Origin of the sequence: Methyloversatilis universalis EHg5 (genome assembly GCF_000378945.1) — a bacterium.
Lineage (GTDB): Bacteria > Pseudomonadota > Gammaproteobacteria > Burkholderiales > Rhodocyclaceae > Methyloversatilis > Methyloversatilis universalis_A.
The window spans coordinates 3,852,688-3,908,405 of sequence record NZ_KB900539.1 but is presented as its reverse complement, the minus strand read 5'-3'; the positions used below and the strand labels follow the sequence as shown (position 1 = coordinate 3,908,405).

Sequence of the window (55,718 nt, the reverse complement as noted above, 5' to 3'; positions counted from 1 at the left end):
TCGCGTCGGTGTTCTTCCGCTCCGGACTGACCAAGATCGCCGACTGGGATACCACGCTCTATCTGTTCACCGAGGAGTACGCGGTGCCCGTGTTGCCGCCGGCGCTTGCCGCGTTCATGGGCACGGCCGGCGAACTGCTGCTGCCGCCGCTGCTGGCGCTCGGCCTGGCCGGCCGTTTCGCGGCGCTGGGTCTGACGGTGGTGAATGCGATGGCGGTACTGTCCTACCCGGCGCTGTTCGGCTTCGACTGCCCGGCCGCGCTGCAGTCGCACATCGCCTGGGGTGCCGGTCTGCTGGCGCTGTTCGCCTTCGGGCCCGGAGCGCTGTCGGTCGACCACCTGATCGCTGCCCGGCGCATGGCCCGGTGAAACATCCGGCAACACAGCCCTCCGCCATCCGGGGAACATGACGGGCAGCATGCCTGCCCGACAGACATTGAACCCGGGCAAGCCATGATGAACAAACAGAAGAAAACGATCGCCGCATGCTGTGCGGCACTCGCAGCGTGCGTCTGCGCGCTGCCGGCACAGGCCGACGAAGGCCATGTGCTCAGTCTGCAGTTCGGTCCCTACGTTCATCACTGGGACCGCGATCCCGAGCACAACAACACGCCCGCCATGGTCGGTCTGGAATACATGGCGCCGTCGCGCTGGCTGGCCGGAGCGTCCTTTCTGCGCAATTCCTTCGATCAGCCGACCGAGTACTACTACGCCGGCAAGCGCTGGGATCTGGACGGCATCAGCTCCAATCTGTACGTGAAGGTGACCGCCGGCGCGCTGCTCGGCTATACCGGTCGCTACGAGGACAAGATTCCGTTCAACCACAAAGGCACCGCGTTCGCGGTCATTCCGGCGCTGGGCTACCAGGTCGACCGCTACAGCGCCCAGGTGGCGCTGCTCGGCACCGCCGGCGTGCTGTTTACCTTCGGCGTGGACCTCGGCAGCTGGTGAGGCCGGCGCCTGAGGTAGTCTCCGGATGTTTCCGCAACGGGGTTGAACGATGGCGATAGGCTGGCTGGGTGCGGTCAAGGCGGTGCCGTGGGGCGACGTGATCGCCGCCGCGCCGACCGTGGTGCAGGGCGCGAATGCGCTGTGGGACCGGGTGGCTGGAAAGCGACGCAGGGAAGACGATGCGCCGCCGGTGCCGCCCGCCAGCGGTGCCGACGCCCGGATCGTGGCGCTGGAACAGGCGGTGGCCGAACTGCAGAAGGAAGCGCAGGCCGCGTCACAGCTCATCCGCTCGCTGGCCGAACAGAATGCGCAGCTGGTGCGCGAGGTGGGCGGGCTGCGGCTGCGCATCCGTCTGCTGACGGTGGCCGGTGCCGGGCTGCTGGTGGCGGTCGGCGTGTCGCTGGCGACCGCGCTGTCGCGCTGAATACAGAGGGGCGCAAAAAAGGCTGCCCGCGGGCAGCCTTTTTATTGGCGGTGAGCCGGATCAGACGCGGCGGCGGGACGCCAGACCGACCAGGCCGAGGCCGCCCAGCAGCAGCGCCCAGCTGCCGGGTTCCGGCACCGGCGTGATGCTGACCTGCAGATTGTCGAGACCGAAGGACTCGTCGGACGACCCCTGGCTGTTCGGATAGCGGAATTCGAAGCGCACGGTCTCGGCGCTGTGGGCGAAGGTGAGCTGCACCCGGCGGGCGCTGTCCACCCAGCCGCCATAGCCGCGGTTGGCGTCGTTCTGGACCAGCGTGCTGCCCGGGCCTTCCGAGCCGTTCGTACCGTAATTGCCGAACAGCTGTTCGATCAGGGTCACGTTGTCGGCACGCAGCTGAAACAGGTCGCCGTACGGGAAACCGCCGGCATTGCCGTCGATGCTGTCCCACAGCACCAGATCGAAGCTCAGCGTGAGGGTGCTGTGTGCGCCCAGATTGTTCAGCGTGAGCACCGCGGCGCTGTCGCCTTCGACCCGCAGATGCTGCTCGCCGAAACCGAGGCTGGCGAAGCTGCCGGTCGATTGCACCGTCCCGGCGCCGCTCCAGCCGGCCGATTTGTTGCCCGATTCGAAATCCTCGCTGTGCACCGTGGCGGCCTGGGCGACGCCGGCCGCAAGCAGCAAAGACGTGGCGAGGGCGTGTATGCGTTTCATGGGCTGACCTCTGTGTTGGATGTTGTCCGTCCATGATGGCGTGGCCGGATCTGCGGTCAAGCCCCGCAAACAGGGGGGTGTGCAATTCGTGGCATTTCTTCCCGCGTGCGTGTTGCGCCGGCGGCTGGCTGCCTTCAGGCTACGGCGCGGTACTGGTCGCGCAGCAGACAGATGCGGTCGTGGCTGTGGCGTACCGCCAGCAGCTGGTGCTCGACCACGAGCCGGACGTCGGCCGGCAGCGACCGCGACAGCGCGTCACGGTAGCGCAGCAGCGCCCGGTCTTCGGTGCGTTCGGCTTCGTTCAGCATGGCCACGTTGTCGTCGCCGGTCAGTGCGCTGCGCAGGCCGACCCAGCTGCGATGCAGCGCACCGCCGACCGAACCACCGGTATCCGGCTCGACGCCGCCACTCGACACCACGTTCTGCAGCGTGTCCGCCGCGCAGCGATAGGCATCGGCCCGTGCGCGGAACAACGCCTTCAGCTGACTGGCGCGCGCGCGTGTCGCGCATTCGTTGAAGCCGTACTCGCCGTCGCGGCAGGTTTCGATCAGCGCGTTCAGGGTGTCGGTGTAGTGCGTTGCACTCATGGGCGTTCTCCTGACATGGGGACGCGGCCGTAACCGCCGGATCCCCATGCTAGGAGGGTGAGTGCCGTGCGCCTGTGGGCGTACGGCGCAGGGCCGCGTAGTCCTGCGCCGACGACTGCCGCGGCTTACAGCCGGAAGCGGCCGACCAGATCGCCCAGGTGGTCGGACGCGCGACCGATCTGGCTCAGGGTTTCCGAGGTGTGCTGGATCGCGTCGTCGGTGCTCTGCACCACGCCGGACGCCTGTTCGGCCGACTGCGCCAGCGCGGTGGTGGCGGCCGACTGTTCCTGCGTGGCTTCGGCGATTTCGCGCACCCGTTCGGCGGCGCGCTGCATGCCCGCCTCGATGCCGGCGATTTCCTCGGCCACGCGGGCGGCGCGTTCGACCCCGGCTTCAACCGCTTCACGGGTCGTGTGCATGCTGCTGACCGCTTCACCGGTGTCGCTGCGCATGGCGTCGATCATGTCGCGGATTTCAGTGGTGGCGCTGCTGGTGCGTTCGGCCAGCTTGCGTACCTCGTCGGCCACGACCGCGAAACCGCGGCCCTGTTCGCCGGCGCGCGCTGCCTCGATCGCGGCATTGAGCGCGAGCAGATTGGTCTGGTCGGCGATTTCGCGGATCACCTGCACGATGCCGTTGATCTGCAGCGAGCGTTCGGCCAGGCCGTTCAGCGAGCCGGCCAGGTTTTCCATGCTGCCGGCGATGTCCCGCATATGGGACTGCATGTCCTGCACCACCATGCCGCTGCGCTGCGAGGCGGCACAGGTGTCCAGCATGACGCCGTTGGCTTCGCCGGCGTGGCCGGCGATGTGGCCGATGGATACCGTGATTTCCTCGATCGTGGCCGCGTTGTCGCCGGTGGTGCCGGCCAGCGTGCGCGAGCTGTCGGCAATGCGGCCGGTGGCGTCGGACACCTCGCGGATGCCACCCACCAGCGTCTGGCTCTGGTCGCGCACTTCAATGAACATGCGCTGCAGGCTGCCGAGGAAGGCATTCACCGAGCGCGATACCTGGCCCAGTTCGTCCTGGCTGCCGGTATCCGGCAGGCGGCGGGTGAGGTCGCCCTCGCCGCCGGCCAGCGCCTGCATGGCGTCGGCCAGGGTCTGCAGCGGGCGGGTGAGCGCGCGCAGCAGCAGGAAAAGCACGCCGGCGGTCAGCAGCACGCTGATGATGCCCATCACGATGGCGGTGTTGCGCAGCGCATCGGCCGATGCGGTGATGACCGATTCGGGCACCGACACCACGCTGCCCCACCAGGCGTCGCTGTCGGTCAGCGAAACGCGCTGCAGGAAGTGGCGCACGCCGGCGGCATCCTTCCATTGCAGCGCGCGGCCTTCGCGCAGCGCGGCCAGCGCTTCTTCCGGCAGACCTTCGGCCGGCTTACCGATGCGGGCAGCGTCCGGGTGGGCAACCACCAGGCCCGACGGTGCGTACAGCGCCACCGTGCCGACATCGAACGGGCGCACGCGCCCCAGATCCTCAGCCAGCGCGCCCAGGCCCATGTCCACACCGGCGATGCCGGCGAAGCGGCCATTCACCTGCAGCGGCACCACCAGCGAGGTGATCAGCATCTTGCTGCCGCCGACCACGTACTCATAGGGCTCGGCCAGGAAGGCGCGGCCGGTCTTCTTCGGCTGCTGGTAGTAGTCACCGGCGCCCGGTTTGTCGTAATCGACCAGCGGCTCCAGATTCAGCGTATTGCCGCTGCGGTTCCAGTAAGGCACGAAGCGGCCGCTGGCATCGTGGCCTGGCGTGCCGGCGAATTCGGCGTCTCGGCCGTCAAAGGCATTCGCTTCCCAGCCGGTGTAGACGCCGAGCAGGCCCGGACGGCCGTCCAGCGTGCGGCGCAGCTGGCGGTTCACCGCTTCGCGGTCCGGTACGCCCTTGGCGCGCAGGCCTTCCAGGGACAGCGCAAGGGTGGAGGACACGGCCAGGGCACCGTCCAGGCGGGCACCCACGTCGTGTGCGGTGGCCGCGGCCACGCCTTCGGCGCGAGCCAGGCCCTGTTCGAGCACGGCCTGCTGGCTGCGCCAGGCCAGCACACCCAGGGTGACCGAAAAACAGAGCAGCACGGTAATCACCGTTGCAGCCAGCAGCTTGGTACGCAGGCTCAGGGAGGAGAGCGTCATGATCGCGACCTCTTTCGTTAGGGACTTACTGTTGACGGCGGTCAACAAATGTTTCTTCAATGTTTCTTTAAAAGAATCTTTTGTGCACAGCACACAAAAAATGTCGCGGACTGGATACGTTCGTGGCGAGCGGCTATCGTGGCAGCCCGTCCTGCTTGCGCTTTTCTCGCCGTGGATATCCAGACACCCCGCCTGCTGCTGAAACCGATGAGCGCTGACTTCCTGCGCGCGTCGGCCGAGGGCGCCGGTGTTCAGCTGCTGTCGCCGCTGCTGGGGGCTGCGGTGGCACCGGACTGGTGTGCTGAGCACGATCTGGCCGCGCTGCGACTGGCTGATCTGACGGCCGACCCCGAGTACGCGCCCTGGTCGGTGCGCGCGCTGGTGCTGCGCGACAGCGGTGAAATGGTGGGCCACGCCGGTTTCCACACCCGGCCGGCGCCCGACTATCTGGCGCCGTACGCGCGCGACGGCGTGGAAATCGGCTATGCGGTCTATCCCCCCTACCGCCGGCAGGGTTACGCCCGTGAAGCGCTGCAGGCGCTGCTGCGCTGGGCCCATGTCGAGCACGGCGTGCCGCGCTTCATCGCCTCGGTCAAGCCGGACAACATCGCCTCATGCACGCTGCTCGCGGCGACGGGCTTCTTCCGCATCGCCTCCTTCATCGACGATGTCGATGGACTGGAATACGTGATGCGGCTGGACCCGCCGGCGCTGCGCCGGCTGCTGAAGGGCCGCGCGCCGCTCAGTCCGGCAGCCCGAACACGATGACCGCGTCACCCTGACGGTAGCCCCAGATCGCGCTGCCGCCGGCAGCCACCGCAATGTAGGGCTTGCCGTCCAGCACATAGCCTATGGGTGGCGCGTTCACGCCGGCGCCGGTCTGGAAGCGCCACAGGCGTTTGCCGGAGAGGCTGTCGAAGGCGGACAGATGGCCGTTGCCTTCGCCGGTGAACACCACGCCCGATTTCAGCGCCAGCACGCCGCCGATCAGCGGCTGGTCGGTCTTCACGCTCCAGCGCAGCCGGCCGCGCTGCTTCAGGTCCAGTGCCGCCAGCACACCCCAGCGGGCCTCGTCCGCCGGCTCCATGCTGTCGTAGCGACCGGCCGGGCGGTCGGTGGTGGCCGCGCTTTCCTTGATCCAGTAGCGCATCGGCATGTGCATGGCCGCGACGAAGGCCAGGCCGCGGCCGCCATCCACCGCTGCCGGTGACCAGTTCACGCCGCCCGCCACGCCCGGCGTGATGCGGGTGCCTTCGCGGCTGGCCGCCGCGAACAGGTTGTCCTGCGGCACGAAGGCGTCCGAGCGGTACAGCAACGCGCCGGTTGCGCGGTCGTGCACGTAGAACCAGCCCAGCTTGGACGCCTGACCGACCGCCGGCACCACGCGCCCGCCCGGCTCGCGGTGGTCGAACAGCACCGGCGGGCTGGCGACGTCATAGCCCCACTTGTCGTGCGGAATCTGCTGCCAGTGCCAGGCGTAGCGGCCGGTCTTCGCATCGACCGCCACCAGCGAGGCGGTATACAGATTGTCGCCCGGACGCGTGCTGTCGTTGATCTGCGGGCTGGGGTTGCCGGTGCCGAAGTAGAGCAGGCCGGTCTTCGCGTCATAGGCCGGCGCGTTCCACACCGAGCCGCCGCCGTATTCCCAGGCGTCGCGGTGGCGATCGGCGTTGGCGCGCTCTTCCGCGATGTTCCGGTTCAGCGGCAGGCCGTCGCCGGTGCGTTCGACGAAATCGCCTTCCCAGCCGCCATCCGCCGGCTTGCGCACGGTGTCGAACTGCCACACCCGCTGGCCGGTCTTCGCGTCAAAGGCGGCCAGAAAGCCGATGCCGCCATACTTGCCGGCGATGCCCACCACCGCCGCCAGCTGGCCGGCGCGACCCTGGGCGTCGATGTGCAGGCCGTAGCCCACGCCGTTGATGCCGACGATCACCTTGCCGTCGATCACCAGTGGTGCTGCCGCAGCACCCACGCCCGAGCCGCCGCCCACCTCGCCCTTGATGCCGGCGCCGCTTTCGGTGATCGCGTTGTCCGGCCGGGCCAGTTCGATGTCCCACAGCGGCTTGCCGCTCGCCGCATCCAGCGCCACCAGCCGGGCATCCACGGTGGCGACGAAGACGCGGCCGTCGTCTACCGCAACCCCGCGGTTGGCCGGGCCGCAGCACAGCTTGTCGCTGCGCTTGCTGTGGGTGTAGCGCCAGCGTTCGGCGCCGGTGCGCGCATCGAGTGCCACCACGTGCGAGCCGGGCAACGACACGTACATGGTCCCGCCGGTCACGATGGGCGTGGCCTGGAAGGTGGCGGCGATGCCGCTCTGGTAGATCCACTTCGGCACCAGCTTCTTTACGCTTTTCGGCGTGATGCCCGGCAGGTCGGCCAGTCGGGTGTTGGCGTGGTCCAGGCCGAAGGTGGGCCAGTCGCGGTCGGCGGCATGAACGAGCGGGGCGCACAGCAGCGTGACGAACAGCGTAGCGGACAGGAGGGGACGCATGGCGGTTTCCGGGGCACCGAAAGCGGCGATGATAGGCTCGCCCTGTCGCGTTGAGGCACGCATTGCGTGCCCGACGTAAAATCCGGCGGATGAGCTCCGAAAGCACCGACACCGTCCAGGCCGCACCGGCCACGCCTCCCTTCGTTCATCTCCGCGTCCACAGCGAATATTCGGTGGTGGACGGCATCGTCACGGTCGACGCCGCGGTCAAGACCGCGGCGAAGGACGGCATGCCGGCGCTGGCGGTGGCCGATCTCGCCAATGTGTTCGCACTGGTCAAGCTGTACAAGACCGCACGCGGCAAGGGCGTGAAGCCGATCTGCGCGGTCGATGTCTACGTCACCAACGACGCCGAACGCGACAAGCCGCACCGGCTGCTGCTGCTGGCGCGCAACCGCGAGGGCTACGGCACGATCTGCCGGCTGCTCACCCGTGCCTATCTGGAGAACAAGTACCGCGGCCGCGCCGAACTGCGTCGCGAGTGGTTCGAACAGGATGCGGAGGGCACGGCCGGGCTGATCGCGCTGTCCGGCGGCATGCAGGGCGATGTCGGCGTGGCGCTGCTGGCCGGCAATATGGACTCGGCCCGCAAGGCCGCCGCCGAATGGCTGCGCCTGTTCAACGGCGAGTACTGCATCGAACTGCAGCGCGCCGGTCATCCGAATACCGAGGCCTACATTGCCGACGCCTGTGCGCTGGCGTCCGAGCTGGACGTTCCGGTGGTGGCGACGCATCCGGTGCAGTTCATGGCTCAGGAAGACTTCAAGGCGCACGAGGTGCGGGTGTGCATCGCCCAGGGCTATGTGCTGACCGACAAGCGCCGCCCGCGCGAATTCACCGAACAGCAGTACTTCAAGACCTCGGCCGAAATGGCCGAACTGTTCGCCGACATTCCGGAGGCGCTGGCCAATACGGTCGAGATTGCACGTCGCTGCAATCTCACGCTCACGCTGGGCAAGAACTACCTGCCGCAGTTCCCGACGCCGCCGGGCATGACCATCGACGATTTCATGATCGCCGAGGCGAAGAACGGTCTGGAAACGCGCCTCGCCCAGCTCTATCCGGACCCGGCGCAGCGCGAGGAAAGGCGGCCGGAATACGAGGCGCGGCTGAAGTTCGAGTGCGACACCATCATCCAGATGGGTTTTCCCGGCTACTTCCTGATCGTGGCCGACTTCATCAACTGGGCCAAGAACAACGGCGTGCCGGTCGGCCCCGGCCGGGGCTCCGGCGCCGGTTCGCTGGTGGCGTATTCGCTCGGCATCACTGACCTCGACCCGCTCGCCTACGCGCTGCTGTTCGAGCGTTTCCTGAACCCGGAGCGGGTGTCCATGCCCGACTTCGACGTGGACTTCTGCCAGGACAACCGCTGGAAGGTGATCGAGTACGTGCGCCAGAAGTACGGCGCCGACGCGGTGAGCCAGATCGCCACCTACGGCACCATGGCCTCGCGCGCGGTCATCCGCGACGTCGGCCGTGTGCTGGACATGGGTTACAACTTCTGCGATCAGCTGTCCAAGCTCATTCCGGTGGTGCAGAACAAGCCGCTGTCGCTGGCCGAAGCGCGCGAACAGGCGCCGCAGCTGGCCGAGCGCGAACAGGCGGAAGAGGAAGTGGCCGAACTGCTGCGCCTGTGCGAGCCGCTCGAAGGCCTCACCCGCGGCGTCGGCATGCACGCCGGCGGCGTGCTGATCGCGCCGGGCAAGCTCACCGACTTCTGCCCGCTCTACCAGCAGGACGGCGACGACGCCTCTCCGGTGAGCCAGTTCGACAAGGACGACGTCGAAGCCATCGGCCTGGTGAAGTTCGACTTTCTCGGTCTGCGCAACCTGACCATTATCGAGCTGGCGGTCGACTACATCGAACGCATGACCGGCAACCGCCCCGACCTGCTGAGCCTGCCGTTCACCGATCCTCAGGCCTACCAGGTGCTGAAGGACGCCAATACCACGGCCATCTTCCAGCTTGAATCCGAGGGCATGAAGAAGCTGCTCGGCAAGCTGGCACCCGACCGCTTCGAAGACATCATCGCTGTGCTGGCGCTCTACCGGCCGGGCCCGCTGGGCTCGGGCATGGTGGATGACTTCATCCTGCGCAAGAAGGGCCAGCAGGCGATCGACTATTTCCACCCCGACCTGGAAGCCTGCCTGTCGCCGACCTACGGCGTCATCGTGTACCAGGAACAGGTGATGCAGATTTCGCAGATCATCGGCGGCTACACGCTCGGTGGTGCGGACATGCTGCGTCGGGCCATGGGCAAGAAGAAGCCCGAGGAAATGGCCAAGCACCGCGAAACCATCGCCGCCGGTGCGAAGGAGAAGGGCTACGACCCGCAGCTTGCCGAACAGCTGTTCGACCTGATGACCAAGTTCGCGGAGTACGGCTTCAACAAGTCGCACACCGCCGCCTATGCGGTCGTCACCTATCACACCGCTTGGCTGAAGGCCCACCACTGCGCCGCCTTCATGGCTGCGTCGCTGTCGTCCGACATGGACAACACCGACACGGTGAACATCTTCTACCTCGATGCGAAGAAGAACCGGCTCACCGTGCTGCCGCCGGACGTGAACCAGTCCGAATACCGCTTCGTGCCGGTGTCGCGCAGCGAAATCCGCTACGGTCTGGGCGCCGTGAAGGGCACCGGCGAACAGGCGGTGAACTGCATCCTCGAAGCGCGCAAGTCCGGCGGGCCGTTCAAGGACATTTTCGATTTCTGCCTGCGGGTGGATCGCCGCATGGTGAACCGCCGCACCATCGAAGCGCTGATCCGCGCCGGCGCCTTCGACGCGACGATCGCCGGCACGCCGCACGATCGCAACACGCTGATGAGCAGCGTCGCGCTGGCGATGGAAGCGGCCGAACAGGCGGCTGCCAACGCGCATCAGGGCGGCCTGTTTGACGACGCGCCCAGCGGCACCGGCGCGCGCGCGCCCGAATATGTCGCCTGCAAGCCGTGGGGCGAGCGCGAGAAACTGGCCAATGAAAAGCAGGCGCTCGGCTTCTATCTGTCCGGCCACCCGTACAACAGCTATGCGCAGGAGTTCTCGCGCTTCGCGCGGCGCAAGCTGGCCCAGCTCGAGTCGTCGCGCGATCCCACGGTGGTCGCCGGTCTGGTGGTCAGCTCGCGGGTGCAGATGACGCGCCGCGGCAAGATGGCTTTCGTCGCGCTCGACGACGGTACGGCGCAGATCGAAGTGTCGGTGTTCAACGAACTGTACGAATCCTCGCGCAGCAAGCTACGTGAGGACGAGGTGCTGGTGGTCGAGGGCCGGGCGCAGTTCGACGAATATTCCAATTCGATGCGCGTGGTGGCCGACAGCCTGCTCAGCGCCGGCGAGGCGCGCGCCCGTTTCGCGCGCCGGCTGGAGCTGAAGCTCAATGGCGAGGTGGCCCAGCTCGGTGCCCACGCCGCCTGCGCCCGTCTCAAGAGCCTGCTCGAACCTTTCCGCGTCGACGGTGGCTGCGCAGTGCGCCTGCACTACCGCAGCGCCGACGCGGTCGGCCCGCTCGATTTCGGCGACGGCTGGCGGGTGCGTCTGGACGACGCGCTGTTCGACGGCCTGCGCGACTGGCTGCCGGCCGAAGCGGTGTCGGTGACCTACTCATGAGTGCGGCGACCCGCTGGCTGGACAGTGCGCTGATCGACGCGGTGGCCGCTCGGGCGCAGGACAGCCCGCGCCTGCGCATGAACCACAACTTCCACCCGGCGGACGATCACCCGGCTCACCGGCTGCTGAATGCGATCGAGCCCGGCAGCTATGTGCGGCCGCACCGGCATCTGGACCCGCTGAAGGACGAAACCATCCTGTGCGTGCGCGGCCGGCTGGGCTGCATCCTGTTCGCCGACGACGGCACGGTGCAGCACACACGGGTCATGGCGCCGGACAGTGACTGTTTCGGCATCGACATCGGCCACGGGCAGTTTCACAGCCTGGTCGCGCTGGAGCCCGGTTCGGTCATGTTCGAAGCCAAGGCCGGTCCCTACCGGCCGCTCACCGCCGCCGAACTCGCGCCGTGGGCGCCGGTCGACGGTGAGGAGGCGCAGCGCTGGCTGGCCTGGATGACCGGGCTGTTCGCGCGCTGACCGATGCATGGGCGTGCCGGCTGGGGCATACTGGACAACAGCGACGGACGTCACGAAATTACACAGTCGCCCTTCAGTTCGCGTTCCGCCTGCCGTGAACGCTGTCTGAACCGGTTACTTCCTACGGACACAGACCCGCCGTGCAGACCGCCCGAATAGCATTGCTCGAAGACGACCCGGTACAGGTCGAAATCCTAGGCACCTGGCTGCGTGCAGCCGGCCATGACGTGCATACCTTCCTCCGTTCGCGCGATCTGATGCGCGAGGCGGTGCGCGAAAGTTATGACCTGCTGCTGATCGACTGGGAACTGCCCGATCTGCCGGGGTCGGACGTGCTGCGCTGGCTGCGCACCGAACGCGCGCTGAACACGCCGGTCATCTTCGTCACCGCCCGTCAGGACGAGAACGACATCGTGACCGCGCTGGCTGCCGGTGCCGACGACTACATCGTCAAGCCGGCCCGACGGATGGAACTGCTCACCCGGATCGAGGCCGTGCTGCGGCGCAGCCGTCCGCCGACGGATCAGCCGCTGATTGACGCGTCGCCCTATCAGTTCGATCTGAATTCGCACACCGCCCGTCTGAATGGTGAGGCGATCGATCTCACCGAGCGTGAGTTCGAACTGGCCGTGTTCCTGTTCCGCAACGTCGGCCGCCTGGTGTCGCGCGGACATCTGCTGGAATCGCTGTGGGGCCGCAAGGGCGATGTGCCGACCCGCACGGTCGATACCCACATGTCGCGGGTGCGTTCCAAGCTGGCGCTGCGCCCGGAGAATGGCTACCGGCTGGCCTCCACCTACAACTACGGTTACCGGCTGGAGCGTGTGGCCGACGACGGCAAGCGGGCGGAAGAGCAGCCGGCGGCCTGAGCGAACCGGCCTCGCAAACAAAAAAAGGAGCCCTTCAGGCTCCTTTTTTGTTGTCCGTTGCAGGCGCTTACTTGTTCAGCGCGTCGCGGATCTGGCGCAGCAGCACGATGTCTTCCGCCGGCTCGGCCGGGGCCGCCGGTTCCGCCGCCGGCTCTTCGCGCTTCAGCCGGTTGATCTGCTTCACCATCATGAAAATGATGAAGGCGAGAATGACGAAGTTCAGCGTGACGGTCAGGAAGCTGCCCCAGGCGAACACCGGAATGCCCGCCTTCTTCAGGTCGGCCAGCGTGTTCGGCACGCCCGGCGGAATGTCCTTCAGCACCAGATAGAACTGGCTGAAGTCCAGGCCACCGAACAGTGCGCCGACCACCGGCATGATGAGGTCGGCCACCACAGAATCGACGATCTTGCCGAAGGCGGCGCCGATGATGACGCCGACCGCCAGGTCGATCACATTGCCCTTCATGGCGAAGGCCTTGAATTCGGACACGAAGCTCATGCGGTTCTCCTTTTGGCTGTGGGACTCTGGCGCCGGGCTCGACAAGCTAATGCGGCGCAGCGAGCGCGAAGATAGCACAGCCGGATGCGTGCGCCGCGACCGGGCCGTGAGACGCCTTCTCTGATACGCTCGCGGACCACCCGTACTCACCGAGTGCCCCACCGGGGCAGGTTGTCGCCAGGTCACGAACCGGCCCGGCAGCCTGTCCGATTCGCATGGAGAAGGCATGAAAGTACTGAAATTCGCCGCGTTCGCACTGGGCGGTCTGGCCGCGCTGCTGGCGGCGGCGGTGCTCTATGTCGCGATCACTTTCGACGCGGCCAAGATGAAGGGCGAACTCAAGCGTGTCGTGCAGGAACAGAAGCAGCGCACGCTGGACATCGAGGGTGATGTCGACCTGTCCTTCTATCCCAACCTCGGCCTGAAGCTCGGCCGCACCACACTGTCCGAATACAAGTCCGCCGACCGCTTCGCCCAGGTCGATTCGGCGCGGGTGTCGGTGGCGGTAATGCCGCTGCTGTCCGGCGCGCTGGTGGTGGACGAAATCCGCATCGAGGGCGCGCATCTTGCCGTGGTCCGCCTGAAGGATGGTCGCTTCAACTTCAGTGACCTGCTGTCGGACGACAGCGACGAAAGTTCGCCGATCAAGTTCGACGTGGCCGGGCTGAAACTGGCCACGTCGTCGTTGGCGTTCCGCGACGAACAGTCCGGTGCCACCCACGCGCTCGATGACATCGAACTGACGCTGGGCAAGCTGGCCAATGCGGCGCGCGGCCGCGTTGCGCTGTCCGCCCGCCTGCAGTCCTCCGCCCCGGTGGTAGACAGCCGTTTCACGCTGGCCGCCGCCTACGACTACGATCTGCCGGCCCGGCGCTACGCGCTGGACGACGTCAGCCTGAAGGTCGACGGCGATGCGCTGGAACTGAAATCACTGAAAGCTGCGCTGGCTGCGTCGCACATCGGTGTCATCGATGGCGGCCGGATCGAGGTGAAGAAGGTGGTGCTCGATGCCAGTGGCAATCGCGCTGGCGACACCCTGGGGCTGAAACTGGATGCGCCGGCTCTGCTGCTGGACGGTGGCGCACTGAGCGGCGAACTGCTCACGGTGAATGCAAAGCTGGATGCCAAGGCGCGCAGCGCCGACGTCGCGCTCAGGATCACCGGGCTGGAAGGGTCGGCCGACGCGGTGAAGGCCGCCGGTGTCAGTCTGGATCTGAACGGTCGCGTGGCCGACGCGACGGTCAAGGCCTCGCTGCAGACGCCGCTGGCGTTGCGGCTGGACGGGCCGTCGTTCGAATTGCCGGCACTCACCGGCAATCTGGAAGCCAGCCATCCGTCGCTGCCGATGAAGACCGTAAAGCTGCCGGTGAAAGGCAGCCTGAAGGGCGATCTGGGCAAGCAGAGCGCCGCCCTCGATCTCGATACCCGGCTGGATGACAGCACGATACGGCTCAAGCTCGGCGCGACCCGCTTCGATCCGCCGGCGCTCACCTTCGATGTGGACATCGACCGCCTGAACGCCGACCGCTATCTGCCGAAATCGGCCGACGCAGGCAAGCCAGCCGGCAATCCGGACGACACGCCGGTGGACCTGTCGGCCCTGAAAGGTCTGGACGCACGCGGCAGCGTGAAGGTGGGCGAACTGCAGCTGTCCGGCATCCGGATGAGCAATGTGAAGCTGGAAGTGAAGGCGGCGGGCGGCAAGGTCGAGGTCGCACCGTTCTCCGCCGCGCTGTACAAGGGCAGCGCCAGCGGCGCGCTGAATCTGAATGCCGACGGCAACCGCATTGCGCTGAAGCAGACGCTGTCAGACATCGACATTCATCCGCTGATCAAGGACGCCGCCGGCAAGGATGTGCTGGAAGGCCGCGGCAATGTGGCCATTGATGTGAGCACCGCTGGCGGCACCGTGGGTGCGCTGAAGAAGGCGCTGGACGGCAGCGCGTCGCTGAAGCTGCGCGACGGTGCGCTGCGCGGCATCAATCTGGCGAAAAGCGTGCGCGAGGCGAAGGCGAAGTTCGGCGGCGGCGAGGCGGCAGTGCAGAAGGCCAGCGCCACCGAAAAGACCGACTTTTCCGAAATGAGCGCCAGCTTCCGCATCCAGAAGGGCATTGCCCGCAACGACGACCTGTCGGCCAGCTCGCCCTTTCTGCGGCTGGCAGGGGCGGGCAGCGTGGATATTCCGCAGTCCAGTCTGGACTATCTGGCCAAGGTGACGCTGGCGGCCACCAGCAAGGGCCAGGACGGCAAGGCCGCGGCCGACCTGAAGGGCCTCACCGTGCCGGTGCGTCTGTACGGACCCTTCGCCAGCCTCGATTACCGAATAGAGTTCGGCGACCTGCTGAAGGACGCCGCGCGCGGCCAGATCGAGGCACAGACCCAGAAGCTGCAGGACAAGGCCAAGGACAAGGTGCAGCAGCAGGTCGGCGACAAGCTCAAGGGCTTGCTGGGCCGCTGATCCGGGCTGTCCGCGCAGGTTTGCGCGGATCAGGGCCGCGAACCGTCCTGCTTACAGCGGCATTTCCCAGCTGGCACCGATGGCGGCGATGCCGGCACGGGCCACGATGGCGTCTTCGCTGGACTTCACGCCGGACACGCCGACGCCGCCCACGCATTCGCCCTGCACGATGATCATTTCGCCGCCTTCCAGCGGCAGTACCGGCATGCGCAGTGCGGCCAGACGGCCGCTGTTCACCACGTCCTCGACCGCCTTGCTGGGCTTGCGCGCCAGTGCGCAGGTACGGGCCTTTTCCGGCGCGATCTGCGTGCTCATCGGCGGTGCGCCGTCCAGGCGCTGCAGCCAGATCAGGTTGCCGCCGTCATCGACGATGGCGATGGTGACCGGCCAGTTGCGTTTCAGGGCCTCGGCTTCCGCGGCAGCAGCGATCTGCTTCGCGTCGTCGAGTGTGAGGGTGAGGCGGGTTTTCATGCGTTGTCTCCGTCAGGGTTCTTGGGCTGACGAGGAATCCCGGCGCGTGCGCGCACGGTAAGGCGATTCCTCGGCGACGCGTGGCCGTGACGGGTGGTCCGGCGGTGCGCAGGAGGGCGGGGGATGTCCGCCTGCCTGTGCGTCAATGCGGCTTCGGGGGTGGGTGATCCGCTCGCGGAACAGTCGGGCTGTCCGCGGCTGCCGGCACTACCGGCAGCACGGCTCACATCCTACACTGTCGGCTGCCCGCGCGAGACGGGAGCGTCACACAGAACAACGCACAGAGCGGAGGAGTCCAGGCATGGCCAGCAATCTCGGTATCGATCTCTACACGCCCAAGGAGATCGCGGAGAAGGTCGAAAACATCGGCATCGTGAAGGCCAATCTGCCGCTGCGCACGATGGGCATGCTGGGCATACTGGCTGGCGCCTTCATCAGTTTCGGTGCGCTCTATTTCACGCTGGTCGCCAGCGACGCCTCGCTCGGCTTCGCGCTCACCCGGGTGCTGGGCGGGCTGGCTTTCTCGCTCGGCCTGATACTGGTGGCGGTGGCCGGCGCCGAACTGTTTACCGGCAACAATTTTCTGGTGATGGCCTGGGCGGAAGGCCGCATCGGATTCGGCAAGCTCGCGCGCAACTGGGCCATCGTCTATGTCACCAACGCCATCGGTGCGCTCGGCATGGTGCTGCTGGTGTTCCTGTCCCACCACACCGACATGAACGGCGGCGCGGTCGCACAGGCCTATGTGAAGGTGGCGGCCGGCAAGACCGCCAGCCCGTTCGAAGTGGTGTTCGTGAAGGGCATCCTGTGCAACGCGCTGGTCTGTCTCGCGGTGTGGCTGGCCACTGCCGGTCGCAGCGTGACCGACAAGGTGCTGGCCATCGTGTTTCCGGTGTCCGCCTTCGTCGCCGCCGGCTTCGAGCACTGCATCGCCAACATGTATTTCATCCCGATGGGCATGCTGCTGCACGCCAGCGGCGTGGCGCCGGCTGGCGTGGATCTGTCGGGGCTGACCATGGCAGGACTGTTCACCAACCTGCTGGCCGCCACGCTGGGCAATATCGTCGGCGGCAGCATCCTGGTGGCCGGCGTGTACTACCTCACCTTCCGCCAGCGTTCCTGATGGCGCTGCCGGGCGCGCTCAGCCGGTGGCCAGCAGGGCGGCCGCCGACTGGGCGGCCACCCGGCCTTCGTCGGTCGGGATGACCCACAGTTCGACTGCGCTGCCTCCGGCGTCGATGCGGGCGATGTCGTTGCCGACCGCCTGTGCGTTGCGTGCTTCGTCCAGCTGCACGCCCATCCAGCCAAGTGCTGCGCACACGTCTGCGCGCAGCGCGGCGTCGTGCTCGCCGATGCCGCCACTGAAGGCGATCAGGTCGACGCCGCCGAGGCAGGCCGCCATCGCGCCGGCTTCGCGCACCACGCGGTAGGTGAACAGGTCGATCGCCTCGCGTGCGGCTGCGCTGCCGTCGGCGCGCAGCCGGCGCATGTCGGCCGACAGGCCGGACACGCCGAGCAGGCCGCTCTGCTTGTACAGCAGCGTCTGCAGGCGGTCGTGGTCCCAGCCGCGCTCCATCAGGTAGAGCAGCACGCCGGCGTCCAGCGTGCCGCTGCGGGTGCCCATCATCAGCCCGTCGAGCGCGGAGAAGCCCATGGTGGTGGCCTGGCTCCGGCCCTCATGCGCCGCGCACAGGCTGGCGCCGTTGCCGAGGTGGGCCATCAGCACCCGGTTGCGGGCGCGCGGCGAGCGTTCGAGCAGCGTGCCCATGATGTACTGGTAGGACAGGCCGTGGAAACCGTAGCGGCGCACGCCTTCGTCGTGCATCGCACGCGGCAGCGCGAAGCGGCTGGCCACTTCAGGCAGGTCGGCGTGGAAGGCGGTATCGAAGCAGGCGATCTGCGGCAGGCCGGGAAAGGCGGCGCGGAAGGCGCGTATGCCGTCGATGTTGTGCGGCTGGTGCAGTGGCGCCAGCGAATTGAGTCGCTCCAGCTGCGCCAGTACTGCGTCATCGACCACCACGCTGCTGCGGAAGCTGCGGCCGCCATGCACCACGCGGTGCGCCACTGCCTCGATGTCCGGCACCGCGACTTCCGCCGCCAGCAGGCTGCGCAGGCCGTCGAGCGCGGCGGCGAAGGCGTCGCTGCCGGCCATCAGTGTGCGCTGCTGCGCGCGGCCGTCCAGCGTCCAGCGCATGTCCGGCGTGCCGCCCGGTTCCAGGCCCTGGATGTTGCCGGTCATGACCGCCGGCTGCACCGTACCGTCCTGCAGCGGATGGATGGAAAACTTCAGCGTGGACGAACCGGCGTTGACCGACAGGATGGCCATGTCATCGGCCCCGCTTCAGCGCTGCGCCCACGACTCGCGCGGCCGGTCGCGGCGCGCGTTGTGCGCGGCCAGCAGGCCGAGCAGCGCCGACGCGACGCGGGTCATCGGGCCGTCGGCGCGGCTGGTCAGCGCGATCGGCACGCGGGCGCCCAGTACCAGGCCGGAGCCGGTCGCACCGCCGAGGTATTCCAGCTGCTTGGCCAGCATGTTGCCGCTTTCGAGATCCGGCACCGCCAGGATGTCGGCGTCGCCGGCCACCGGGGAGTTGATGTGCTTCACCTGGGCGGCACGCGCGGAGATCGCGTTGTCGAACGCCAGCGGGCCGTCCAGCACGCCGCCGGTAATCTGGCCGCGGTCCGCCATCTTGCACAGCGCGGCGGCGTCCAGCGTGGACGGGATGTTCGGATTCACCGTTTCCACCGCCGACAGCACCGCCACCTTGGGCTGCCTGACGCCGAGCACGCGCGCGAAGTCGATCGCGTTCTGCACGATGTCCACCTTGTCCTGCAGCGACGGCCGGATGTTCAGCGCGGCGTCGGTGATGAGCAGCGGCTTGCCGTACAGCGGCACGTCGAAGCGGAACACGTGCGACATGCGGCGACCGGTGCGCAGCGCCGGCCGGGCCAGCACCGCGTGGATCATTTCGTCGGTGTGCAGGCTGCCCTTCATGAGCATCTGCACCTCGCCAGCGGCTGCCATGTCAGCTGCTTTTTCGGCAGCGGCGTGGCTGTGTTCCACGCCGACGATTTCGGCGTGGCTCAGGTCGATGCCGGCTTCCTCCGCGAGATGGCGGATGCGGACTTCGGGGCCGACCAGCACCGGCACGATGAGGCCGTAGCGGGCGGAATCCATCGCGCCGCTGAGCGATTCCACATCGCACGGATGCACCACTGCGCAGCGCACCGGCGGAATGCCGTCGCCCAGCGCCAGCAGTTCGCGGAAGCGCGCCTCCGGGTCGAACAGACGGATCTCCGGCGCGCGGATGTGTTCCAGCCGCAGCTTCTGGGTCGGCGCCAGCACGCGGGCGGTGCCGTGCAGCACTCGGTCGCCCTTCTGGTTCACCACCTGGCAGTCCAGTTCGACCCGTTTCTTCTCCTCGTCCTTGCTGATGACGGTGGCCGTGACCGCCAGCGTGTCGCCGATGCGCACCGGCTTGGTGAAATGCAGGGCCTGGTCGAGGTAGATGGTGCCCGGCCCCGGGAACTGGGTGCCGAGCAGCGCGGAGATCAGTGCGCCGCCCCACATGCCGTGCGCGATCACGCCGTGGAACAGCGTGTCTTCCGCGTACTCCGGATTGAGATGAGCCGGATTGGTGTCGCCGGACACCGCGGCGAAGGCCTGGATGTCGGCCAGGGTCAGCGTGCGCAGCAGACGGGCGCTCTGGCCGATCTGCAGCTCATCGAAGGTGATGTTCTCTATCCACTCGGTGGTGGGGGTGTCGTGCTGTGCGGTGTCCATGCGGGTTCCGGGCAGGCGAAGGTTGGGCTCAGGCGACGGCGTGGCAGCCGCCATCGACGTAGATGGTCTGGCCGGTCATGCCGGACGAGGCGTCCGAACACAGGAAGGTGCTCAGCTGCGCGATCTCTTCCAGCGTCACCAGACGACCCAGCGGCGCCTTGCGGATCGCGCTGTCCATCAGTTCGTCGAAGGCGGCGATGCCGGATGCGGCGCGGGTCAGGATCGGGCCGGGCGACACCGCATGCACGCGGATGCCGCGCGGGCCCAGTTCCATCGCCATGTAGCGCACCAGCGATTCCAGCGCCGCCTTGACCGGGCCCATCAGGCCGTAGTGAGGAACCGCTTCGTCCGCGCCGAGGTAGGACATGGTGACCAGACTGCCGCCGGTACTCATGTGCGGCGCGCACAGCTTGGCCAGCGTGGCAAAGCTGTGGCAGGACACTTCCATCGCGCGGGCGAAGCCGGTGCTGGAGCTGTCGATCACCTGGCCGTGCAGGTCTTCCAGCGGCGCCCAGGCGATCGAATGGACGACGAAGTCGATGCGGCCGAGGTGTTCGGCGGCGCGGGCGACCAGCGCTTCGAGCTCGCCTGCCTTTTCGACGTCACAGGTGTGCAGCGGTGCATCGATCTGGTCGGCCAGCGGTGCGACGTAGCGCACCGCCTTTTCGTTGAGGCAGGACAGCACCAGATCGGCGCCCTGGTCGCGGGCGGCACGGGCGCAGCCCCAGGCGATGCTGTGGTCATTGGCAACGCCGACGATGAGGCCTTTCTTGCCGGCAAGGGGGAGCGTGGAATCGGACATGGCAGCGGGGTTCGGGCAGTTGTCGTCAGAGGAAGAATGATTCTAGGCGGCCGAGATTAACAAACCGCTGTTGCAATGCACACCAGTCGGCGCCTGAGCTGCATCAAGTTTTGTCGAAATCTGTCCCGACGTCTGGTGAGGGCGCGGGCCGCCCCGCGTGTCTGTCCGAAACAAAGAAAAAGCCCCGCATGTGCGGGGCTTTTTCTTTGTCCGGGCCGGCCTTGTGGGCCGGCCGGACTCATCGCGTGGCGAGTGATCGCTGCGGAAGCAGCGGCCGGCTCACCATCGGCTTACTGCTTGGCGTCCGCCGGCTTGTCGGCCGGTGCCGCGGGGGCAGCCGGTTCAGACGGTGCAGCCGGAGCGGCTGCCGGTGCCGGTTCGGAGTGCGTCTCGGTGCCGTGCTTTTCGCCCGACATGTCGATGTCACCCCCCTGCGACAGGATGAACAGGGCCAGTGCAGCAAACGCGATGAAGCCAACCACTATCTTCCACATGATTCTCAGTCCTCAGCAAAAATATCCACGTCCTTGGTTTCCTTCACGAACAGCAGACCGATCACGAAGGTGATTGCCGCGATCGTGATCGGGTACCAGAGGCCGTAGTAGATGTTGCCGTTCTGCGCCACCATCGCGAACGCGATCGTGGGCATCAGGCCACCAAACCAGCCATTGCCGATGTGATACGGCAAGCTCATCGAAGTGTAGCGGATGCGGGTCGGGAACATTTCCACCAGCGTCGCGGCGATCGGGCCATAAACCATGGTCACGTAGATCACCAGCACCGACAGGATGGCAACGATCTTCCACCAGTTGGCCGACAGCGGCTTGATCGGGTCAGCCTTGGCCGGATAGCCCGCTGCCTTCATCGCCTCGCTCACACCCTTCTTGAAGTCGTCGATGGCCTTCTTCGAAGCATCGTCGAACTTGTGGCCGCCGGCGGTCAGCGTGGCGGTCGGCACGTCGATCACGGTTTCGCCGATCTGCACCTTGGCATTCTGGCCGGCAGCTTCCACCGTCTCGTAGGAGGCGGAGGCCTGGGCCAGTGCGCGCTTGGCGATGTCGCAGCTGGTGGTGAAGTCGACGTCGCGGGCGATCGGGCTGCCCTGGAAGGAGCACTGCTTCGGATCGACGGTCACCGTGATCTTGGCGGACTTCTGTGCGGCAGCCAGCTTCGGGTTGGCCGCTTCGGTCAGTGCGCCGAACAGCGGGAAGTAGGTGATCACGGCGAGCAGCAGGCCGGCCAGGATGATGGGCTTGCGACCGATCCGGTCAGACAGCGAACCGAACACCACGAAGAAGGGCGTGCCGATGATGAGCGACACCGCGACCAGGATGTTGGCGGTCGGGCCATCGACCTTGAGCACGTTGCTCAGGAAGAACAGCGCGTAGAACTGACCCGAGTACCACACCACAGCCTGACCGGCGACCAGGCCGACCAGCGCCAGGATGACGATCTTCAGGTTCTTCCACTGGCCGAACGATTCGGTCAGCGGCGCCTTCGAGGTCTTGCCCTCTTCCTTCATCTTCTTGAAGGCGGGCGATTCGTTCATCGTCATCCGGATCCAGACCGAAATGGCCAGAAGCAGGATGGACACGATGAACGGCACACGCCAGCCCCAGTCGGCGAACGCTTCTTCACCGATGATTGTGCGGGTGCCCAGAATCACCATCAGCGACAGGAACAGGCCCAGCGTCGCGGTGGTCTGGATCCACGCGGTGTAGGCGCCGCGCTTGCCGTGCGGTGCGTGTTCGGCCACATAGGTGGCGGCACCGCCGTACTCGCCGCCGAGCGCCAGGCCCTGCAGCATGCGCAGCGCGATCAGGATGACCGGAGCGGCCACGCCGATCGACGCGTAGTTGGGCAGCACGCCGACGATGAAGGTCGACAGGCCCATGATCAGGATGGTGACCAGGAAGGTGTACTTGCGGCCGATCATGTCGCCGAGGCGACCGAACACCAGCGCACCGAACGGGCGGACGATGAAGCCTGCGGCGAACGCGAGCAGCGCGAAGATGAAGGCTGCCGAAGGATCGAGGCCGGAGAAGAACTGCTTCGCGATGATCGCGGCCAGCGAACCGTACAGGTAAAAGTCATACCACTCGAAGACCGTGCCGAGCGAAGAAGCGAAAATGACCTTCTTCTCCTCCGCGGTCATGGGGCGCGCTTTCGCCGGGCCCGCTGCAATGTTTGCTGTGGTCACTTGACACCACCTCCTCTGATTATGATCGGTATGTGTATAGCGTCTGCAGACACTATGCGGGGCGGAGGATGAGGCGGAAAACTTACTTCTCGCTTACTTGATCCGTCAGCATGGCCGGGGCGCCATACAAGGGTTTGCGGGGTGCGGGCGCATATTGCAATGCAATATGCGTGGTCTCCCGGTGTGGCAAGGGATTGCGCTCTGCTTCACGGTTTTCGCCGGCAGGCATGGTGCGGCGCGCAAGGGCGGTGTGGTGCGAAAAATTTTCTTTCCGGGCCTCGCCTCACCCTGCCGCAGTGCGGCACTATTCGGCCTCGTGGCACAGCCCTCGTCAGAAAGCGGCGTGCCTGCAGGCAATACCCCGGAGGAGCCATTCCGTGTGCCACCCCGTTCCGTCCGCGGCGCCACTGCGCGCGATGACGGACGCACTGCCCGGGCCGTCAGCGGCCGGCACGTCCTTCCCGCGATGATCCGCAGACCGCACGACCTGCGCGTCGCCGCAGCGCTCGCCTTCGTCGGCCTGGTGGCCGCGACTGCGATGGCGGCGTCCGCGGCGCTGATCGTCGCCACGCTGGACGCGCACGAGCGTGCCGCGCTGGGCGAACTGGTCGGCGACCGGCTGCCGCTGGCTTTCATTGCATGGGCGGCGGTGCTGGCGCTTGCGCTGCCCCCGCTGCGCGCTGCCCACCGCTGGCTGTTTGCCGTGCCGGCCGAACTCGCGTCGGCTGCCCGGGCACTGGCCGAAGGCGGACAGGCGGCGCTGCCGGTCGAGCGCGGCAGCGCCGAAACCCGCGCCCTGGCGGAAGCCATCGCCGAACTGTCCGCGCAGCGCAGCCGGCTGCGCGACAGCATCGAACAGCAGGTGCAGGCCGGCGGCCGTCAGCTCGAAACCGAACGCGCGCGACTGGCCGCGCTGATGTCCGAACTGACACAGAGCGTCGTGGTGTGTGCGCTCGATGGCCGGGTGGCCCTGTACAACCGGCGCGCTCGCGCGCTCGCCCGCACGCTGTCCGACGCACCGGCCGCGCTGGCCGGCATCGAACTGATGGGCCTGGGCCGCTCCATCTACGCGCTGCTGGACCGCGCGCCGGTCGAACACGCGCTCGATTCGGTGCGGGCCCGCCGTGCCGCGGGCGATGACGCGGCGTCGGCGCAGTTCGTCGTGCCTTTCCGCGGCGGTCCGCTGCTGCGCGTGCGTCTGGCCCCGCTGCCCGTCGGCGATGGTGCTGCGGCACAGACGCTGGCCGGTTTCGTGCTGGTGCTGGATGACATCACCCGCGAGTACGCCGACGACTGCGCGCGCGACCAGCTGCTGCTCGATCTCGACGCCGACTGCCGTGCCATGCTGGCGCAGATGCAGGGCGCGGCCGACGCGCTGGCGCGTCAGGCCGATCCGGCCGCGCAGGCGCGCGCGCTCGGCCAGATGCGCGAAGCCGGCGCCGACATGGCGGCGCGGCTGCGCGGCGTGGCCGAACGGGCGCAGCGGGCCGCGGCTACCCGCTGGCCGCTGGAAGACATCCGCGGCGCCGACCTGATCGACGCTGCGGTCCGCCGCATCGCCGCACCGCAGCTGCGCGCGGGCGAGGTCGATGGCCGGCTGTGGCTGCGCGCCGACAGCTTTGCGCTGCTGCAGGCGCTGGACTGGCTGGCGCGCCGGCTGGCCGACGAATACGACGTGCGGGTGGCCACGCTGGCGCTGTCCGCCGCGCCCGAGGGCGCGTACGCCCGGCTCGACCTGATCTGGCAGGGCCGCAGCATGAGCACCGACACCGTGATGGCCTGGCAGATGGAGGCGATGGACAGCGGCGAGCGCCGCACCCCGCTGTCGGTGCGCGACGTGATCGAACGCCACGGTGGCGCGTTCGCGGTTGAACGCGAACGCGCCAGCCACCGCACGCTGTTCCGGCTGGTGCTGCCGTGCGCGCCGGCGCCGGCCGCGGAGCGCGCGCCGGACAGCGCCGGCAGCTATGACTTCGGGCTGTTCGACGTGGCCGAAGTCGATGCCGGCGCGACCGCACTGTCCGCGCTCACCTGCACCGTGTTCGACACCGAAACCACCGGGCTGGACCCGTCGGGCGGCGACGAAATCGTGCAGATTGGCGCCACCCGCATCGTGCGCGGGCGGCTGCTGCACGATGAGTGCTTCGAACAGCGCATCGATCCGCGGCGACCTGTGCCGGCGGGCAGCACAGCGGTGCACGGTCTGCGGGCGGACGATCTGCGCGGCCAGCCCGTGCTGGAAGACGTGCTGCCGGCGTTCCACGCCTACGCGCAGGACAGCGTGCTGGTCGCCCACAACGCGGCTTTCGACCTGCGCTTCATCGAACTGAAGCAGGCGCGCTGTGCCCTGCATTTCGAACAGCCGGTGCTCGATACCCTGCTGCTGTCGGTGCTGGCCCAGCCGGAACAGCCCTCGCACCGGCTGGAGGACATTGCCGCCCGCTTCGGTCTCGATGCGTCGCGCCGCCACAGCGCGCTCGGCGATGCGCTGCTCACCGCCGAAGTGTTCCTGCACCTGCTGCCGCTGCTGGAAGCGCGCGGCCTGCACACGCTGGGCCAGGTACTGGCGGCCAGCCGCGCCACCGACCTCGCGAAACTGCGCTACTGACATGCCTGCGATCGCGCATCCGCACCGGCGTACACATCGCTTATTGACCCGGCGCAATACGCGCCGGCCCTGGCCGGCCCATGCTGTAACGCCGGTCGCCGCCCTCATTTCCACCGCATGCGGCCGGCGAACCTCGCCCGGCTGCACCGACGACGGAGCACCCTGCAGATGAAACTGGCCCTGATCACCGACATCCACGCCAATCGCGAAGCCTTCGAGGCTGTCCTCGACGAAGTGGAACGCCATGGTGCCGACGCCCATGCGCTGCTCGGCGATTTCGTCGGCTACGGCGCCGACCCCGCCTGGGTGGTGGACCGGGTGCGTGCGCTGGTCGCCGGCGGCGCGATCGCGGTCAAGGGCAATCATGACAAGGCGGTGGTCGACGGCCCCCGTGACAGCATGAACAGCGATGCGCAGCGCGCCATCGAATGGACCCGCGGCCAGCTTGATGCCGCCCAGATCGAGTTTCTGGCGAAACTGCCCTACATGGTCGAGCGCCACGGCTGCCTGTTCGTGCATGCCAACGCCTACGCGCCGGAACAGTGGGAATACGTGACCGGCCGCTCTGAGGCGGTGCGCAGCCTGAACGCCACCCACGCGCGCTACACCTTCGCCGGTCACGTGCATGACCCGCAGCTGTACAACCTGTCCGGCCTCGGCAAGATCGCCGATTTCACGCCGACGCCCGGCGTGGCGATTCCGGTGGCGCCGCACCGCCAGTGGTTCGTGCTGCCCGGTTCCGCCGGCCAGCCGCGCGACGGCAATCCTGCCGCCTGCTGGGCGCTGTTTGACACGGTGCGCAGCGAACTGACCTTTCACCGCGTGCCCTACGACCACGACGAGGCGGCCCGCAAGATTGCCGCTGCCGGTCTGCCGGCGCGGCTTGGCGAACGCCTGAAGGAGGGCAGCTAGTGCAGTCAGCCGACATGCCGGCGCACGACCTGCCGGCACCGCGGGTGCCGCTGGAAGTCGGTCAGGTGATCGATGGCTTCCGCCTGGAAGAACACTTGCACCAGGGCGGCATGGCCAATCTGTGGCGGGTCAGCCATCCGGATCACGCGATCCCGATGATCATGAAGATTCCGCGCATCAAGGGCGGCGAAGACCCGGCCACCATCGTCGGCTTCGAAGTGGAGCAGATGATCCTGCCCATGCTGCGCGGCGTGCACGTGCCGCAGTTCATCGCCAAGGGCGATTTCACGATGCAGCCCTACATCGTGATGGAACACATTGCCGGCCCGTCGCTGCGGCCGCGCCTGGACCAGGCGCCGCTGCCGGTGGAGGAGGTGGCCAGTGTGGGCGTTCAGGTGGCGGCGGCGCTGCACGACCTGCACCTGCAGCACGTGATCCATCTCGACGTGAAGCCGAGCAACATCATGTTCCGGCCGGATGGCGCCGCGGTCATGGTGGATTTCGGCCTGTCTCGCCACGACCACCTGCCCGACCTGCTGGACGAGGAATTCACGCTGCCCATGGGCACCGGGCCCTACATGTCGCCGGAACAGGTGCAGTTCGTGCGCGACGAACCGCGCAGCGACCTGTTCGCGCTGGGCGTCATGCTCTATCACCTGCTCACCGGCCAGCGGCCGTTCGGCAAGCCGAACACGGTGCGCGGTCTGCGTGAGCGGCTGTACCGCGAACCGGTGCCGCCGCGCACGCTGCGGCCGGACTGCCCGCCCTGGCTGCAGGAAATCATCCTGCGCTGTCTGGAGGTCGACCCGGCCAGCCGGCACGACACCGCGGCCCAGCTCGCTTTTGACCTCGGCCATCCGGACCAGGTGAAGCTCACCGCGCGCGCCGAGCGCAGCTCGACCGGCGGCCGCTTCGATACCTTCAGGCGCTGGTTCGCCGCGGTCGGCAACGAGCCGAAGGAGCGCGGCACCGCCAGCACCCACGTCACCCGCCACAGCATCGTCATGGTGGCAGTCGATGTGGCCGGCGCCTCGCCCGGCCTGATGCAGACCATGCGTGACACGCTGGAGCGCATGCTGCGCACCGAGCGTTCGGTGCGCGTGGCCTGTGTCACCGTCATGCGGACCCGCCGGGTGGGCATGGACGAACTGACTGACAAGGATGGCGAAAGCATCCACGTGAAGCGGCTGGTGCAGCTCAAGCACTGGGCGCGACCGCTGGTGCAGTCGCTTGGTCTGGACGACCCGGCGCGTGGCGCCGGGGTTACCTACCAGGTGCTGGAAGCGCCGGACCCGGCGTCGGCCATTGTCGAGTTCGCGCGGCGCAACGCGATCGACCACATCGTCATGGGGGCGCGCAGCAGTTCGGCGGTGCGCCGCTTTCTCGGCAGCGTGTCGGCGCGGGTGGTGGCGGAATCCGACTGCACGGTCACCGTGGTGCGCGAAGTGGCCGGGCGCGAAGCCGGCTGAGGCGCACCGCAGCGGCTCAGCCGGCCAGATCCAGCGTATCGCCCACCTGCAGCACGCCGTCGCCCACCACCTCCAGATAGATGCCGAGGTCGCGGTGGCCGTAGCGTTCCATCATCGTGGCGGGAATGGTCATGTCGCGCTGCGCGGTGAGCGGATTGACGCCGGTGGCCGCGCAGCGCGGCGTGCGCATGACCGCGCGCAGCTTCACCTCGCCTATGCTCAGTTCGCTGTCCAGCCAGCCGGCTTCGCTCCACGGTTCGGCGCCGTCGATGTAGAGGTTGGCGCGGAAGCGCATCGGGTCGATGTCCACACCCCATTCTTCGCTGATCCGGCGCACGGTCGCCAGATTGATCAGCGATACCGCATTCATCATGCCGTGCGACAGCACGCTCACGTCGGTGAAGCGGAAGCCCTCGCCGGCGACGAAGGCCGGCGGCCCCTCGAAGCGGGCGCCGAGGTGGCGGGCGACGAAGCCGGCGAAGCGGCCGCAGGCAGCGGCATCGTCGAGGTCGATGTCCAGCGTGCCGCCGTCCGGTGTGCGTACGGTCAGGCGCCGGGCGTCCTCGTCCAAGTGGGTGGTGAGCGCGGCCAGAGCCGGGTGATCCATCAGTGCGATGAAATCGGTTTTCGGCCGCGGCTGGTAGCGACCGGCATCGAAGTCCCAGCTGCCGTTGGTGAGTGCGTACATGCGGTCCAGCGGCAGGCCTTCGCCGGCGCGCAGGGCGACCTGGTCCAGCGGTTCGGCCGACAGGCCTTTGACCGGATATCGATAGAGCTGGCGGAGCGTGATCATGGCGGTGCGGATGAGAAGGTCGGGTCCGCGCATGCTGGGCGTGGCCTGCGGCGGCGGCAATAAGTCGTTCACCGGAGGCCGGGCCCTGCCTGCTTGAAAAACAATATATCAGTGGATATATTGTTTCCATGGACGACCCGACCCTCGACGACCTGCGCACCGCCGCTTCGCGCGCCTGTGCGCTGCTGCGCGTGCTGGCGCACGAGGACAGGCTGGTGCTGCTGTGCCGGCTGGCGCAGGGCGAGCACACGGTGGGCGAACTTGAAGCCGCGCTGGGCATCGTGCAGCCCACGCTGTCGCAGCAGCTCGGCGTGCTGCGCCGGGAAGGCCTGGTCGATACCCGGCGCGACGGCAAGTACATCCATTACCGCATCGCCAGCGATGACGCGCTGGCGCTGATGCAGACCCTGCACGCGCGCTTCTGCGCGCAGCCCCCTTCCGACGGAGACACGCAGTGAATATCGCATGGGACGCCTTCACGCCCTGGGCCTCGCTGGCCGGTGGCGCGCTGATCGGGCTGTCGGCCGCGCTGCTGATACTGGGCAGCGGACGGGTGGCCGGCATCAGCGGCATCGTCGGCGGGCTGCTGAAGCCGGGCGGGCCGGAACTGCCGTGGCGGCTGGCTTTCCTGGTGGGCCTGATCGGCGCACCGCTGGTGTGGGGGCTGTTCGCGGCGCCGCCCGAGGCGCAGCCGGTGGCCGGCACCGGCACGCTGGTGCTGGCCGGCCTGCTGGTCGGCGTCGGTACCCGCTATGGCGCCGGCTGCACCAGCGGTCACGGCGTCTGCGGGCTGTCACGGCTGTCGCCGCGTTCGCTGGCGGCCACGCTGTCCTTCATGGCGGCTGGCTTTGTCACCGTCTATGTCGTCCGTCATCTGATCGGAGGCTGAACATGCAGGCATTGATCGCACTTGTGGCCGGGCTGGTGTTCGGCGTTGGCCTGCTGCTGTCGGGCATGGCCAATCCGGCCAAGGTGGCCGGTTTTCTCGATCTGGCAGGTCCCTGGGACCCGTCGCTCGCGCTGGTGATGGGCGGCGCGATCGCGGTGGCGCTGCCGGCCTTCACGCTGGCGAAGAAGCGCAGCCGCGCCTGGGCCGGCTGCGCGCTGACACTGCCGACGGCAAACCGGATCGACGCGCCGCTGGTGCTGGGCAGTCTGGCTTTTGGCGCCGGCTGGGGACTGGCCGGCTACTGCCCGGGCCCGGCGCTGGTGTCGCTGGGCATGGGTTCGGCGCCGGCCGGGATATTCGTGCTCGCCATGCTCGCCGGCATGGCGGTGCACGCGTGGCTCACGCGGTCGCGGGCGTGAGCAGGTAGTCGAACAGCGCGCGCACGCTGCGGATCTCGTCGCCGAAAGGCAGGCTGCCGCGGCCGCGGAAGAACAGGCCGGTCTTCAGATCGCCCTTCAGCGCGGCGGCCAGCTGGTGGTCGATGCAGAACTGGCCCCAGCCGATCAGGCCGTCGCGCAGCCCGCACTGGGCCAGGCAGTCGAAGCTCTTGGCGCAGCGCGCCTTCACATGGGCCACCGCCTGCGTGCGGTCGATCAGCGACAGGTATTTCTGCAGCCACGGCGTGCGCACCGCGCGCGCCGGCAGGCCGGCCACGCTGGTGAACTCGACCAGATCCTCGTCGCGCGCGGTGGCCAGCACCTGCTTGAAGGCGGTGTCGGCGTCGCATTCCTCGGTCACCGCGAAAGCGGTGCCGAACTGCACCGCCGCGGCGCCCAGCGCCTGCATGCGGCGGATGTCCTGGTGGCTGCGCAGGCCGCCGGCGACGATGACCGGCACCTTGCCTTCGAGACCGGCCTTCCGGAGCACCTCCAGCGTCTCCGGCACCACGCGTTCGAAATCGAAGCGCGGGTCCTGGGTGTCGGCGACCTTGGCTGCGCCCAGATGGCCGGCCGCCCAGCCCGGGTGTTCCAGCACCACCGCGTCCGGCATGCGCTGCTTGCGCTCCCACTTGCGCAGGATGAGCTGCACGCCACGCGCGTCGGACAGGATGGGGATGAGCGCCGCCTTCGGGTGTTCGCGCGCGAGGTCGGGCAGGTCCAGCGGCAGGCCGGCACCGACCACCACCGCATCGATGCCCGCCTGCAGCGCGGTCTTCACGTGTTCGGCATAGGCGCTGACCGCGCGCATTACATTCACCGCCAGCAGGCCGCGCCCGCCGGCGATGGTTTTCGCGGCGGCGATTTCCCGACGCAGCGCCTCTTCGTTGGCGGCGTTGATTTCGCGCTTGGCGTCTTCGCCGCGCAGGCCGCGGGTGCGCTCCATCAGGTCGGCGTGATGACGCCGCAGGTCAACTGACGAGATCGTGCCGACGCCACCTTGCAGCGCCACGTTGCCGGCCAGCCGGTGGGCCGACACGCCGACGCCCATGCCGCCCTGCACGATGGGCAGCAGCGTGCGCCCGGCCAGGTTCAGCGGCGTCAGGCCGCTGCGGGCAAACAGGTCGGAATCGGGGCAGGACAGGGCGGCCACCGACAGGGCGCCGGATTCAGGCAGGGAATGCATCATGACGAAGCGGACCGGGTGCGCGGAGGCCGTCAAGATAGCCGGCGGCTTCCGGGCCCGGCTTGAGCGAGGTCAAGCTGACGGAACAACGCGGCGGGCCGCCGTAAACGACAGGTGCCCACCCGTACGAGACCGGGTGGGCACCTGTTTCAGCGGGGTGTCAGACGATCAGCCGCGGCGACGCTTTGCGGCCAGACCGATCAGGCCGAGACCGGCCAGCAGCATGGCGTAGGTTTCCGGTTCCGGCACCGGCGCCAGACGGAACACCGACGTCGTGTTCGACACTTCGTTCGAGAACGCGATGTAGGCATAGCCGTCGAGCACATAGCCTTCGAGGCCTTCCGGCGCCATGTCGCCATCCGACTTCAGCATGCGCACGAAAGTGGTGTGGGCCGGATCGGTGATGTCGAACACCGCGAGCGCCGCCACCCGGGCAGACGCGGTCGAGTCGTCGTTGTTGTAGGCGGTACGTTCGAGGCCGACGAAGGCGAAGCTGCGGTCGCCGATGGTCATCACTTCGACGCTCTCCGGCTCCACGCCCTTGTCGCGGCTGCGGGCGTCGTTGTAGATGCCCAGCGTCATCGCTTCGCGATCGAGGATTTCGCCGCTGTCATAGACGATGCTGCCATCAGTCGCGCGGATCGAGAACGAGCGGCCGCCGGCGGCGTACAGATTGCCGGCCGACGAGTCGGTGTTGGACACGCGCAGATTGGCCAGCGTGCCGGTAGCACCGAGCGTGCTGGCGGCCGAGCGGTCGCCGTCGTCTTCGCGGAAGTCGCCTTCGTTGGCCAGCAGCACATAGGTCTGGCCATTGCGCTCGTACACCGCCATGCCATCCGGCATGTACAGGCCCTTCACGTTCGGCGAAATCAGCTCGTAGCCGCTGGTGCCGGTCTTGTTGCCGTTGTTCAGCGGGTCGATGCGGTTGCCCGGCAGGCTGAAATCCTTGGCGCCGAGGCCGATCACGCTTTCGAACTGGCCGGTCTGCAGGTTCAGCACGCCCATCGCGTTGGCTTCCTGCAGCGATACATAGGCCTTGGTGCCGGCGGCATTGACCGCGATGTACTCGGGCTCGAAGTCCATGCCGGTATTGGTGCGGATGTGGCTGCCGCTCTGCGCCACGCCGGCCAGCGTGGCGGTGGCGCTGACGCTGCGGGTGTTCATGTCGATGATGCTCACGCTGCCGACCGGGTCGTTCGGCGAAGCGCCATAGACGCGCGGCACCGAGGTGCCGATGCGGCTGCCGTAGGTGTTCGGCGTGGCTTCGTTGGCGACCAGCAGCTTGGAGCCGTCCTTGGTGAAGGTGAGCATGTCGGGCAGTGCGCCGACAGTGATGCTGTTTACGCCGCTGGCCAGTGCGCGGGTATGGGTGTCGAACAGCTTCACCACGCCCGGCTGGGTGCGGTCGACCGTGTTTTCGATGGCGAAGGCGGCGACGCCGTTATGCACCGACACGCTGTTGATCGCGCCCCAGGACGACACGTCGATGCGTTGCAGGAAGCTGCCGGTGGCGGCGTCGAGCACGTCCACGCCGCTGACGCCGGCCACCCACAGCGTTTTCGTGGCGCTGTCGAAGCTGACGATTTCCGACAGATAGCCGTTGCCTGCGCCGTGCTGGAAGGTCCAGGCCTTGGTGGCGTCGTCGATCAGGCTGGCGGCGGAAGCCGGCACGGCGGCCGACAGCGCGGCGGCCATGGCGGCCGCGAGCAGGTTTTTTTGCATTTTTTTGCAGTCCGGTAGGTCAATGACAAAACGGCCCCGCTGTTGCGGAGCCGTGCATGGCGTCATGAAAACCGGCTTGCGTTACAGAACCATTACCGCCGGATGACGTGTCATCGAGGAGCCATCCGGCTGCAATGCGCGGCAGCGGGCGCCGGTCGCGTGCACGGGTGGGCGCACGCGACCGGGCCTGTCATGCGTCGGACTGCGCGTAGTCCGACAGCGGCGGGCAGGTGCAGATCAGGTTGCGGTCGCCCGCCACGTTGTCCACCCGCGCCACCGGCGGCCAGTACTTGTCGCGATCCACCGATTCGCTCGGGAAGAAGGCGGCGCGCCGGCTGTAGGGCCGCGTCCATTCATCCGCGATCAGCAGGTCGTGGGTGTGCGGCGCGTGCTTGAGCAGGTTGTTTTCGCGGTCGGCACGGCCGGTCTCGATGTCGGCGATTTCGGCGCGGATGGCGATCATCGCGTCGCAGAAACGGTCGATTTCGGCTCGGTTCTCGCTCTCGGTCGGCTCGATCATCAGCGTGCCGGCCACCGGGAAGGACACCGTCGGTGCGTGGAAGCCGTAGTCCATCAGCCGCTTGGCCACGTCCTCCACGGTGACGCCGCTGGCGTCCTTCAGCGGCCGCAGATCGACGATGCACTCGTGCGCGACCCGGCCGTGCTTGCCGGTGTAGAGCACCGGATAGTGCGGCGCGAGTTTCTGCGCGATGTAGTTGGCATTCAGGATCGCCACCTGGGTCGCGCGCTTCAGGCCGGCCGCGCCCATCAGCGCGATATAGGCCCACACGATGGGCAGGATGCTGGCCGAGCCCCAGGGCGCGGCGGACACCGCGCCGATGGTGCCGGCCGGACCGGCCACCGGGTTCACGCCCTGCACCACCGGATGGTCCGGCAGGAAGGGCGCGAGGTGCGGCGCCACGCCGATCGGGCCCATGCCCGGGCCGCCGCCGCCGTGCGGAATGCAGAAGGTCTTGTGCAGGTTCAGGTGACACACGTCGAAGCCGATGTCACCCGGCCGCACCAGACCCACCATGGCGTTCATGTTGGCGCCATCCATATAGACCTGGCCGCCGTGCGCGTGGATGAGCGCGCAGATGTCGCGCACGCCTTCCTCGAACACGCCGTGGGTGGACGGGTAGGTCATCATCAGCGCGGCCAGACGGTCGGCGTGCTGTGCCGCCTTCGCCTTCAGGTCGGCGAAGTCGACATTGCCCAGCGTGTCGCAGGCGACCACGATGACGTCCATGCCGGCCAGCACCGCGCTTGCCGGATTGGTGCCGTGCGCCGAGGCCGGGATCAGGCACACGTTGCGGTGACCTTCGCCGCGCGTCTGGTGGTATTTGCGGATCACCAGCAGGCCGGCGTACTCGCCCTGCGAGCCGGCATTCGGCTGGAAGGACATCGCGGCGAAGCCGGTGATTTCGCACAGCCGCTCTTCCAGCTCCTCGAACAGCTGCTGGTAGCCCTGCGCCTGTTCCAGCGGCACGAAGGGGTGCAGTGCCGCGAACAGGCGGTAAGTGACCGGCGTCATTTCGGTGGTCGAATTCAGCTTCATCGTGCACGAGCCGAGCGGAATCATCGAGCGGTCGAGTGCGATGTCGCGCGCGGCCAGCCGGCGCATGTAGCGCATCATTTCGGTTTCCGAGTGATAGCGCTGGAATACCGGATGCGTAAGGATGGCCGATTCGCGGCGCAGCCCGGCCGGAATGCAGCCGGCCACCAGCGTGTCCATCTCGGCCAGGTCGAGCACGTTGTCGGCGCGGGTGGCGAAGCAGCCGAGCAGGCGCTTCAGTTCGCTGCGGCGTGACGTTTCGTCGAAGGCGGCCGACAGGCGGTCGGCGTCGATCACGTGCATGTTGAAGCCGGCTTCGCGCGCCCGTGCCGCGATGCGGCGGGCGATGCCCGGCACGCGCACCTGCACGGTGTCGAAGAAGGCGTCGTGCACCACCTCGAAACCGAGGTCGCGCAGGCCCTGCGCGAACAGCACCGCCATCCGGTGCACCCGCTCGGCAATCGTGCGCAGGCCCTTGGGGCCGTGATACACCGCATAGAAGGAGGCGATCACCGCCAGCAGCACCTGCGCGGTGCAGATATTGCTGTTCGCCTTTTCGCGGCGGATGTGCTGTTCGCGCGTCTGCAGCGCCATGCGCAGCGCCGGCTTGCCCTGCGCGTCGGTCGATACGCCGATGATGCGGCCCGGCATCTGCCGTTTGTGTTCGTCGCGGCAGGCGAAGAAGGCGGCGTGCGGGCCGCCGTAACCCATCGGTACGCCGAAGCGCTGGGCGCTGCCGAACACCATGTCGGCGCTCGCGTCGCCCATCGCACCCGGTTCTTTCAGCAGCACCAGCGCCAGCGGGTCGGCCGCCACCGCGGACAGCGCACCGGCGGCGCGCGCCGCGGCGATCACCGGCGACGGATCGCGCAGGCGGCCGCTCGAGCCCGGATAGCTCACCAGTACGCCGAAGTATTCACCGTCGATGTCGGCCCACGGGTCACCGACCACCACCTCGATGCCCAGCGGTTCGGCGCGGGTGCGCACCACGGCCAGCGTCTGCGGATGGGTGTCGGCATCGACGATGAAGCGCGGCGTCTTCACCTTCGAAATGCGGTGCGCCATGGTCATCGCCTCGGCCGCGGCGGTGGCTTCGTCCAGCAGCGAGGCATTGGCCACCGGCAGGCCGGTCAGGTCGATCACCATCTGCTGGAAGTTCAGCAGCGCTTCCAGCCGGCCCTGTGAAATCTCCGCCTGGTAGGGCGTGTAGGCGGTGTACCAGCTCGGGTTCTCAAGCACGTTGCGCTTGATGACATTGGGCGTGATGGTGTCGTAGTAGCCCATGCCGATCAGGCTGGTGTGCAGTTCGTTGCGCGCGAACATGCGGCGCAGCGCGTCATCGACCACGCGTTCGGAACGCGGCGCCGGCAGGTTGAGCGGCGCGTCGAGCTGGATGTCGGCGGGAATGGTCTGGGCGATCAGTTCGTCCAGGCTGGCGACGTCGAGTGCGGCCAGCATGACGGCCAGGTCGCGTTCGTCGGGGCCGATGTGGCGACGGATGAAGTCGCCGCGGTCTTCCAGCGCTTCGAGGGAGGGACGCTTGTCCATGGTTCAACAGTCCTTTCCGGGCCGCTTTTGGCGTGCCCTGTTTGAAGGTACCGGTCCGGTGTCATGTCGACGTCGTGACCGGAGTCGAGGTTCAGCGTGTGAAGCTGTCTGTTCGTAATTCTTTCTGCGTATCTATCGGCAATAACGGTTGGGTACGAATGGAAATGAGGCGAGTGCGGCCGCCACCTTCTGGCCGCGCGAATCGATGAACAGCGGCGTACCGGCATTTTTCGCGGCGCGGTCTATCGACGCCATCGCGATCGGCCGGCCCAGCGTCGGGCTGTGGTTGCCGCTGGTGATGACGCCCAGTTCGCGGCCGTCGGCATCGACGATCTTCGCGCCCGCGCGCTGCGGCGCGCGACCTTCCGGCAGCAGGCCCACGCGCACCTTCGCCGGCGGGGCGGCGAATTCGGCCAGGATGATGTCCGCGCCGGGAAAGCCGCCGGCGCGCAGGCCGCCGTTGCGGCGCGCCGGGGCGACCGCCCAGCCTATCGATGCCGTCACCGGCGTCGTGCCCTCGTCGATGTCGTTGCCGTACAGGCACATGCCGGCTTCCAGCCGCAGCGTGTCGCGCGCGCCCAGACCGATCCAGCGCACGTCCGGATGCGCCAGCAGGCGCTCAGCGAAGGCGGGTGCGGCAGCGGCCGGCAGCGAAATTTCGAAGCCGTCCTCGCCGGTGTAGCCGGAGCGGCTGAGCCGCAGCCCGCCGGCAACCGCATCCGGGTACTCGCGCACGTCGAGAAAGCGCAGGCAGGCAACATCGGCCAGCGGCTGCAGCACCGCTTCGGCCTGCGGGCCCTGCAGCGCCAGCAGCGCACGGTCTTCATGCAGCGTCACGCTGCAGCCGGCGCCCGGCGGGTGGGCGGCGAACTGCGCCTGCACCTGCGCCAGACGGGCGGCGTTGCACACCACATGAAAAACCGGCCCGACCTTCTGGATCATCAGGTCGTCGATGATGCCGCCGGCGTCGTTGGGCAGCAGCGCATAGGTCTGGCGGCCGTCAGGCAGCGCGACCAGGTCAGCGGTGGTGAGTGATTCCAGCCAGGCGCAGGCACCGGGGCCGGACACTTCGATCTGCCCCATGTGGGACACGTCGAACAGGCCGGCGTGGGCGCGGGTGTGGAGATGTTCCTGCAGGATGCCCAGGGCGTACTGGATGGGCATGTCCCAGCCGGCGAAGGCGACCATTTTGGCGCCGCCGGCGAGATGCAGCGGGTGGAGCGGGGTGCGGCGCAGCGCCGCGGTGTTCGGGGTGTCCATCTTCGGAATCCTTTCCAGCGCTGCAGCCGGAGGGTGACCGGTGAAGCGCGTTGTGCCGGCGCGCCGGGTGGGCGGGCCGAGGGCGCGCATGATGCCATGCAATAGACCATGAAATCGCAAGGCGGTGATGTCCCTGTTGCGTCAGGGCGACGCCGCCGCTGTGCCGGCTGCCGGGACAGCCGGGCGCCAGCGAGCGCGGCGCGGGCGATCCAGGTCAAGCCGCTGACGCACTGCGTCACGGTACAATCGCGGCTTCTTTGAGGGGATGGACACATGGATATCGAACAGGCGCGCTTCAATATGGTTGAACAGCAGATCCGGCCGTGGGATGTGCTGGAGCAGGACGTGCTCGACCTGCTGTTCGTCGTGAAGCGCGAAACCTTCGTGCCGGCGCCGCTGCGCCAGCTCGCCTTCGTCGATACCGCGATTCCGCTGGCTCAGGGCGCCGCCATGCTCGAACCCAAGATCGAGGCGCGCGTGCTGCAGGAGCTGAAGCTGAAGAGCACCGACACCGTGCTCGAAATCGGTACCGGTTCCGGCTACATGGCGGCCCTGCTCGGCGCCCGCGCCAGCCAGGTCACGACGGTGGAGATCGAGCCGGCGCTGGCTGAAACCGCTCGCCAGAATCTGGCCGCCGCCGGTGCGCTGAACGTGCGGGTCGAGGTGGGTGATGGCGCTCAGGGCTGGCCGACGCACGCACCCTATGATGCGATCGCGGTGTCCGGCGCGCTGCCGGTGCTGCCGCAGGAACTGGTTGCCCAGCTGCGTCCGGGTGGCCGCCTGATCGCCTTCATCGGCGAGGCGCCGGTCATGAACTGCGTGCTGGTGAAGCTCAATGCCGACGGCACCCAGTCGCAGGAAACGCTGTTTGAAACGGTGGTACCGACGCTGCGCAACGCGCGCGGTGGCCAGCGTTTCGTGTTCTGAGGGCGACGCCATGCAGCAGTTGTCGGTCACCGACCTGGCCGCCTGGCTTGCCGACGGCAGCCGTGAACAGCCCCAGGTGCTGGATGTGCGCGAAGAGCAGGAATGGGCCATCTGCCGCATCGAAGGCAGCCGGCTCATGCCGATGAACACGGTGCCGTCGCGGGCACAGGATCTCGACCCGGACCGGCCGCTGGTGTGCGTCTGCCACCACGGCGGCCGCTCGATGCAGGTGGCCATCTTTCTCGAGCGCAACGGTTTTCCCGACGTGTACAACCTGAGCGGCGGCGTCGATGCCTGGGCGCTTGAGGTTGATCCGAAGATGGCGCGCTACTGACCCGACCGCGGCGACCGGATATGCGTGTTCCGAAAAGGGCTTTCGTGCTGGCGCTGGCGGTCTGCCTGTCGCCCGCGGTGCCGGCGGCTGACAGCCTGCTCGACGTGGCGCGCGCCGCGCTGGCGAACGATGCCCAGTTCCAGGGCGCACGCGCGCAGCGTGAGGCCGGCGCCGAAAAGCTGCCGCAGGCGCGTGCCGGCCTGCTGCCCAGCGTCACGCTGAATGGCACCACCCAGTGGAATGATGTCGAGGTAAGGGCGCCGGTCGATCGCACTACCCAGTACAACTCGCACAACTTCGGCGTGCAGCTCACTCAGCCGCTGTTCCGCTGGGGCAACTGGGTGCAGTTCGAACAGGGCAAGCTGCAGGTGGCGGCCGCCGACGCCCAGCTCGCGCTGGCGCGGCAGGACGTGCTGCTGCGTGCTGCCCAGGCCTACTTCGATCTGCTTTACGCGCAGGACGTGCTCACTTCCATCGTCGCGCAGAAGACCGCCGCTGCCGAACAGCTTGAGCTGGCGCGGCGCAGCTTCGAAGTGGGTACGGTCACCATTACCGACGTGCACGAGGCGCAGTCGCGCTTCGATCTCGCCGGGGCGCAGGAAATCGCGGCGCGCAGTGACATCGAGGTGAAGCGGCACGCGCTGGCGGTGATTACCGGCCGGGTGCCGGACGCACTGCGCGGCCTGCGGCCGGACGTGACCGTGTCGCTGCCGCAGCCGGCCCGCATGGAAGACTGGGTCGAGCGCGCGCAGACCGAAAGCCTGTCGGTGCTGGCGCAGCAGGCCAATCAGGAAATCGCCCGGCGCGAAATCGAGCGCCAGCGCGCCGGTCATTACCCCTCGGTCGATCTGGTGGCCACCTACGGCCAGAACAAGACGGTGATCACCTTCGCCGGCGCGCCGCTGAACAACGAAACCACCACCGGCACCGTGGGCGTGCAGGTGTCGGTGCCGCTGTTCCAGGGTTTCGGGCAGGAGTCGCGCGTGCGCGAGTCGGCGCATCTGCTCGACCGCGCCAGCGCCGATCTGGATTTCGCGCGCCGCACCGCGGCGCTGCAGGCGCGCCAGGCCTGGCTGGGCGTGGCCAACGGCATCGCCCAGACCGCCGCGCTGCGGGCCGCACAGGTGTCGTCTCAGTCCTCGCTCGACGCCAACAGGCTGGGGTACGAGGTCGGTGTGCGCATCAACATCGACGTGCTGAATGCCCAGCAGCAGCTCTACCTGACCCGCCGCGATCTGGCGAAGGCGCGTTACGACACGCTGCTGGCGCAGCTGCGGCTCAAGGCCGCAGCCGGCCAGCTGGCCGAGCCCGAAATCGAGGCGGTGAACGGCCTGCTCGAATAGCGCTGTTCGCTGATCGCCGGCCTCAGCCCAGCGCCGCGATCACTTCGGGCGGCGCCTGCACCAGTTCGATCAGCACGCCTTCGCCGCTGAGCGGGAAGTCGCCATTGCCCTTGGGGTGGATGAACACGATGTCGTGACCGGCCGCGCCGCGGCGGATGCCGCCCGGCGTGAAGCGCATGCCCTGCGCGGTCAGCCATTCGACCGCCGTCGGCAGGTCGTCCACCCACAGGCCGATATGGTTCAGCGGCGGTTCGTCGACGCGCGGCTTCTTCGCAGGATCCAGCGGCTGCATCAGGTCCACCTCGACCCGGTGCGCACCGCTGCCCAGCACCGCGATGTCCTCGACCACGTTTTCGCGCTCCGAGGTGAAATCGCCTTCCAGACCGAGGCCGAACAGATCCACCCACAGGCGGCGCAGCTTCATCCGGTCCGGACCGCCGATGGCGATCTGCTGCAGGCCGAGGATGCGGAAAGGACGGCTCATGGATTCACTCCTGTAGTGCGACGGTAGGACCGGATCATCATCACGATGCCGGCGGCGATCATGGGCAGGCTCAGCCACTGGCCCATCGACAGTCCGCCGGCCAGCAGGCCGAGGAAGTCGTCCGGCTCGCGGCCGAATTCGGCCAGGAAACGGAAGCCGCCGTAGCCGATCAGGAACATTGCGCTGACCGCGGCCAGCGGGCGCGGCCGGCGGGAGAACCACCATAGCAGCACGAACAGCCCCAGCCCTTCGCCGGCGAACTGGTAGAGCTGTGACGGGTGTCGCGGCAGCATGTCCACGGTCGGGAAAATCATGGCCCAGGGCACGTCGGTCACCCGGCCCACCAGTTCTGCGTTCAGGAAGTTGCCGATGCGGCCGGCGGCCAGACCCAGCGGCACCAGTGGTGCGATGAAGTCGGTCAGCTGGAAGAAACGCCAGCCGGCCTGGCGCGCGAACAGTGCCGCGGCCACCAGCACGCCGATGAAGCCGCCGTGGAAGCTCATGCCGCCGGACCAGATGGCCGGGATTTCGGTCCAGTGCTCAAGGAAGTAGCCCGGCTTGTAGAACAGCACATAGCCCAGCCGGCCGCCCAGCACCACGCCCAGCACGCCGTAGAACAGCAGGTCGTCGATCTGCTTCGCGTCCAGCGTGGCCACGCCCTGTGCCGCCAGCCGCTTCGCATGGGCGCGGCCCAGCAGCATGAAGGCGATGAAGGCGACCAGATACATGAGCCCGTACCAGCGCACGGCCAGCGGGCCGAGTTCGAAGGCGATCGGGGAAATGGTGGGGTGGATCAGGTAATCGTGTACGGGCACGGCGGGCAGGGCAGGCAGAGCCTGAAGTTGGAACACCAGCCGGACAGTTTACCGTCAAGCCGTCGGCCGGGTCGCTCAGCCGTTGCAGGGGATGGAAAACCGCTCGTCCATCAAGGCCTTGCGCCGTACCCGGAAGTGCTCCAGTTCCGGAATGCTCAGTGGCTGGCGGGTGGCGGCGTCGATCTGGCGCACGGTTTCGTCGATCGCCGCGCAGCGGGCGTCGTGCGTTCGGGCCGGTGATGCGGCCGCGCTGCGCACCGGCTGGCTGGCCTCATGGCGGGCACGCTCCGCCTGTACCTGCGCCAGCTGGTCGGCGTAGCTGCGGTCCGGCGACAGGCCGGCCGAGGCAGGTGCTACGGCCAGTGCTTCCGCCTGCGTGCCGCAGGGATGGTCCGCATAGACGGTGCGGCCGTTCTCGCGACACTTGTAGATGCCGCCGGGCGCCGGACCGGTTGTGGCGAAGTCGCGTCCTGCGGGTCGTTCCGTGAGCCGTGCGTCCGGCTTCGCGTGCGGCGTCGGCGTGTGGATGGCCCGAGGCGGCGCAACGCGCGTGTCTTCCGCCGGGGCGTCCGGGTGTGGCGCAACCGGCGCGGGTGCCAGCAGCCTGCCCAGGCCGGCCAGCCCGCCGCCCACGATGAGCAGTGCGCCGGCCAGCGACAGTGCCGACAGCAGCGGGCTTTTTTCCTGCGCAGGGGTGCGGCGTGTCATGGCGGACTCCTTGTGGGAATCCGCCGATGTTAGAACCCTGTCATCGACATCCGGGCCATCATCGTCCGTATGGACGAGCGGTTCAGCCCCGCGCCCCGAACAGCGCGGTGCCTACCCGGACGATGGTTGCACCTTCCGCGATGGCGGCTTCCAGGTCCTGCGACATGCCCATGGACAGCGTGTCCAGCCGGTGGCCGCGTGCGTTCAGGTCGTCTTTCAGCTGCCGTAAATGGGCAAAACGGCGGCGCTGGAGGGCGACATCATCGGTCGGTTCGGGTATCGCCATCAGGCCGCGCAGCATGAGGCGGGGCAGCGAGGCCACCGCGTCGGCCAGCGCCGGCAATGCATCGGGCTCGACGCCGCTTTTCGAGTCCTCGCCGCTTACGTTCACCTGCAGGCAGATGTTCAGCGGCGGCCGCTGCGGGTCGCGCTGTTCCGACAGCCGGGCGGCGATCTTCTCGCGGTCTATCGAATGCACCCAGTCGAAGCAGCCGGCCACCGGCCGCGTCTTGTTGCTCTGGATCGGGCCGATGAAATGCCATTCCAGCTCAAGACCGGCCGCTTCCAGCCGTTGAGCCTTGTCGCATCCTTCCTGCACGTAGTTTTCGCCGAAGGCGCGCTGCCCGGCTGCATGGGCGGCGATGATGTCGGCGTCCGGCTTGGTCTTGCTCACCGCCAGCAGCGTGATGCCGGCGGGGTCGCGCCCGCAGGCCCGGGCGGCTTGTTCGATACGGTGCCGAATTGCTTGCAGGTTGTCTGAAATGCTCATCATAATGCCCTGAATTTCTTCGAATTATAGGCGGGGTCCGGCGTCGCCAGAGCCGGGCCCTGCTGCTTGCCCAACGTTTCCGAGGTCTCCATGGACATCACCGAACTGCTCGCGTTTTCCGTCAAGAACAAGGCGTCCGATCTTCACCTGTCCGCCGGTCTGCCGCCGATGATCCGGGTGCATGGCGACGTGCGCCGGATCAATCTGCCGCCGATGGAGCACAAGGACGTGCACGGCATGATCTACGACATCATGAACGACACCCAGCGCAAGGTGTATGAGGAGCACCTGGAGTGTGACTTCTCGTTCGCGGTGCCCAATCTGGCGCGTTTCCGGGTCAATGCCTTCGTGCAGAACCGCGGTGCCGGCGCGGTGTTCCGGACCATTCCGTCCAAGGTGCTCACGCTGGAGGACCTGAAGGCGCCGAAGATTTTCCAGGACATCGCGAACACGCCGCGCGGCATCGTGCTGGTGACCGGCCCGACCGGCTCCGGCAAGTCGACCACGCTGGCGGCCATGGTCGATTACATCAACGAGAACGAGTACGGCCACATCCTGACCGTAGAGGACCCGATCGAATTCGTGCACGAATCGAAGCGCTGCCTGATCAATCAGCGCGAGGTCGGCCCGCACACGCTCAGTTTTTCGAACGCGCTGCGCTCGGCGCTGCGGGAAGATCCGGACGTGATCCTGGTCGGTGAAATGCGCGATCTCGAAACCATACGACTGGCGCTCACCGCGGCCGAAACCGGCCACCTGGTGTTCGGCACGCTGCACACCTCGAGCGCCGCGAAAACCATCGACCGTATCGTCGATGTGTTCCCGGCCGAGGAGAAAGAAATGGTGCGGGCCATGCTGTCTGAATCGCTGCGTGCGGTCATTTCGCAGACCCTGCTGAAGACCAAGGACGGCAACGGCCGGGTGGCGGCGCACGAAATCATGGTCGGCTCGCCGGCCATCCGCAACCTGATCCGCGAGAACAAGATCGCGCAGATGTATTCCGCCATCCAGACGGGCCAGAGCATGGGCATGCAGACGCTGGACCAGAACCTGCAGGAACTGGTGCGCCGCAACGTCATTGCGCCGGCCGAAGCCCGCACCCGCGCGCAAAACAAGGACATGTTCGCAGGCTGAGGCCGGGCCGTCCCGCTACACTGAAGAACTTCGACGCGGAGAGCGCAGATGGAAAGAGATCAGGCCCTCAAATTCATGTACGACCTGCTGCGCCTGATGGTGACCAAGCGCGGGTCTGACCTGTTCGTGACCGCAGGCTTCCCGCCGGCGATCAAGGTCGATGGCCGCATCGTGCCGCAGTCCAATCAGTCGCTGACGCCGCAGCACACGGCCGAACTGGCGCGCGCCATCATGAACGACCGGCAGGCGGCCGAATTCGAGGCGACCAAGGAGTGCAATTTCGCGATCTCGCCGGCCGGCATTGGCCGTTTCCGGGTCAATACCTTCGTGCAGCAGGGCAAGATAGGCTGCATCCTGCGCACCATCAACGCCAAGATTCCGACGCTGGATGAGCTGAACCTGCCGACCGTGCTGAAAGACGTTGCGATGACCAAGCGCGGCCTGGTCATCTTCGTTGGCGGCACCGGCACCGGCAAGACCACCTCGCTGGCGGCGCTGGTGGATTGGCGCAACACCCACAGCTACGGCCACATCATCACGATCGAGGACCCGATCGAGTATGTGCACGACCACAAGAACTGCGTGGTGACGCAGCGCGAGGTCGGGCTCGATACCGCCGACTGGGAAATCGCGCTGAAGAACACGCTGCGTCAGGCGCCGGACGTCATCCTGATGGGTGAAATCCGCGATCGCGAAACGATGGAGCACGCGATCCAGTTTGCTGAAACAGGCCACCTCTGCCTGGCCACGCTGCACGCGAACAGTTCCAACCAGGCGATCGACCGCATCATCAACTTCTTCCCGGAAAACAAGCGGGAACAGCTGCTGATGGACCTGTCGCTGAACCTGCGGGCGATGATTTCGCAGCGTCTGGTGCCGCTGAAGGAAGGCAAGGGCCGGGCGGCCGCGATCGAGGTGATGCTGAATTCGCCGCTGATCTCCGACCACATCTTCAAAGGCAATATCGGCGAGATCAAGGACGTGATGAAGCGCTCGCGCGAACTGGGCATGCAGACCTTCGATCAGGCGCTGTTCGACCTGTACGAAGCCGGCCGCATCAATTACGAGGACGCGCTGCGCAACGCCGATTCGGTCAACGATCTGCGCCTGCAGATCAAGCTCAACAGCAAGGAAGCGCAGGACCGCAATCTGAACACCAGCGGGCTGGATCTGGTGTGAAGGCTGACCGCTGACCTAGGGCTGCGGACGGCGGATCGCACGGGCCGCATCGCGGCGGGGGCGCCGCTCCCACAAGATCCGGCCCCGTCGCTCCGACAGTTGCTGTGGGAGCGGCGCCCCCGCCGCGATTCAGTCCTTGAAACGCATGAGGTAGCTGCCGCTTCCGCTGATCTGATTCAGCGCACCACCAGCACCGAACACGGCGCGTGGTGCAGCACGTTGGTGCTGACCGAACCCATCACGATGCGCTTGGCCAGATTCAGGCCGCGGGTGCCGAGGATGATGAGATCGGCCTTCTGTTCGACCGCTTCGTCGATCAGCGCGTCCGCCGGTTCGCCCATCATGAGCTTGGTCTGAACGGTACGACCGGCTGCAGCCAGCTCCTTGGCCACCTTCTGCAGTGCATCGCGCGCGGCATCGATTTCCGACTGGTCCACTTCGATCGCCGTGCCGCGTATGCCCAGCGCCGGGCCGCGCACGACCGACACCAGAATCGCGTCGACCGGACCGTTCAGCAGTTTCAGCTGATCCACCGCCTTATGGGCGTGTGCCGAACCGTCATAAGCCACCACTACCTTCATCGTGCTCTCCTCCGGTTGCATGAGCCGCGCACCTGCGCGGCTCATGCATTATTCGTAGCCGTCATGCCACCCGGCAATGCTCAGGAAGGAGTAATCCCTATTGGGTATGGGGTCTTTGTGATCCGACCGGCAGCCGCTCAGCAGCCGCACTGGCGGATGACCGGGCGCACCGCGAGCAGCTCCAGCGTCTCGTCGATGCCGAGACCGGATTCGAGCAGTGCGGCCCCGTCGAAGCACCACGACAGATCGGTGTTCGGTTCCAGCACCGCTTCGCCGGTGTGGCTGTCGAACACTTCGTGCAGCCAGAAGTTGTGTTCGCTGCGGCTGCGGACCTGGTAGCGCTTGGCGCTCATGTCACCTGGTCCGGGTGCAGTGCGCGATAGCGCAGCCAGGCCAGCCAGCCGACCACCACGAAAGCGGCCATGCCGGCCGCCAGATGCAGCGGTTCGCCCCACAGCAGCGGCACCACCAGACCGGCGGCCGCGGTATTGGTAAGCGACTGCACGAAAGCCTGGCAGGACGACACCATGCCGCGCGCCCGCGGGAACAGCTCCAGCGCCAGCAGCGACAGTATGGGCATGGCCAGCGCCTGGCCGATGTTGTACAGGGCGACCGGCAGTACCGCCCACGGCAGGCTGGCCGGCATCAGCAGGTTCATCGCCACATTGATCAGCGCGGCCGCCAGCATGACGGTGTAGGCGATCTTCAGCTGGCGCTGCGGCGCCATTCTGCCGGCCAGCCGGCGCGCCAGCCAGGAGCCGGTCATCATGCCGGCTACGGTCGGGCCGAACAGCCAGGCGAAACCCTGCGGTGACACGCCCAGGTGTTCCATCAGGAAGGTGGGCGCCGACATCACGTACAGGAAGAAGCCGGCGAAATTCATCGACACCGCGACCACCAGCGCCTGCAGCGCCGGGTGGGCGTACATGTGTGCGTAGTCGCGCGCCAGTTTCACCGGGTGCAGGCTGCGCCGGTGGTCCGGGTCCAGCGTTTCCGGCAGCCGGGCCAGACACACCACCCACATCAGGGCCGAATAGGCCGCCAGGAACCAGAACACCGCACGCCAGCCGGACAGCGCGAACACCCAGCCACCGATGATGGGTGCGGCCGCCGGCGCCAGCGCGAACAGCAGCTGTATCGTGCTCATCAGCCGCTGCGCCTGGGCGCCGTCGAACAGATCGCGCACGATGGCGCGGCCGACCACCATGCCGGCGCCGGCGCACATGCCCTGCAGCGCGCGGGCGATCCACAGGTGTTCGATCTGTGTCGCCAGCGCGCAGCCGACCGAGGTCAGGAAGAACATGACCAGCGACCACAGCACCACCCGTCGCCGGCCGAGTGCGTCGGCCAGCGCGCCGTGCCACAGCGTCATCAGCGCGAAGAAGCCGAGGTAGATGGTGAGCGACTGCTGCACCTGCACCTTGGTCGCGCCCAGTTCGGCAGCGATGGCCGGGAAGGCCGGCAGATAGGTGTCGATCGCGAACGGACCGATGGCGGACAGCGCCGCCAGCAGCATGGCGAGGCTGCGGGGCGAGCGACTCACTGTGGCGTGGCGGCCGGGGCGATCACCGGCGGCGGCGCAGCGCGCTCGGCATCCGGCACATCGACCACCCGCACTTCGCTGACGAAGTACTGGGTTTCGCCGAAGCAGTCGGTGGGCACGCCGATGTGCTGTTCGTAGTGCAGCGACACCCGCTGACCCATGCTTTCGTTCAGCTTGCGGGCCACCTCCGGGTCGCGCACCGAGAACTCGAATTTCTCGGTCAGCGTGCCTGGCATGGTGACCATGGCCAGTTCGCCTTCCCAGGTCTTGCACACCCAGCCCTTGTTGGAGAACTTCTGCACGTAGCCGGCGCGCTCGCCGGTGGAATAGCTCCAGTTCAGCACGACCCAGGTGTAGCCGCCGAACAGCGCGATCAGCAGGGCGAGGACGGAAACGATGCGCATGCCGTTCTCCGGATTCTTACAGGCCGAGACGCTGCCAGATGGTGGAGGTGAGCCCGGCCTGGTTCAGCGTGTAGAAGTGCAGGCCCGGCGCACCGCCGGCCAGCAGCCGTTCGCACAGCGTGGTGACCACGTCCAGGCCATAGGCCTTGACCGAGGCGGCGTCGTCGCCGAAGCCTTCGAACTTGCGCTGCATCCAGCGCGGGATTTCGGCACCGCAGGCTTCCGAGAAGCGCGCGATCTTCGAGAAGTTGGCGATCGGCATGATGCCCGGGTAGATCGGCGCATCGACGCCCATCGCGCGCGCGTCGTCGACGAAGGCGAAGTAGGCGTCGGTGTTGTAGAAGTACTGGGTGATGGCCGAGTCTGCGCCGGCCTTCATCTTGCGCACGAAGGCCTGCAGGTCCTTGGCGGCGCTGCGCGCCTGCGGATGCACTTCCGGGTAGGCCGCCACCTCGATGTGGAACCAGTCGCCGGTCTCCTGACGCACGAATTCGACCAGTTCGTTGGCGTAGCGGAAGTCGCCCGGGTCGACCACGCCCGAGGGCAGGTCGCCGCGCAGGGCCACCATGTGGTGGATGCCTTCTTCCTTGTAGCGCTCCAGCGTCTGCCGGAGGTTGTCGCGGGTCGAGCCGATGCAGGACAGGTGGGGCGCCGCGTTCAGGCCTTCGGCCTTCATTTCGAGCACGGTTTCCAGCGTGCGGTCGCGCGTGGTGCCGCCGGCGCCATAGGTGACCGAGAAGAAGGACGGGTTCAGCTGGCGCAGCTGGCGGCGGGTGGCGCGCAGCTTTTCCGCCCCCTCTTCGGTGGCCGGCGGGAAGAATTCGACGCTGCAGATGCGCGTGTTCGTGTCAGTCATGGTGTCCGGTCGCGTCGCGCCGGGCCGCGTGCATGAAGAACTCGCGGTTGCCGTCGCCGCCCTTGATCGGGCTGTCGAAGTAATCCAGTACGCTCAGGCGGTTCGCGTCGGCGAACGCGCGCATGCGCACCTCCAGGGCCGGGTATTGTGCCGCATCGCGCACGATGCCGCCTTTCCCGAGTGCGTCCGGCCCCAGTTCGAACTGCGGTTTCACCAGCGTGAGCACCTGCCCGCCGGGCGCCAGCAGCGCTGGCCACTGCGGCAGCAGCAGCGTCAGTGAAATGAAGCTGGCGTCGCACACGATGAGGTCGAAGCCGCCCGCCGCACTATGTATACCGAGCGCAGCGGCATCCAGCGCGCGCGCATTCAGGTGCTCGATGCACACCACGCGCGGATCACCGCGCAGCCGCGGGTCCAGCTGGCCGTGGCCGACCTCGACACCGACCACGCGCGCGGCACCGTGCTGTATCAGGCAATCGGTGAAGCCGCCGGTGCTCTGGCCGACGTCCAGGCAGGTCAGGCCGGTGACATCCAGCCCGGCCCGGTCGAGCGCGCCGGCCAGCTTCAGCCCGCCGCGCGACACGTAGCGGTCCTCGTCCGACAGCTCGACCTGCAGTTCGGCGCTGTCCGGAACGTCCTGCGACGCTTTGCTGACCACGGTCCAGCCGGCGGCCGATGCGACCCGCACCCGTCCGGCCGCGATCAGCGTCTGGGCGACGGTGCGGGAACGGGCAAGGTTGCGGGCGACGAGTATCTGGTCAGCTCTCATGGGCGGATGAGCGATGGAAGAGCGCGGATGAAAACCGAGAATGGCCGCGGTCGCAAGCGCGGATGCGATTTTCTGCCGGGGAAGGGGCCGTATGGATGCCGGTGGGCGGCGCTTTCGTCGCGAGTGCAGTCTGGAAACGGCGACAGCGCGGGAACCGGCACCTCGTCGTGGCGAGTGCGCACGGTCTTCGCCTGATCATCGAACAGCCGGCCGGGTACTTCGGTCGAAAACGTGAATTTTTCACACTTTCTGCTCGGCGCGCCTCAAGACCGGGCGGGTCAGCGTCGTTAAACGGTTCGAAGCTGAAAAAGGCAAACCCGTCGAAAGGCGGGGACGCAAAGTCACCGGTCTAATCCGCGCATGCGCGGGATGACGGCGGGACCGCCACTGACCCTCCCGAGGGCGCGGATACCTCCACCGGTGAACCACCGAATTGACCGGCCGGAGTTCCAACGATGATCGCCCTGAATCGCCTCTCTCCCCACTGCCAGAGCCTGCTGTGCGCGCTTGCGCTGTCTGCCGCGATGCCCGTGTCAGCGGCGCTGCCGGTGCAGGCAACCGCCCCGGTAGTGCTGCAGCCGCTGCCTGCCCGCGATGCGGAAGGTGGCATGTGGGCGGTCAGGCTCGATCTGTCCCGGCTCAAGGCCGCCCGCGCTGGCGAGGTGTTCCGCCTCGCGCTGCCCGACGGCCGCACGCTGGATCTGGTGTATGACTCGACGCTGGGTGGCCCGGAGGGCACGCAGTGGATAGGTCACCACGCGGCCGGTCGCCAGTACGCCGTGCGGCTGCGCATCGACGGTGCGCTGGCGGCGGGCGTCATCCGCACGCCGGAGGGCGGTTTCGTGCTCGGCCACGTCGATGGCGTACAGATGATGGGGCCTGACCTGTCGGTAGCCGCTGGCCCGCTCGAACTCGACACCCTGCCGTCCATGTTCGCGCCGGCCGACACGGTGCTGCCGTCAACGACTGCGCGTACCGGCCGCGAAGTGGCTGCGGTCCAGCCGCCGGCAGACGTGGCTCACCCGGTCGCTTTCAATCTGGTGGCGCTGTCGGCGCTGGAGCCGGGCGACGAAGTGGCGCTGTCCATTCCGGAGCACGGCGATTACCGCGTCCGCTATGACCGCACCGACGCAGGTGCGGCTGACACCAGCACCTGGGTTGGCCATCTGAAGGATTACGGCAGCGAGTTCCGCGTCATCATCACGTCCGGCCCGAACGGCAGCATGGGCAACATCCTGACCCCGTCCGGCGAACTGATGCTGGTCGAGACCGGCGGCCGCCAGTGGCTGGTCGATCCGCTGCGCTCCGGTCTGTCGCAGTTTGAATCCGAGCACGCCGATTCGGTTGGCGAAGAGGTGCATGGCACCGCAGCAGGCGGCGTGAGCGCCGCCGCCGGAGCCACGACCACCGCATCGGCCACCACCGCTGGTGCCGTGGCCGATGCCAGCGCCACCCAGATCGACCTGCTGGTGCTGTACACGCCGGGTTTCAAGAAGAAGTACGGCACTGGCTACACCACCCGTATTGCCCAGCTGGTGGCACTGGCCAATCAGGCCTATGTAGACAGTGGCGTGCCGATCCGTCTGCGTCTGGTGGGTTCCGAACAGGTGACGGACAGCGACACCACCACCAATTCCAATACCCTGACCGCGCTTGCCCGCGCCACCGGCGCATACAAGACGGTGCCGACGCTGCGCAAGAAGTACGGCGCCGATCTGGTGACCGTGGTGCGCCCCTTCTACATGAGCGCTCAGGGCGGTAGCTGCGGCGTCGGCTATGTCGGCGGTTACAACGGCAGCAATATGGCCGGCTATGCCGGTTACGCCTATTCGGTGGTGAGCGACGGCCGCGACATGGCCGGCACCAGTTATTACTGTACCGACTACACCTTCACCCACGAGCTGGGCCACAACATGGGCCTGATGCACGACCGAGATACGGTGGCGCGCCAGGGCGGCGGTCAGGGCAGCTATCCCTATGCCTTCGGCTACGGCCGCAGCGGCAGCTTTGGCACCATCATGAGCTACATCTCGCCGGTGATCGGCCGCTTTTCCAACCCCGAGCTGACTACCTGTGCCAGCAACGCATGCGGCGTCGCCACGACCGAGCCCACGGCTGCGCACAATGCGCTGGCGCTGATCAACAACCGTACCGCGGTGTCGAACTGGACCACGACTGTTGTCCCGACCAGCTATCAGGTGTCCGGCACGATCTCCCGTGCCGGCCGTCCGCTGGCCAACGTTGCTCTGAGCGCCAGCAATGGCGCCAGCTGCACCGCCAGCGGCAGCACCGGCGCCTACGCCTGCACCGTGCCCTGGGGCTGGAGCGGCACCATCACGCCGCAGGTTCAGGCCAGCGTGACGCCGGGTGTGCTGTCCTTCAGCAACGTGACCGTGGCCCAGACGAAGAAGAACTTCATCGTGCGCTGACCGCATGGCCGCGTCCGGCCACCGGGCGCGGTTACCATAGCGCCCTGCGGCCCGGGGTCGGGCCTTTCAACTGGACGGGGCAGTCATGCGGATCACTTTCATCGGCGGCGGCAATATGGCCAGCGCGCTGATCGGCGGCATGTTGAAGCGCGGCGCGCAGGCGTCGGAAATTGCGGTGGTTGAACTGCTGGCCGAAGGCCGCGAGCGCCTGGTGCGTGATTTCGGTGTGCGGGCGATCGAGTCGCTCGATGCGCAGGCGGCCGACTGCGACCTGCTGGTGCTGTCGGTCAAGCCGCAGCAGATGCGCGAGGTGTGCGCTGGCATCGCGCCCCACATGAAGCGGCAGACGGTGCTGAGCATTGCCGCCGGTCTGCGTGCTGCCGATATCGGTCGCTGGCTGGGCGGCCACACCCGCATGGTGCGTGCGATGCCGAATACGCCGGCGCTGATCGGCCAGGGCGTGACCGGCCTGTACGCCGATGCGTCGCTGGGTGCGGCCGAACGCGCCCAGGCTGAACAGGTGCTGAGTGCGGTCGGCAGCGTGGTGTGGGTGGATGACGAAACGCTGATCGACGCGGTCACCGCGGTGTCCGGCAGCGGTCCGGCCTATGTGTTCTATTTCATCGAAGCGCTGGTGCGCGGCGGCGAGGCGCTCGGTCTGAGCGCAGACCAGGCGCGCGAACTGGCCATCGCCACCTTCACCGGCGCCTCGGCGCTGGCAGCGCAGAGCCCGGAGTCGCCGGCCACGCTGCGCGAGCGGGTCACCTCCAAGGGTGGCACCACCGAAGCGGCGCTGAAGTCCATGAATGCTGACGCGGTCAATGAAGCCATCGTGCGCGCGCTGGCGGCGGCGGCGGCGCGCGGCGCTGAACTGGGCGACCAGCTCGGCGCTGCATGAACGCTGGACGCGACGCACTGTCTTTCACGCGATATCCCTTCGGACACCCCCTCGCCACGCACCCATGCTGACCGATCTCGTCCTGCTCGTACTCAATGCCGTCGCCAGTTTCGTCACCACCCTGCTGCTCGCCCGCTTCTACATGCAGTGGGCACGGGTGAGCTTTCGCAACCAGCTGGGGGCTTTCGTGATCCAGACCACCGACTGGGCGGTGCTGCCGGCGCGTCGCGTGGTACCGGCGCTGTTCGGGCTGGACACGGCGACGCTGGTGGTGGCCTGGCTGATCCAGGTGGCGCTCATTCTGGTCGGCGCGCTGCTCCATGGCAGCATCGGTGCTGACGGGCTGATTCCGCTGGCGCTGCTGCGCGGCGTGATCGAAATTGCCCGCCTTTCGGTGTGGTTCCTGATGATCGTGCTCATCATTTCGGCGGTGATGAGCTGGGTGTCGCCGGGCAATCCGCTCGGCAGCATGATGAATGCGCTCACTCGCCCCTTCCTGCAGCCGATACAGCGCGTGATGCCGCCGATCGCCAATGTCGATCTGTCGCCGCTGGTGCTCATCCTGCTGCTGCAGGTACTGCTCTATCTGATCGAGGCCTTTTCGCGCCAGCTGTTCGGGCTGCTGTTCTGAGCCAGCCGCCGGCGGCGACAGGCCGCCGCAGCGTGCATCACACGCTCAGATCGACCTGGCTCACCGTGCCGGTGCTGCCGTCCTCGCGCAGATAGACGCTGGTCGCGCGCATTTCGCCCAGCGTTTCGTTGGCGGCATTGCGCAGGCTGAACGGGGTGTCGACCCGGCCGAGGTAGAAGGCGCCGGCATTGGCCTCCTTCATCGTGAGCAGGGTGCCGGCGCCCTCCGCGTCCGGCCGCCACAGGCGCAGTCTCGCGAACGCGCTGTCCGCCTCGTCCAGCCAGCCGTTGCCGTCCTCGTCCAGCGCTGCCAGTTCTTCAAAGCCTTTACCGGTGGTCGGGCCGAACAGTTCGCGGCCGTCATCGATGCGGCCGTTGCCGTTGCGGTCGAAGGCCAGCATGCCGCGGCCGCCTGCCAGCGGCACCTGCTCCTTGATGCCGTCGGCGTCGAGGTCGAAGGCGAAGCGCACATCGGACAGCGCCGCCGCCGGGCCGGCGAAATCCAGCATCAGCGGATCCTTGAGCAGTGCGTCGCCGGCGCGGAAGGATGCGCTGACCGTGGTGCTGAAGCTGCGTGACATTTCAAGATCGAGCTTGAACGCGATGTCGCGCCCGTCCGCGGTACGCACCCGTCCTTCGGCAGCGAAGGTGGTGGTTTCCGATTCGCTGTACTCGGCCCGGTAGTCGTATTCGATGCCCCAGCCGACGCGCTGCTGAGCGGCCGCCTGCGGTCCGCCGGATGCGGAGGCGGACCCGCCCCCGGCCGGCGCCTCCAGTGCGGCGGCGTCGAACAGCCTTATCCGGTGCCCGGTTATCCGCTCAATCATCTGGATGAGCAGTGACAGCCGCGGATCATTGCGTATCGCGTCCTCCAGGCTGTCAGGCGAGGCAGCGGCGTCGGCCTGCTGCGCTGCCACCGCCTCGGCGGACAGCGTCACGCGCGGCGCGCCCGAGGCCGGTGCATCGCCGGCGGCCGCGGGGCGGCGGTTGCCGGTCCACGCTTCGAGTCGTTCAGAAATGACCTGCCGCTGCGACTCGGCATGGCTGGATTCGAGCTGTACTGTGCTGGTGGCGACCTTCACGGTTCTGTGCCTCCATGTGTTGTCTGACCTCGGGGCCACCCGGAAAGTGAAGCGCGCGCACGTGCCCACGTGCGGACAAGCGATGCGGAGGTGGTTCTCCTGGCCATCGGGCATCGACGGTCGGGCGGCTTGGCGGCGCGTGGCCTGACAGGGCAGTCGGGCCGGCGCGTCGCACCCTGGAGGGCCAGGGCTGCAGCCGCGCGTGCGCTTCACTTTCCGGGCGGATGTCCAGGTTTACGTCGCGGAAGCGGGTGTTCCGCAGGGTTGAGGCTGTAGAAAAACCCCTCCCACCCCACCGCCGTCCACATGCCGTCGTTATGATTGCGCATCGCCTCCCCGGAGCCTTGCGATGCCGCGATTCAAGACGCCTGACTACGGCCTGAAGCTCATCCCGGTCGATTTCGCGCAGCAGGTGCTGCCCGGCACCTTCGAGTTCGCGCTCTGCCACCTGGTCGACAGCGAACTCGATCTCTCCACGCTCCGCGCCCGCTATGCCAACGATGCCGGGGGTGCCCCGGCCTTCGATCCGGCGGTGCTGCTCAAGATCGTGCTGCTCGGGTACTCGCGCGGGCTGATCAGTTCGCGCGCCATCGCCACCTCCTGCCGCCACAACGTGCTGTTCATGGCCGTCTCCGGCGACAGCGCGCCGCACTTCACCACCGTCGCCCACTTCATCAGCCATCTGGGCGATGAGGCCCGCGCGCTCTTCACCCAGGTACTGCTCGTGTGCGACCGCCAGGGGCTGATCGGGCGCGAGCTCTTCGCCATCGACGGCGTGAAGCTGCCGTCGAATGCATCCAAGGCCAAGAGCGGCACCCGTGCCGACTTCGAGCGCGAAGCCGCAAAGATGGAAGCGGCCGTGCAGCGCATGATCACCGAGCAGAAGGCCCGCGATGTCGCAGTGAGCGACGACGAGGCCGCCCGCGCACAGCGCACCCGCGAGCGCTTGAGCCACGAAGCAGCCAAGATCCGCGACTGGCTCACCCGCAATCCGGCTGACCGACGCGGCGCCAAGGGCGCGGTGCGCCTCTCCAACCGCACCGACAACGACTCGGCCAAGATGGCCACCGCCAAGGGCGTGGTCCAGGGCTATACCGGGGTGGCCACGGTCGATGCCGCCCACCAGATCGTGGTCGATGCGCAGGCGCACGGCACCGGGTCGGAACAGGAACTGCTGCTGCCGGTGATCGACGCCAGCAGCGCACAGCGCAGGCCCGACACCGCGATCTGCGCGGATGCGGGCTATCACTCCGAGAAGAACCTCGCCGGACTGGAGCGCCGGAACGTTCCCGCCTGGGTGTGCGACAACGGCTACCGGCAGCGCGACCCGAGATACGCCGACCAGGCCAGGCACAAGGCGAAACCCGATCCGCTGTGGGACAAGAGCGAGAAGGCAAAGGACGCGCGCACTGCTCGCAAGAACATGCGCTACGCCAACACCGACTTCACCGAAGCGGAAGACCGCAGCCACTGCCTCTGCCCGGCGGGCAAGCGGCTGTATCGCAACGGCGGCGAGTGCACGATCAACGGCTACGCCGCCACCAAGTACACCGGCGCCGCACGCGACTGCGTGCCGTGCGAGCAGCGCAGCCGCTGCCTGCGCACGCCGGAGAAGACCAAGGTGCGTCAGGTCGCCTTCTTCCGCGGCAAGCGCGACGGCGTCGAATCACACACCGAGCGGATGAAGCGGCGCATCGATTCCAGCGAGGGCAAGCGGATGATCGCCGCCCGCTTCGCCACGGTAGAGCCGGTGTTCGGCAACCTGCGGCACAACAAGCGGCTCGCCCGCTTCACGCTGCGTGGGCGCACAAAAGTGGATGGGCAGTGGAAGCTGTACTGCCTGGTGCACAACATCGAAAAGCTCGGGCACCACGGCTACGCAAATTAGGTAAGCTCGCGGTCGGGCCACGACGCCGGCATTGCGCCGATCAAGGGCCACGGCTGAGGTCAGGAGACGACGATGAAACGAAGATTGCGGAGCTGAAATGAGGA

The 55,718-nt window shown here is 67.5% G+C and carries 51 protein-coding genes and 1 riboswitch (1 of these 52 running past the window's edge); of the genes, 24 read left to right on the top strand and 27 right to left on the bottom strand.

Going from position 1 to position 55,718, the window contains the following annotated elements:
* From METUNV2_RS0117805 to METUNV2_RS0117795, 3 genes are all read left to right on the top strand, one after another.
* Positions 1-368, top strand: the 3' portion of a protein-coding gene (locus METUNV2_RS0117805) for a DoxX family protein (RefSeq protein ID WP_018230832.1). The gene continues 97 nt to the left of window position 1, outside the view; only the last 368 of its 465 coding nucleotides appear in the window; its start codon lies off the left edge, out of view; the stop codon is at positions 366-368.
* A gap of 87 nt (positions 369-455) precedes the next feature.
* Positions 456-950, top strand: a complete 495-nt coding sequence (locus METUNV2_RS0117800) for a hypothetical protein (protein ID WP_157281597.1) — start codon at positions 456-458, stop codon at positions 948-950.
* Between the two features lie 49 nt (positions 951-999).
* Positions 1,000-1,374 carry a hypothetical protein gene (locus tag METUNV2_RS0117795; protein ID WP_018230830.1) on the top strand — a complete coding sequence of 125 codons (375 nt, stop codon included), beginning with the start codon at positions 1,000-1,002 and terminating at the stop codon, positions 1,372-1,374.
* A 60-nt stretch (positions 1,375-1,434) separates the two neighbouring features.
* Here METUNV2_RS0117795 and METUNV2_RS0117790 read toward each other — a convergent pair whose 3' ends face one another.
* The 3 genes from METUNV2_RS0117790 to METUNV2_RS0117780 form a co-directional block, all read right to left on the bottom strand.
* On the bottom strand, positions 1,435-2,088 hold the full coding sequence (locus METUNV2_RS0117790) for a PEPxxWA-CTERM sorting domain-containing protein (RefSeq protein ID WP_026188266.1): 654 nt from the start codon (positions 2,086-2,088) through the stop codon (positions 1,435-1,437).
* Between the two features lie 134 nt (positions 2,089-2,222).
* Positions 2,223-2,675 (bottom strand): ferritin-like domain-containing protein, encoded by a 453-nt coding sequence (locus tag METUNV2_RS0117785; RefSeq protein ID WP_018230828.1) that lies wholly within the window; start codon positions 2,673-2,675, stop codon positions 2,223-2,225.
* Positions 2,676-2,800: 125 nt separating this feature from the next.
* The gene (locus METUNV2_RS0117780; RefSeq protein ID WP_018230827.1) at positions 2,801-4,804 is read right to left on the bottom strand and encodes a methyl-accepting chemotaxis protein; all 2,004 of its coding nucleotides are present in this window, start codon (positions 4,802-4,804) and stop codon (positions 2,801-2,803) included.
* A gap of 207 nt (positions 4,805-5,011) precedes the next feature.
* Between METUNV2_RS0117780 and METUNV2_RS0117775 the strand changes: the two genes are divergently transcribed.
* Complete coding sequence (locus tag METUNV2_RS0117775) at positions 5,012-5,572, top strand: GNAT family N-acetyltransferase (protein WP_018230826.1); 561 nt, start codon at positions 5,012-5,014, stop codon at positions 5,570-5,572.
* Here the strand turns inward: METUNV2_RS0117775 and METUNV2_RS0117770 are convergent.
* Positions 5,547-7,295 (bottom strand): pyrroloquinoline quinone-dependent dehydrogenase, encoded by a 1,749-nt coding sequence (locus METUNV2_RS0117770; protein ID WP_018230825.1) that lies wholly within the window; start codon positions 7,293-7,295, stop codon positions 5,547-5,549. The genes METUNV2_RS0117775 and METUNV2_RS0117770 overlap by 26 nt on opposite strands.
* A gap of 89 nt (positions 7,296-7,384) precedes the next feature.
* On the opposite strand from METUNV2_RS0117770, the gene dnaE reads away from it, so the two are divergent.
* The 3 genes from dnaE (at position 7,385) to METUNV2_RS0117755 (ending at position 12,248) form a co-directional block, all read left to right on the top strand.
* A complete protein-coding gene (dnaE, locus tag METUNV2_RS0117765) occupies positions 7,385-10,903 on the top strand; it encodes a DNA polymerase III subunit alpha (protein ID WP_018230824.1) in 3,519 nt (1,172 codons plus the stop codon).
* Positions 10,900-11,379, top strand: coding sequence for a WbuC family cupin fold metalloprotein (locus tag METUNV2_RS0117760; RefSeq protein ID WP_018230823.1), 480 nt, complete (start codon positions 10,900-10,902; stop codon positions 11,377-11,379). The genes dnaE and METUNV2_RS0117760 overlap by 4 nt, the downstream gene beginning before the upstream one ends.
* 140 nt (positions 11,380-11,519) lie before the next feature.
* A complete protein-coding gene (locus METUNV2_RS0117755; RefSeq protein WP_232415709.1) occupies positions 11,520-12,248 on the top strand; it encodes a response regulator transcription factor in 729 nt (242 codons plus the stop codon).
* 67 nt (positions 12,249-12,315) lie between these two features.
* On the opposite strand, the gene mscL is transcribed toward METUNV2_RS0117755, so the two are convergent.
* Positions 12,316-12,747 (bottom strand): large conductance mechanosensitive channel protein MscL, encoded by a 432-nt coding sequence (gene mscL / locus METUNV2_RS0117750; protein ID WP_018230821.1) that lies wholly within the window; start codon positions 12,745-12,747, stop codon positions 12,316-12,318.
* Between the two features lie 226 nt (positions 12,748-12,973).
* On the opposite strand from mscL, the gene METUNV2_RS0117745 reads away from it, so the two are divergent.
* Positions 12,974-15,205, top strand: coding sequence for an AsmA family protein (locus METUNV2_RS0117745; protein WP_018230820.1), 2,232 nt, complete (start codon positions 12,974-12,976; stop codon positions 15,203-15,205).
* A 51-nt stretch (positions 15,206-15,256) separates the two neighbouring features.
* Here METUNV2_RS0117745 and METUNV2_RS0117740 read toward each other — a convergent pair whose 3' ends face one another.
* Positions 15,257-15,676 carry a GlcG/HbpS family heme-binding protein gene (locus METUNV2_RS0117740; RefSeq protein WP_018230819.1) on the bottom strand — a complete coding sequence of 140 codons (420 nt, stop codon included), beginning with the start codon at positions 15,674-15,676 and terminating at the stop codon, positions 15,257-15,259.
* A 301-nt stretch (positions 15,677-15,977) separates the two neighbouring features.
* Here METUNV2_RS0117740 and METUNV2_RS0117735 point away from each other — a divergent pair, with 301 nt between their 5' ends.
* Positions 15,978-16,799 (top strand): formate/nitrite transporter family protein, encoded by an 822-nt coding sequence (locus METUNV2_RS0117735; RefSeq protein ID WP_018230818.1) that lies wholly within the window; start codon positions 15,978-15,980, stop codon positions 16,797-16,799.
* A gap of 18 nt (positions 16,800-16,817) precedes the next feature.
* On the opposite strand, the gene METUNV2_RS0117730 is transcribed toward METUNV2_RS0117735, so the two are convergent.
* From METUNV2_RS0117730 to METUNV2_RS0117710, 5 genes are all read right to left on the bottom strand, one after another.
* Positions 16,818-18,002, bottom strand: a complete 1,185-nt coding sequence (locus tag METUNV2_RS0117730) for an acetate/propionate family kinase (RefSeq protein ID WP_018230817.1) — start codon at positions 18,000-18,002, stop codon at positions 16,818-16,820.
* A 15-nt stretch (positions 18,003-18,017) separates the two neighbouring features.
* Positions 18,018-19,460 carry a bifunctional enoyl-CoA hydratase/phosphate acetyltransferase gene (locus METUNV2_RS0117725; RefSeq protein WP_018230816.1) on the bottom strand — a complete coding sequence of 481 codons (1,443 nt, stop codon included), beginning with the start codon at positions 19,458-19,460 and terminating at the stop codon, positions 18,018-18,020.
* A gap of 28 nt (positions 19,461-19,488) precedes the next feature.
* Entirely contained in the window at positions 19,489-20,262 is a 774-nt protein-coding gene (gene fabI / locus METUNV2_RS0117720) for an enoyl-ACP reductase FabI (protein WP_018230815.1), read from the bottom strand.
* A 290-nt stretch (positions 20,263-20,552) separates the two neighbouring features.
* Positions 20,553-20,756 (bottom strand): hypothetical protein, encoded by a 204-nt coding sequence (locus METUNV2_RS0117715; protein WP_018230814.1) that lies wholly within the window; start codon positions 20,754-20,756, stop codon positions 20,553-20,555.
* 5 nt (positions 20,757-20,761) lie between these two features.
* Complete coding sequence (locus METUNV2_RS0117710) at positions 20,762-22,417, bottom strand: MFS transporter (protein ID WP_018230813.1); 1,656 nt, start codon at positions 22,415-22,417, stop codon at positions 20,762-20,764.
* A gap of 511 nt (positions 22,418-22,928) precedes the next feature.
* On the opposite strand from METUNV2_RS0117710, the gene METUNV2_RS0117705 reads away from it, so the two are divergent.
* The 3 genes from METUNV2_RS0117705 to METUNV2_RS0117695 all read left to right on the top strand — a co-directional run bounded on the left by METUNV2_RS0117705 (position 22,929) and on the right by METUNV2_RS0117695 (position 27,451).
* The gene (locus METUNV2_RS0117705) at positions 22,929-25,070 is read left to right on the top strand and encodes a 3'-5' exonuclease (protein WP_018230812.1); all 2,142 of its coding nucleotides are present in this window, start codon (positions 22,929-22,931) and stop codon (positions 25,068-25,070) included.
* A 168-nt stretch (positions 25,071-25,238) separates the two neighbouring features.
* Entirely contained in the window at positions 25,239-25,982 is a 744-nt protein-coding gene (locus METUNV2_RS0117700; protein WP_018230811.1) for a metallophosphoesterase family protein, read from the top strand.
* Entirely contained in the window at positions 25,982-27,451 is a 1,470-nt protein-coding gene (locus METUNV2_RS0117695) for a serine/threonine protein kinase (RefSeq protein ID WP_018230810.1), read from the top strand. Before METUNV2_RS0117700 ends, METUNV2_RS0117695 begins: the two co-directional genes overlap by 1 nt.
* A 16-nt stretch (positions 27,452-27,467) precedes the next feature.
* Here METUNV2_RS0117695 and METUNV2_RS0117690 read toward each other — a convergent pair whose 3' ends face one another.
* Positions 27,468-28,244: an MOSC domain-containing protein gene (locus METUNV2_RS0117690; protein ID WP_026188263.1), complete on the bottom strand. Its 777-nt coding sequence runs from the start codon at positions 28,242-28,244 to the stop codon at positions 27,468-27,470.
* Between the two features lie 128 nt (positions 28,245-28,372).
* Here METUNV2_RS0117690 and METUNV2_RS0117685 point away from each other — a divergent pair, with 128 nt between their 5' ends.
* Genes METUNV2_RS0117685 through METUNV2_RS0117675 form a run of 3 tightly spaced genes read left to right on the top strand, consistent with a single transcriptional unit; the run spans position 28,373 to position 29,552 of the window.
* On the top strand, positions 28,373-28,702 hold the full coding sequence (locus METUNV2_RS0117685; RefSeq protein ID WP_018230808.1) for an ArsR/SmtB family transcription factor: 330 nt from the start codon (positions 28,373-28,375) through the stop codon (positions 28,700-28,702).
* The gene (locus METUNV2_RS0117680; RefSeq protein WP_018230807.1) at positions 28,699-29,133 is read left to right on the top strand and encodes a YeeE/YedE family protein; all 435 of its coding nucleotides are present in this window, start codon (positions 28,699-28,701) and stop codon (positions 29,131-29,133) included. Before METUNV2_RS0117685 ends, METUNV2_RS0117680 begins: the two co-directional genes overlap by 4 nt.
* Before the next feature lie 2 nt (positions 29,134-29,135).
* Entirely contained in the window at positions 29,136-29,552 is a 417-nt protein-coding gene (locus METUNV2_RS0117675; protein ID WP_018230806.1) for a DUF6691 family protein, read from the top strand.
* On the opposite strand, the gene METUNV2_RS0117670 is transcribed toward METUNV2_RS0117675, so the two are convergent.
* From METUNV2_RS0117670 to gcvT, 4 genes are all read right to left on the bottom strand, one after another.
* Positions 29,533-30,756, bottom strand: a complete 1,224-nt coding sequence (locus tag METUNV2_RS0117670; RefSeq protein ID WP_420038392.1) for an NAD(P)H-dependent flavin oxidoreductase — start codon at positions 30,754-30,756, stop codon at positions 29,533-29,535. The genes METUNV2_RS0117675 and METUNV2_RS0117670 overlap by 20 nt on opposite strands.
* A gap of 168 nt (positions 30,757-30,924) precedes the next feature.
* Complete coding sequence (locus METUNV2_RS0117665) at positions 30,925-32,478, bottom strand: choice-of-anchor I family protein (protein WP_018230804.1); 1,554 nt, start codon at positions 32,476-32,478, stop codon at positions 30,925-30,927.
* A gap of 190 nt (positions 32,479-32,668) precedes the next feature.
* Positions 32,669-35,581, bottom strand: coding sequence for an aminomethyl-transferring glycine dehydrogenase (gene gcvP / locus METUNV2_RS0117660; RefSeq protein ID WP_018230803.1), 2,913 nt, complete (start codon positions 35,579-35,581; stop codon positions 32,669-32,671).
* Between the two features lie 132 nt (positions 35,582-35,713).
* Positions 35,714-36,841: a glycine cleavage system aminomethyltransferase GcvT gene (gene gcvT, locus METUNV2_RS0117655; protein WP_018230802.1), complete on the bottom strand. Its 1,128-nt coding sequence runs from the start codon at positions 36,839-36,841 to the stop codon at positions 35,714-35,716.
* A gap of 273 nt (positions 36,842-37,114) precedes the next feature.
* On the opposite strand from gcvT, the gene METUNV2_RS0117650 reads away from it, so the two are divergent.
* Genes METUNV2_RS0117650 through METUNV2_RS0117640 form a run of 3 tightly spaced genes read left to right on the top strand, consistent with a single transcriptional unit; the run spans position 37,115 to position 39,445 of the window.
* Entirely contained in the window at positions 37,115-37,768 is a 654-nt protein-coding gene (locus METUNV2_RS0117650) for a protein-L-isoaspartate O-methyltransferase family protein (protein ID WP_018230801.1), read from the top strand.
* A 10-nt stretch (positions 37,769-37,778) separates the two neighbouring features.
* Positions 37,779-38,102 (top strand): rhodanese-like domain-containing protein, encoded by a 324-nt coding sequence (locus tag METUNV2_RS0117645; protein ID WP_018230800.1) that lies wholly within the window; start codon positions 37,779-37,781, stop codon positions 38,100-38,102.
* A gap of 20 nt (positions 38,103-38,122) precedes the next feature.
* Positions 38,123-39,445, top strand: coding sequence for a TolC family outer membrane protein (locus METUNV2_RS0117640; RefSeq protein WP_026188262.1), 1,323 nt, complete (start codon positions 38,123-38,125; stop codon positions 39,443-39,445).
* A gap of 22 nt (positions 39,446-39,467) precedes the next feature.
* On the opposite strand, the gene METUNV2_RS0117635 is transcribed toward METUNV2_RS0117640, so the two are convergent.
* The 4 genes from METUNV2_RS0117635 to METUNV2_RS0117620 all read right to left on the bottom strand — a co-directional run bounded on the left by METUNV2_RS0117635 (position 39,468) and on the right by METUNV2_RS0117620 (position 42,224).
* Positions 39,468-39,929, bottom strand: a complete 462-nt coding sequence (locus tag METUNV2_RS0117635; RefSeq protein WP_018230798.1) for a VOC family protein — start codon at positions 39,927-39,929, stop codon at positions 39,468-39,470.
* Positions 39,926-40,744, bottom strand: coding sequence for a prolipoprotein diacylglyceryl transferase (gene lgt, locus METUNV2_RS0117630; RefSeq protein WP_018230797.1), 819 nt, complete (start codon positions 40,742-40,744; stop codon positions 39,926-39,928). The genes METUNV2_RS0117635 and lgt overlap by 4 nt, the downstream gene beginning before the upstream one ends.
* 75 nt (positions 40,745-40,819) lie before the next feature.
* A complete protein-coding gene (locus METUNV2_RS0117625; protein ID WP_018230796.1) occupies positions 40,820-41,452 on the bottom strand; it encodes a DUF4124 domain-containing protein in 633 nt (210 codons plus the stop codon).
* An 82-nt stretch (positions 41,453-41,534) separates the two neighbouring features.
* A complete protein-coding gene (locus tag METUNV2_RS0117620) occupies positions 41,535-42,224 on the bottom strand; it encodes a YggS family pyridoxal phosphate-dependent enzyme (protein WP_018230795.1) in 690 nt (229 codons plus the stop codon).
* An 87-nt stretch (positions 42,225-42,311) separates the two neighbouring features.
* Here METUNV2_RS0117620 and METUNV2_RS0117615 point away from each other — a divergent pair, with 87 nt between their 5' ends.
* Together METUNV2_RS0117615 and METUNV2_RS0117610 are read left to right on the top strand one after the other, a co-directional pair.
* Entirely contained in the window at positions 42,312-43,355 is a 1,044-nt protein-coding gene (locus METUNV2_RS0117615) for a type IV pilus twitching motility protein PilT (protein WP_018230793.1), read from the top strand.
* A gap of 48 nt (positions 43,356-43,403) precedes the next feature.
* Positions 43,404-44,534 carry a PilT/PilU family type 4a pilus ATPase gene (locus tag METUNV2_RS0117610; protein WP_018230792.1) on the top strand — a complete coding sequence of 377 codons (1,131 nt, stop codon included), beginning with the start codon at positions 43,404-43,406 and terminating at the stop codon, positions 44,532-44,534.
* 176 nt (positions 44,535-44,710) lie between these two features.
* On the opposite strand, the gene METUNV2_RS0117605 is transcribed toward METUNV2_RS0117610, so the two are convergent.
* The 6 genes from METUNV2_RS0117605 to METUNV2_RS0117580 all read right to left on the bottom strand — a co-directional run bounded on the left by METUNV2_RS0117605 (position 44,711) and on the right by METUNV2_RS0117580 (position 48,687).
* Positions 44,711-45,115 (bottom strand): universal stress protein, encoded by a 405-nt coding sequence (locus tag METUNV2_RS0117605; RefSeq protein ID WP_018230791.1) that lies wholly within the window; start codon positions 45,113-45,115, stop codon positions 44,711-44,713.
* Positions 45,116-45,252: 137 nt separating this feature from the next.
* Positions 45,253-45,468 (bottom strand): hypothetical protein, encoded by a 216-nt coding sequence (locus METUNV2_RS0117600; RefSeq protein ID WP_018230790.1) that lies wholly within the window; start codon positions 45,466-45,468, stop codon positions 45,253-45,255.
* Complete coding sequence (locus METUNV2_RS0117595; protein ID WP_026188261.1) at positions 45,465-46,658, bottom strand: multidrug effflux MFS transporter; 1,194 nt, start codon at positions 46,656-46,658, stop codon at positions 45,465-45,467. The genes METUNV2_RS0117600 and METUNV2_RS0117595 overlap by 4 nt, the downstream gene beginning before the upstream one ends.
* Entirely contained in the window at positions 46,655-47,062 is a 408-nt protein-coding gene (locus tag METUNV2_RS0117590) for a hypothetical protein (RefSeq protein WP_018230788.1), read from the bottom strand. The genes METUNV2_RS0117595 and METUNV2_RS0117590 overlap by 4 nt, the downstream gene beginning before the upstream one ends.
* A 16-nt stretch (positions 47,063-47,078) precedes the next feature.
* On the bottom strand, positions 47,079-47,918 hold the full coding sequence (metF, locus tag METUNV2_RS0117585) for a methylenetetrahydrofolate reductase [NAD(P)H] (protein ID WP_018230787.1): 840 nt from the start codon (positions 47,916-47,918) through the stop codon (positions 47,079-47,081).
* Complete coding sequence (locus METUNV2_RS0117580) at positions 47,911-48,687, bottom strand: TlyA family RNA methyltransferase (protein WP_018230786.1); 777 nt, start codon at positions 48,685-48,687, stop codon at positions 47,911-47,913. The genes metF and METUNV2_RS0117580 overlap by 8 nt, the downstream gene beginning before the upstream one ends.
* A 300-nt stretch (positions 48,688-48,987) precedes the next feature.
* Positions 48,988-49,076, top strand: a riboswitch (cyclic di-GMP riboswitch).
* A gap of 66 nt (positions 49,077-49,142) precedes the next feature.
* On the opposite strand from METUNV2_RS0117580, the gene METUNV2_RS0117575 reads away from it, so the two are divergent.
* The 3 genes from METUNV2_RS0117575 (at position 49,143) to METUNV2_RS0117565 (ending at position 52,645) form a co-directional block, all read left to right on the top strand.
* Entirely contained in the window at positions 49,143-51,116 is a 1,974-nt protein-coding gene (locus METUNV2_RS0117575; protein ID WP_018230785.1) for a reprolysin-like metallopeptidase, read from the top strand.
* An 85-nt stretch (positions 51,117-51,201) separates the two neighbouring features.
* Positions 51,202-52,014 carry a pyrroline-5-carboxylate reductase gene (gene proC / locus METUNV2_RS0117570; protein ID WP_018230784.1) on the top strand — a complete coding sequence of 271 codons (813 nt, stop codon included), beginning with the start codon at positions 51,202-51,204 and terminating at the stop codon, positions 52,012-52,014.
* 64 nt (positions 52,015-52,078) lie between these two features.
* A complete protein-coding gene (locus METUNV2_RS0117565) occupies positions 52,079-52,645 on the top strand; it encodes a YggT family protein (protein WP_018230783.1) in 567 nt (188 codons plus the stop codon).
* 37 nt (positions 52,646-52,682) lie between these two features.
* Here the strand turns inward: METUNV2_RS0117565 and METUNV2_RS0117560 are convergent, their stop codons facing one another.
* Positions 52,683-53,726 carry a hypothetical protein gene (locus METUNV2_RS0117560; RefSeq protein WP_018230782.1) on the bottom strand — a complete coding sequence of 348 codons (1,044 nt, stop codon included), beginning with the start codon at positions 53,724-53,726 and terminating at the stop codon, positions 52,683-52,685.
* 349 nt (positions 53,727-54,075) lie between these two features.
* On the opposite strand from METUNV2_RS0117560, the gene METUNV2_RS0117555 reads away from it, so the two are divergent.
* Positions 54,076-55,614: a transposase gene (locus tag METUNV2_RS0117555; protein WP_018227530.1), complete on the top strand. Its 1,539-nt coding sequence runs from the start codon at positions 54,076-54,078 to the stop codon at positions 55,612-55,614.
* Positions 55,615-55,718 lie beyond the last annotated feature (104 nt).

Excerpts from the sequence above, each read along its gene's own strand:
- METUNV2_RS0117580 (WP_018230786.1), bottom strand. The coding sequence starts at position 48,687 with ATGAGAGCTGACCAGATACTCGTCGCCCGCAACCTTGCCCGTTCCCGC.
- METUNV2_RS0117710 (WP_018230813.1), bottom strand. The coding sequence starts at position 22,417 with ATGACCGCGGAGGAGAAGAAGGTCATTTTCGCTTCTTCGCTCGGCACG.
- METUNV2_RS0117625 (WP_018230796.1), bottom strand. The coding sequence starts at position 41,452 with ATGACACGCCGCACCCCTGCGCAGGAAAAAAGCCCGCTGCTGTCGGCA.
- METUNV2_RS0117675 (WP_018230806.1), top strand. The coding sequence starts at position 29,136 with ATGCAGGCATTGATCGCACTTGTGGCCGGGCTGGTGTTCGGCGTTGGC.
- metF (WP_018230787.1), bottom strand. The coding sequence starts at position 47,918 with ATGACTGACACGAACACGCGCATCTGCAGCGTCGAATTCTTCCCGCCG.
- METUNV2_RS0117665 (WP_018230804.1), bottom strand. The coding sequence starts at position 32,478 with ATGCAAAAAAACCTGCTCGCGGCCGCCATGGCCGCCGCGCTGTCGGCC.
- METUNV2_RS0117775 (WP_018230826.1), top strand. The coding sequence starts at position 5,012 with ATGAGCGCTGACTTCCTGCGCGCGTCGGCCGAGGGCGCCGGTGTTCAG.
- METUNV2_RS0117800 (WP_157281597.1), top strand. The coding sequence starts at position 456 with ATGAACAAACAGAAGAAAACGATCGCCGCATGCTGTGCGGCACTCGCA.
- METUNV2_RS0117610 (WP_018230792.1), top strand. The coding sequence starts at position 43,404 with ATGGAAAGAGATCAGGCCCTCAAATTCATGTACGACCTGCTGCGCCTG.
- METUNV2_RS0117795 (WP_018230830.1), top strand. The coding sequence starts at position 1,000 with ATGGCGATAGGCTGGCTGGGTGCGGTCAAGGCGGTGCCGTGGGGCGAC.
- METUNV2_RS0117730 (WP_018230817.1), bottom strand. The coding sequence starts at position 18,002 with ATGGCCATCCTGTCGGTCAACGCCGGTTCGTCCACGCTGAAGTTTTCC.
- METUNV2_RS0117785 (WP_018230828.1), bottom strand. The coding sequence starts at position 2,675 with ATGAGTGCAACGCACTACACCGACACCCTGAACGCGCTGATCGAAACC.
- METUNV2_RS0117605 (WP_018230791.1), bottom strand. The coding sequence starts at position 45,115 with ATGAAGGTAGTGGTGGCTTATGACGGTTCGGCACACGCCCATAAGGCG.
- METUNV2_RS0117635 (WP_018230798.1), bottom strand. The coding sequence starts at position 39,929 with ATGAGCCGTCCTTTCCGCATCCTCGGCCTGCAGCAGATCGCCATCGGC.
- METUNV2_RS0117700 (WP_018230811.1), top strand. The coding sequence starts at position 25,239 with ATGAAACTGGCCCTGATCACCGACATCCACGCCAATCGCGAAGCCTTC.
- METUNV2_RS0117640 (WP_026188262.1), top strand. The coding sequence starts at position 38,123 with ATGCGTGTTCCGAAAAGGGCTTTCGTGCTGGCGCTGGCGGTCTGCCTG.
- METUNV2_RS0117600 (WP_018230790.1), bottom strand. The coding sequence starts at position 45,468 with ATGAGCGCCAAGCGCTACCAGGTCCGCAGCCGCAGCGAACACAACTTC.
- METUNV2_RS0117590 (WP_018230788.1), bottom strand. The coding sequence starts at position 47,062 with ATGCGCATCGTTTCCGTCCTCGCCCTGCTGATCGCGCTGTTCGGCGGC.
- METUNV2_RS0117690 (WP_026188263.1), bottom strand. The coding sequence starts at position 28,244 with ATGATCACGCTCCGCCAGCTCTATCGATATCCGGTCAAAGGCCTGTCG.
- mscL (WP_018230821.1), bottom strand. The coding sequence starts at position 12,747 with ATGAGCTTCGTGTCCGAATTCAAGGCCTTCGCCATGAAGGGCAATGTG.
- METUNV2_RS0117735 (WP_018230818.1), top strand. The coding sequence starts at position 15,978 with ATGGCCAGCAATCTCGGTATCGATCTCTACACGCCCAAGGAGATCGCG.
- METUNV2_RS0117645 (WP_018230800.1), top strand. The coding sequence starts at position 37,779 with ATGCAGCAGTTGTCGGTCACCGACCTGGCCGCCTGGCTTGCCGACGGC.
- METUNV2_RS0117770 (WP_018230825.1), bottom strand. The coding sequence starts at position 7,295 with ATGCGTCCCCTCCTGTCCGCTACGCTGTTCGTCACGCTGCTGTGCGCC.
- METUNV2_RS0117725 (WP_018230816.1), bottom strand. The coding sequence starts at position 19,460 with ATGGACACCGCACAGCACGACACCCCCACCACCGAGTGGATAGAGAAC.
- METUNV2_RS0117565 (WP_018230783.1), top strand. The coding sequence starts at position 52,079 with ATGCTGACCGATCTCGTCCTGCTCGTACTCAATGCCGTCGCCAGTTTC.
- METUNV2_RS0117790 (WP_026188266.1), bottom strand. The coding sequence starts at position 2,088 with ATGAAACGCATACACGCCCTCGCCACGTCTTTGCTGCTTGCGGCCGGC.
- METUNV2_RS0117705 (WP_018230812.1), top strand. The coding sequence starts at position 22,929 with ATGATCCGCAGACCGCACGACCTGCGCGTCGCCGCAGCGCTCGCCTTC.
- METUNV2_RS0117685 (WP_018230808.1), top strand. The coding sequence starts at position 28,373 with ATGGACGACCCGACCCTCGACGACCTGCGCACCGCCGCTTCGCGCGCC.
- METUNV2_RS0117740 (WP_018230819.1), bottom strand. The coding sequence starts at position 15,676 with ATGAAAACCCGCCTCACCCTCACACTCGACGACGCGAAGCAGATCGCT.
- fabI (WP_018230815.1), bottom strand. The coding sequence starts at position 20,262 with ATGTCCGATTCCACGCTCCCCCTTGCCGGCAAGAAAGGCCTCATCGTC.
- gcvT (WP_018230802.1), bottom strand. The coding sequence starts at position 36,841 with ATGGACACCCCGAACACCGCGGCGCTGCGCCGCACCCCGCTCCACCCG.
- METUNV2_RS0117670 (WP_420038392.1), bottom strand. The coding sequence starts at position 30,756 with ATGCATTCCCTGCCTGAATCCGGCGCCCTGTCGGTGGCCGCCCTGTCC.
- METUNV2_RS0117555 (WP_018227530.1), top strand. The coding sequence starts at position 54,076 with ATGCCGCGATTCAAGACGCCTGACTACGGCCTGAAGCTCATCCCGGTC.
- METUNV2_RS0117615 (WP_018230793.1), top strand. The coding sequence starts at position 42,312 with ATGGACATCACCGAACTGCTCGCGTTTTCCGTCAAGAACAAGGCGTCC.
- proC (WP_018230784.1), top strand. The coding sequence starts at position 51,202 with ATGCGGATCACTTTCATCGGCGGCGGCAATATGGCCAGCGCGCTGATC.
- dnaE (WP_018230824.1), top strand. The coding sequence starts at position 7,385 with ATGAGCTCCGAAAGCACCGACACCGTCCAGGCCGCACCGGCCACGCCT.
- METUNV2_RS0117760 (WP_018230823.1), top strand. The coding sequence starts at position 10,900 with ATGAGTGCGGCGACCCGCTGGCTGGACAGTGCGCTGATCGACGCGGTG.
- gcvP (WP_018230803.1), bottom strand. The coding sequence starts at position 35,581 with ATGGACAAGCGTCCCTCCCTCGAAGCGCTGGAAGACCGCGGCGACTTC.
- METUNV2_RS0117780 (WP_018230827.1), bottom strand. The coding sequence starts at position 4,804 with ATGACGCTCTCCTCCCTGAGCCTGCGTACCAAGCTGCTGGCTGCAACG.
- METUNV2_RS0117575 (WP_018230785.1), top strand. The coding sequence starts at position 49,143 with ATGATCGCCCTGAATCGCCTCTCTCCCCACTGCCAGAGCCTGCTGTGC.
- METUNV2_RS0117745 (WP_018230820.1), top strand. The coding sequence starts at position 12,974 with ATGAAAGTACTGAAATTCGCCGCGTTCGCACTGGGCGGTCTGGCCGCG.
- METUNV2_RS0117650 (WP_018230801.1), top strand. The coding sequence starts at position 37,115 with ATGGATATCGAACAGGCGCGCTTCAATATGGTTGAACAGCAGATCCGG.
- METUNV2_RS0117620 (WP_018230795.1), bottom strand. The coding sequence starts at position 42,224 with ATGATGAGCATTTCAGACAACCTGCAAGCAATTCGGCACCGTATCGAA.
- METUNV2_RS0117715 (WP_018230814.1), bottom strand. The coding sequence starts at position 20,756 with ATGTGGAAGATAGTGGTTGGCTTCATCGCGTTTGCTGCACTGGCCCTG.